Origin of the sequence: Roseicella sp. DB1501, assembly GCF_013112485.1 — a bacterium.
Taxonomy (GTDB): Bacteria; Pseudomonadota; Alphaproteobacteria; order Acetobacterales; family Acetobacteraceae; genus Paracraurococcus.
This window is the reverse complement of sequence record NZ_JABFHG010000010.1, coordinates 112,756-167,805: the sequence shown is the minus strand read 5'-3', so window position 1 is coordinate 167,805 and position 55,050 is coordinate 112,756. Positions and strand designations below refer to the sequence as shown.

50 protein-coding genes (2 of these 50 cut by a window edge) are annotated in these 55,050 nt (G+C 72.9%); 19 read left to right on the top strand and 31 right to left on the bottom strand.

Features of this window, described 5'->3' with window-relative positions; genetic code table 11:
- On the top strand, window positions 1-797 hold the 3' portion of the coding sequence (locus tag HJG45_RS19625) for a histone deacetylase family protein (protein ID WP_171614144.1). The gene continues 145 nt to the left of window position 1, outside the view; only the last 797 of its 942 coding nucleotides appear in the window; its start codon lies beyond the left edge, outside the window; it ends in the stop codon at window positions 795-797.
- A gap of 42 nt (window positions 798-839) precedes the next feature.
- Here the strand turns inward: HJG45_RS19625 and HJG45_RS19620 are convergent, their stop codons facing one another.
- Window positions 840-1,499: a 3-oxoacid CoA-transferase subunit B gene (locus HJG45_RS19620; protein ID WP_171614141.1), complete on the bottom strand. Its 660-nt coding sequence runs from the start codon at window positions 1,497-1,499 to the stop codon at window positions 840-842.
- Window positions 1,500-1,521: 22 nt separating this feature from the next.
- The gene (locus HJG45_RS19615; RefSeq protein ID WP_171614139.1) at window positions 1,522-2,220 is read right to left on the bottom strand and encodes a CoA transferase subunit A; all 699 of its coding nucleotides are present in this window, start codon (window positions 2,218-2,220) and stop codon (window positions 1,522-1,524) included.
- 150 nt (window positions 2,221-2,370) lie between these two features.
- Here HJG45_RS19615 and HJG45_RS19610 point away from each other — a divergent pair, with 150 nt between their 5' ends.
- The 4 genes from HJG45_RS19610 to HJG45_RS19595 all read left to right on the top strand — a co-directional run bounded on the left by HJG45_RS19610 (window position 2,371) and on the right by HJG45_RS19595 (window position 7,918).
- A complete protein-coding gene (locus HJG45_RS19610; RefSeq protein ID WP_171614137.1) occupies window positions 2,371-3,378 on the top strand; it encodes a tripartite tricarboxylate transporter substrate binding protein in 1,008 nt (335 codons plus the stop codon).
- Window positions 3,379-3,457: 79 nt separating this feature from the next.
- A complete protein-coding gene (locus tag HJG45_RS29485) occupies window positions 3,458-5,554 on the top strand; it encodes a 3-hydroxyacyl-CoA dehydrogenase NAD-binding domain-containing protein (protein WP_171614135.1) in 2,097 nt (698 codons plus the stop codon).
- A 20-nt stretch (window positions 5,555-5,574) separates the two neighbouring features.
- Window positions 5,575-6,780 carry an acyl-CoA dehydrogenase family protein gene (locus tag HJG45_RS19600; protein ID WP_171614133.1) on the top strand — a complete coding sequence of 402 codons (1,206 nt, stop codon included), beginning with the start codon at window positions 5,575-5,577 and terminating at the stop codon, window positions 6,778-6,780.
- Between the two features lies 1 nt (window position 6,781).
- Window positions 6,782-7,918 carry an acyl-CoA dehydrogenase family protein gene (locus HJG45_RS19595; RefSeq protein ID WP_171614131.1) on the top strand — a complete coding sequence of 379 codons (1,137 nt, stop codon included), beginning with the start codon at window positions 6,782-6,784 and terminating at the stop codon, window positions 7,916-7,918.
- Window positions 7,919-7,945: 27 nt separating this feature from the next.
- Here the strand turns inward: HJG45_RS19595 and HJG45_RS19590 are convergent, their stop codons facing one another.
- From HJG45_RS19590 to HJG45_RS19580, 3 genes are all read right to left on the bottom strand, one after another.
- On the bottom strand, window positions 7,946-9,142 hold the full coding sequence (locus HJG45_RS19590; RefSeq protein ID WP_171614129.1) for a CaiB/BaiF CoA-transferase family protein: 1,197 nt from the start codon (window positions 9,140-9,142) through the stop codon (window positions 7,946-7,948).
- A gap of 208 nt (window positions 9,143-9,350) precedes the next feature.
- Window positions 9,351-10,142, bottom strand: a complete 792-nt coding sequence (locus HJG45_RS19585) for an SDR family NAD(P)-dependent oxidoreductase (RefSeq protein WP_171614127.1) — start codon at window positions 10,140-10,142, stop codon at window positions 9,351-9,353.
- Between the two features lie 111 nt (window positions 10,143-10,253).
- Window positions 10,254-10,679, bottom strand: a complete 426-nt coding sequence (locus HJG45_RS19580) for a DUF3775 domain-containing protein (RefSeq protein ID WP_171614125.1) — start codon at window positions 10,677-10,679, stop codon at window positions 10,254-10,256.
- A gap of 171 nt (window positions 10,680-10,850) precedes the next feature.
- Here HJG45_RS19580 and HJG45_RS19575 point away from each other — a divergent pair, with 171 nt between their 5' ends.
- Complete coding sequence (locus tag HJG45_RS19575; RefSeq protein WP_171614123.1) at window positions 10,851-11,222, top strand: hypothetical protein; 372 nt, start codon at window positions 10,851-10,853, stop codon at window positions 11,220-11,222.
- Window positions 11,223-11,240: 18 nt separating this feature from the next.
- Here the strand turns inward: HJG45_RS19575 and HJG45_RS19570 are convergent, their stop codons facing one another.
- Window positions 11,241-12,284 carry a WD40 repeat domain-containing protein gene (locus HJG45_RS19570; protein WP_171614121.1) on the bottom strand — a complete coding sequence of 348 codons (1,044 nt, stop codon included), beginning with the start codon at window positions 12,282-12,284 and terminating at the stop codon, window positions 11,241-11,243.
- Window positions 12,281-13,255 (bottom strand): GTP-binding protein, encoded by a 975-nt coding sequence (locus HJG45_RS19565; protein WP_171614119.1) that lies wholly within the window; start codon window positions 13,253-13,255, stop codon window positions 12,281-12,283. Before HJG45_RS19565 ends, HJG45_RS19570 begins: the two co-directional genes overlap by 4 nt.
- A 189-nt stretch (window positions 13,256-13,444) precedes the next feature.
- Here HJG45_RS19565 and HJG45_RS19560 point away from each other — a divergent pair, with 189 nt between their 5' ends.
- The gene (locus tag HJG45_RS19560; RefSeq protein WP_171614118.1) at window positions 13,445-13,633 is read left to right on the top strand and encodes a hypothetical protein; all 189 of its coding nucleotides are present in this window, start codon (window positions 13,445-13,447) and stop codon (window positions 13,631-13,633) included.
- Window positions 13,634-13,803: 170 nt separating this feature from the next.
- Here HJG45_RS19560 and HJG45_RS19555 read toward each other — a convergent pair whose 3' ends face one another.
- Entirely contained in the window at window positions 13,804-15,135 is a 1,332-nt protein-coding gene (locus HJG45_RS19555) for an aspartate aminotransferase family protein (RefSeq protein WP_408902028.1), read from the bottom strand.
- Between the two features lie 232 nt (window positions 15,136-15,367).
- On the opposite strand from HJG45_RS19555, the gene HJG45_RS19550 reads away from it, so the two are divergent.
- Genes HJG45_RS19550 through HJG45_RS19540 form a run of 3 tightly spaced genes read left to right on the top strand, consistent with a single transcriptional unit; the run spans window position 15,368 to window position 17,853 of the window.
- Complete coding sequence (locus HJG45_RS19550; RefSeq protein WP_171614116.1) at window positions 15,368-16,039, top strand: glutathione S-transferase; 672 nt, start codon at window positions 15,368-15,370, stop codon at window positions 16,037-16,039.
- The gene (locus tag HJG45_RS19545; RefSeq protein WP_171614114.1) at window positions 16,036-16,818 is read left to right on the top strand and encodes an FkbM family methyltransferase; all 783 of its coding nucleotides are present in this window, start codon (window positions 16,036-16,038) and stop codon (window positions 16,816-16,818) included. The genes HJG45_RS19550 and HJG45_RS19545 overlap by 4 nt, the downstream gene beginning before the upstream one ends.
- Window positions 16,819-16,866: 48 nt before the next feature.
- The gene (locus tag HJG45_RS19540) at window positions 16,867-17,853 is read left to right on the top strand and encodes a tripartite tricarboxylate transporter substrate binding protein (RefSeq protein WP_171614112.1); all 987 of its coding nucleotides are present in this window, start codon (window positions 16,867-16,869) and stop codon (window positions 17,851-17,853) included.
- Between the two features lie 117 nt (window positions 17,854-17,970).
- Here the strand turns inward: HJG45_RS19540 and HJG45_RS19535 are convergent, their stop codons facing one another.
- From HJG45_RS19535 to HJG45_RS19520, 4 genes are all read right to left on the bottom strand, one after another.
- Window positions 17,971-18,708: an aspartate/glutamate racemase family protein gene (locus HJG45_RS19535; RefSeq protein ID WP_171614110.1), complete on the bottom strand. Its 738-nt coding sequence runs from the start codon at window positions 18,706-18,708 to the stop codon at window positions 17,971-17,973.
- A gap of 194 nt (window positions 18,709-18,902) precedes the next feature.
- On the bottom strand, window positions 18,903-20,081 hold the full coding sequence (locus HJG45_RS19530; protein WP_171614108.1) for an enolase C-terminal domain-like protein: 1,179 nt from the start codon (window positions 20,079-20,081) through the stop codon (window positions 18,903-18,905).
- Window positions 20,081-20,671, bottom strand: coding sequence for a Uma2 family endonuclease (locus HJG45_RS19525; protein ID WP_171614106.1), 591 nt, complete (start codon window positions 20,669-20,671; stop codon window positions 20,081-20,083). Before HJG45_RS19525 ends, HJG45_RS19530 begins: the two co-directional genes overlap by 1 nt.
- A gap of 109 nt (window positions 20,672-20,780) precedes the next feature.
- Window positions 20,781-21,953, bottom strand: a complete 1,173-nt coding sequence (locus HJG45_RS19520; RefSeq protein ID WP_171614104.1) for a CaiB/BaiF CoA-transferase family protein — start codon at window positions 21,951-21,953, stop codon at window positions 20,781-20,783.
- Window positions 21,954-22,084: 131 nt separating this feature from the next.
- Here HJG45_RS19520 and HJG45_RS19515 point away from each other — a divergent pair, with 131 nt between their 5' ends.
- The 3 genes from HJG45_RS19515 to HJG45_RS19505 all read left to right on the top strand — a co-directional run bounded on the left by HJG45_RS19515 (window position 22,085) and on the right by HJG45_RS19505 (window position 24,302).
- Window positions 22,085-22,861, top strand: coding sequence for an enoyl-CoA hydratase (locus HJG45_RS19515; RefSeq protein ID WP_171614102.1), 777 nt, complete (start codon window positions 22,085-22,087; stop codon window positions 22,859-22,861).
- Window positions 22,858-23,088 carry a hypothetical protein gene (locus HJG45_RS19510; RefSeq protein ID WP_171614100.1) on the top strand — a complete coding sequence of 77 codons (231 nt, stop codon included), beginning with the start codon at window positions 22,858-22,860 and terminating at the stop codon, window positions 23,086-23,088. Before HJG45_RS19515 ends, HJG45_RS19510 begins: the two co-directional genes overlap by 4 nt.
- Before the next feature lie 215 nt (window positions 23,089-23,303).
- Window positions 23,304-24,302: a tripartite tricarboxylate transporter substrate binding protein gene (locus HJG45_RS19505; RefSeq protein WP_171614098.1), complete on the top strand. Its 999-nt coding sequence runs from the start codon at window positions 23,304-23,306 to the stop codon at window positions 24,300-24,302.
- Window positions 24,303-24,317: 15 nt separating this feature from the next.
- Here HJG45_RS19505 and HJG45_RS19500 read toward each other — a convergent pair whose 3' ends face one another.
- Entirely contained in the window at window positions 24,318-25,997 is a 1,680-nt protein-coding gene (locus tag HJG45_RS19500) for a gamma-glutamyltransferase family protein (RefSeq protein ID WP_171614096.1), read from the bottom strand.
- Between the two features lie 141 nt (window positions 25,998-26,138).
- Complete coding sequence (locus tag HJG45_RS19495) at window positions 26,139-26,567, bottom strand: helix-turn-helix domain-containing protein (RefSeq protein WP_171614094.1); 429 nt, start codon at window positions 26,565-26,567, stop codon at window positions 26,139-26,141.
- A 95-nt stretch (window positions 26,568-26,662) separates the two neighbouring features.
- On the opposite strand from HJG45_RS19495, the gene HJG45_RS19490 reads away from it, so the two are divergent.
- Window positions 26,663-27,664, top strand: coding sequence for a tripartite tricarboxylate transporter substrate binding protein (locus HJG45_RS19490; RefSeq protein WP_254452643.1), 1,002 nt, complete (start codon window positions 26,663-26,665; stop codon window positions 27,662-27,664).
- On the opposite strand, the gene HJG45_RS19485 is transcribed toward HJG45_RS19490, so the two are convergent.
- A complete protein-coding gene (locus HJG45_RS19485; RefSeq protein WP_171614090.1) occupies window positions 27,642-28,973 on the bottom strand; it encodes a solute carrier family 23 protein in 1,332 nt (443 codons plus the stop codon). The genes HJG45_RS19490 and HJG45_RS19485 overlap by 23 nt on opposite strands.
- 121 nt (window positions 28,974-29,094) lie before the next feature.
- On the opposite strand from HJG45_RS19485, the gene HJG45_RS19480 reads away from it, so the two are divergent.
- Complete coding sequence (locus tag HJG45_RS19480) at window positions 29,095-29,946, top strand: LLM class F420-dependent oxidoreductase (RefSeq protein ID WP_174890514.1); 852 nt, start codon at window positions 29,095-29,097, stop codon at window positions 29,944-29,946.
- A gap of 5 nt (window positions 29,947-29,951) precedes the next feature.
- Here HJG45_RS19480 and HJG45_RS19475 read toward each other — a convergent pair whose 3' ends face one another.
- From HJG45_RS19475 to HJG45_RS19460, 4 genes are read right to left on the bottom strand one after another with little or no spacing between them, the layout of a single operon-like run.
- Window positions 29,952-31,511 (bottom strand): D-aminopeptidase, encoded by a 1,560-nt coding sequence (locus tag HJG45_RS19475; protein ID WP_171614088.1) that lies wholly within the window; start codon window positions 31,509-31,511, stop codon window positions 29,952-29,954.
- A 10-nt stretch (window positions 31,512-31,521) separates the two neighbouring features.
- Window positions 31,522-32,478: a peptidyl-alpha-hydroxyglycine alpha-amidating lyase family protein gene (locus tag HJG45_RS29480; protein WP_171614086.1), complete on the bottom strand. Its 957-nt coding sequence runs from the start codon at window positions 32,476-32,478 to the stop codon at window positions 31,522-31,524.
- Window positions 32,475-33,503: an LLM class F420-dependent oxidoreductase gene (locus HJG45_RS19465; protein WP_171614084.1), complete on the bottom strand. Its 1,029-nt coding sequence runs from the start codon at window positions 33,501-33,503 to the stop codon at window positions 32,475-32,477. The genes HJG45_RS29480 and HJG45_RS19465 overlap by 4 nt, the downstream gene beginning before the upstream one ends.
- Before the next feature lies 1 nt (window position 33,504).
- The gene (locus HJG45_RS19460) at window positions 33,505-34,458 is read right to left on the bottom strand and encodes an LLM class F420-dependent oxidoreductase (protein ID WP_171614082.1); all 954 of its coding nucleotides are present in this window, start codon (window positions 34,456-34,458) and stop codon (window positions 33,505-33,507) included.
- Window positions 34,459-34,565: 107 nt separating this feature from the next.
- Between HJG45_RS19460 and cofH the strand changes: the two genes are divergently transcribed.
- Entirely contained in the window at window positions 34,566-36,911 is a 2,346-nt protein-coding gene (gene cofH / locus HJG45_RS19455) for a 5-amino-6-(D-ribitylamino)uracil--L-tyrosine 4-hydroxyphenyl transferase CofH (protein ID WP_368040641.1), read from the top strand.
- On the opposite strand, the gene cofC is transcribed toward cofH, so the two are convergent.
- The 5 genes from cofC to HJG45_RS19430 form a co-directional block, all read right to left on the bottom strand.
- Window positions 36,865-37,569 (bottom strand): 2-phospho-L-lactate guanylyltransferase, encoded by a 705-nt coding sequence (gene cofC / locus HJG45_RS19450; protein WP_171614081.1) that lies wholly within the window; start codon window positions 37,567-37,569, stop codon window positions 36,865-36,867. The two genes, cofH and cofC, sit on opposite strands and share 47 nt — an antisense overlap.
- Window positions 37,566-38,486 carry a 2-phospho-L-lactate transferase gene (gene cofD, locus HJG45_RS19445; RefSeq protein WP_171614079.1) on the bottom strand — a complete coding sequence of 307 codons (921 nt, stop codon included), beginning with the start codon at window positions 38,484-38,486 and terminating at the stop codon, window positions 37,566-37,568. The genes cofC and cofD overlap by 4 nt, the downstream gene beginning before the upstream one ends.
- Window positions 38,483-39,223 (bottom strand): coenzyme F420-0:L-glutamate ligase, encoded by a 741-nt coding sequence (gene cofE, locus HJG45_RS19440; protein ID WP_368040640.1) that lies wholly within the window; start codon window positions 39,221-39,223, stop codon window positions 38,483-38,485. The genes cofD and cofE overlap by 4 nt, the downstream gene beginning before the upstream one ends.
- Window positions 39,220-40,224 (bottom strand): glucose-6-phosphate dehydrogenase (coenzyme-F420), encoded by a 1,005-nt coding sequence (gene fgd / locus HJG45_RS19435; protein WP_171614077.1) that lies wholly within the window; start codon window positions 40,222-40,224, stop codon window positions 39,220-39,222. Before fgd ends, cofE begins: the two co-directional genes overlap by 4 nt.
- 134 nt (window positions 40,225-40,358) lie before the next feature.
- Window positions 40,359-41,219 carry a TIGR03620 family F420-dependent LLM class oxidoreductase gene (locus HJG45_RS19430; RefSeq protein WP_171614075.1) on the bottom strand — a complete coding sequence of 287 codons (861 nt, stop codon included), beginning with the start codon at window positions 41,217-41,219 and terminating at the stop codon, window positions 40,359-40,361.
- A 155-nt stretch (window positions 41,220-41,374) separates the two neighbouring features.
- Here HJG45_RS19430 and HJG45_RS19425 point away from each other — a divergent pair, with 155 nt between their 5' ends.
- Window positions 41,375-42,472: an LLM class flavin-dependent oxidoreductase gene (locus HJG45_RS19425; protein WP_171614073.1), complete on the top strand. Its 1,098-nt coding sequence runs from the start codon at window positions 41,375-41,377 to the stop codon at window positions 42,470-42,472.
- A 124-nt stretch (window positions 42,473-42,596) separates the two neighbouring features.
- On the opposite strand, the gene HJG45_RS19420 is transcribed toward HJG45_RS19425, so the two are convergent.
- On the bottom strand, window positions 42,597-43,988 hold the full coding sequence (locus HJG45_RS19420) for an ATP-binding protein (RefSeq protein ID WP_171614071.1): 1,392 nt from the start codon (window positions 43,986-43,988) through the stop codon (window positions 42,597-42,599).
- Window positions 43,985-44,704 (bottom strand): response regulator, encoded by a 720-nt coding sequence (locus HJG45_RS19415; protein WP_171614069.1) that lies wholly within the window; start codon window positions 44,702-44,704, stop codon window positions 43,985-43,987. Before HJG45_RS19415 ends, HJG45_RS19420 begins: the two co-directional genes overlap by 4 nt.
- 317 nt (window positions 44,705-45,021) lie before the next feature.
- Here HJG45_RS19415 and HJG45_RS19410 point away from each other — a divergent pair, with 317 nt between their 5' ends.
- Window positions 45,022-45,732 carry a DNA-3-methyladenine glycosylase gene (locus tag HJG45_RS19410; protein ID WP_171614067.1) on the top strand — a complete coding sequence of 237 codons (711 nt, stop codon included), beginning with the start codon at window positions 45,022-45,024 and terminating at the stop codon, window positions 45,730-45,732.
- Between the two features lie 39 nt (window positions 45,733-45,771).
- Here HJG45_RS19410 and HJG45_RS19405 read toward each other — a convergent pair whose 3' ends face one another.
- Together HJG45_RS19405 and hydA are read right to left on the bottom strand one after the other, a co-directional pair.
- A complete protein-coding gene (locus HJG45_RS19405) occupies window positions 45,772-46,158 on the bottom strand; it encodes a hypothetical protein (protein ID WP_171613891.1) in 387 nt (128 codons plus the stop codon).
- An 84-nt stretch (window positions 46,159-46,242) separates the two neighbouring features.
- Window positions 46,243-47,745: a dihydropyrimidinase gene (gene hydA, locus HJG45_RS19400; RefSeq protein WP_171614065.1), complete on the bottom strand. Its 1,503-nt coding sequence runs from the start codon at window positions 47,743-47,745 to the stop codon at window positions 46,243-46,245.
- Between the two features lie 141 nt (window positions 47,746-47,886).
- Between hydA and HJG45_RS19395 the strand changes: the two genes are divergently transcribed.
- Window positions 47,887-49,065: a glycosyltransferase gene (locus HJG45_RS19395; protein WP_171614063.1), complete on the top strand. Its 1,179-nt coding sequence runs from the start codon at window positions 47,887-47,889 to the stop codon at window positions 49,063-49,065.
- Window positions 49,066-49,083: 18 nt separating this feature from the next.
- On the opposite strand, the gene HJG45_RS19390 is transcribed toward HJG45_RS19395, so the two are convergent.
- The 3 genes from HJG45_RS19390 to malQ all read right to left on the bottom strand — a co-directional run.
- On the bottom strand, window positions 49,084-50,478 hold the full coding sequence (locus HJG45_RS19390; protein ID WP_171614061.1) for a trehalose-6-phosphate synthase: 1,395 nt from the start codon (window positions 50,476-50,478) through the stop codon (window positions 49,084-49,086).
- Window positions 50,475-53,276 carry a malto-oligosyltrehalose synthase gene (gene treY / locus HJG45_RS19385; RefSeq protein WP_171614059.1) on the bottom strand — a complete coding sequence of 934 codons (2,802 nt, stop codon included), beginning with the start codon at window positions 53,274-53,276 and terminating at the stop codon, window positions 50,475-50,477. Before treY ends, HJG45_RS19390 begins: the two co-directional genes overlap by 4 nt.
- Window positions 53,277-53,393: 117 nt before the next feature.
- Window positions 53,394-55,050, bottom strand: partial view of a 4-alpha-glucanotransferase gene (gene malQ, locus HJG45_RS19380; protein ID WP_171614057.1) — the 3' portion only. It continues 380 nt past the right edge of the window; 1,657 of the gene's 2,037 nt are visible here — the last part of the coding sequence; the start codon falls outside the window, past its right edge; it ends in the stop codon at window positions 53,394-53,396.

Sequence of the window (55,050 nt, the reverse complement as noted above, 5' to 3'; positions counted from 1 at the left end):
AGGCGACGCTAGAGCAGCTCTGCCGCGTGCATCCGCGCAATTACGTCGAGGCGATCCTCGGCATCCGCCCGCCGGCCGGCGAGACCGTGGCGCTCGATGGCGACACCATCATGAGCCAGGGCAGCGCCGAGGCGGCCTTGCGCGCCGCCGGCGCGGCCGTCGCCGCGGTGGATGCGGTGATGCAGGGCGAGGGTGGCGGCGGCACGCGCCGCGCTTTCTGCGCCACCCGCCCGCCCGGCCATCATGCCGAACCGGGCCGGCCGATGGGCTTCTGCCTCTTCGCCAATGCCGCCATCGCCGCCCGCCACGCCATCGCCGCGCATGGCGTGGCGCGGGTCGCCATACTCGATTTCGACGTGCATCACGGCAATGGCAGCCAGGCCTGCGTCGAGCGCGAGCCGGCGATTCTCTACGCCTCCTCCCACCAGTGGCCGCTCTATCCTGGCACCGGCGATGCGCGGGAGCGCGGCGTCGGCAATGTCTTCAACGCCCCGCTGCCGCCGGGCGCCGACGGCGCCGCCTTCCGCGCCGCCTGGGCGGAGCGGCTGCTGCCGGCGGTGGAGCGCTTCGCGCCGGGGCTGCTGGTGATCTCGGCCGGCTTCGACGCGCATGCCCGCGACCCGCTGGCGCAGCTCCGGGTGCAGGAGGCGGATTTCGCCTGGCTCACCGCCGAGATCTGCGCCCTGGCGGAGCGGCATGCCGGGGGCCGCGTCGTCAGCCTGCTGGAGGGCGGCTACGACCTCGACGCGCTGGCGCACAGCACCGCCGCGCATGTGCGGGCGCTGATGCGCAGCTAGCTCCCCGCGAAGCCGCTGCGCGCCGTCGCGGGGGCCGGCGCGTCAGGCGCGGTGCAGTTCAGCGTCGGTGCGGGCCTGGAGATCCGCGAAATCGAGGCCATGGACCATGTCGATGACGACGAAGCCCTTCGGCGTCACGTCGAGCACGGCGAGGTTGGTGTAGACCCGGCTGACGCAGGCGGCCGCGGTCAGCGGGTAGCTGCAGCGGCGCAGCAGCCGCGCCGCGCCCTCCTTCGTGGTGTGCTCCATCACCACCCAGACCCGCTTCGCCCCGACCGCGAGATCCATGGCGCCGCCGATCTGCCGCCCGGTCTCGGTCGGCGAATGCGCCCAATTCGCCAGGTCGCCATTCTCCGCTACCTGGAAGCCGCCGAGCACGCAGAGGTCGATATGCCCGCCGCGCACCATGGCGAAGCTGTCGGCATGATGCACGAAGGCGCCGCCGGGACGGAGGCTGACGCGCTGGGTGCTGGCATTGACCAGCCAGGGATTCTGCTGGTGCGGCGCCGGGGCCGGGCCCATGCCGAGGATGCCGTTCTCGGAATGCACCACCACCTCGCGCTCCGGCGGGATGTAGTCGGCGATCAGCGTCGGGATGCCGATGCCAAGATTGACGTACCAGCCTTCCGGCACGTCCTGCGCCGCCCGCGCCGCCATGCCGGTGCGGGTGAGCGGCTCGAAGCCCTGCCGCGTCTCGTTCATGCTCGCTCCCTCGCTCATGGCGTCACCGCGGCAGCACGGGGTCGCCGACCGGCAGGTGCAGCACGCGGTTCACATAGATGCCGGGCGTATGGATGGCGTTGGCGGGCAGCATCCCGAGATCGACGGCGTTGTGCGTCTGCACGATCGTCAGCTTCGCCGCCATCGCCATGATGGGATTGAAGTTTTGCCCGGTCTCCCGATAGGTCAGGTTGCCCCAGCGATCGGCCATCCAGGCCTCGATCAGCGCCACGTCGCCGGGCAGCGCCTCCTCCAGGATGCAGGGCCGCCCCTGGTACTCGCGCACCTCCTTGCCCTCGGCGATGAGGGTGCCGGCGCCGGTCGGGGTGAAGAAGGCGGGGATGCCGGCGCCGGCGGCGCGGATGCGCTCGGCCAGCGTGCCCTGCGGGATCACCTCCGCCTGCAGCCTTCCGTCGCGCACCCAGTCGCCGGCGACGCTGTTGGCGCGCACGAAGCTGGTGATGACCTTGCGCACCCGGCCCTGGTCGATCAGCCGCGCCACCACGTTCGGCGGCTTGCCCGGCACGCGCAGCCGCCCGGCCGAGTTGATCACCAGCGTCAGGTTGGTCGCGCCCTGCTCGAGCAGCCCTTCCAGCAGCGCGTTGGGCGCGCCCACCTCGCCGAAGCCGGGCATCATCACGGTGGCGCCGTCCGGGATGCCGGCCATGGCCTCGGCCATGGAGCGGACAAATTTGTCGATCATGCCCGGGCGCGTCCTCCTCGCCTCTCGTCCTGGGATTGCGTGGAGTGTAGGCGCGGCTTCGCCGGCCCGGCCAGCCCTGGCGGCATCGCGGCATGGGTGCTTCACTGCGCGCGGGCGCGCGGAGACGCGTCGCAGACGGGAGAAACCGCCATGATCCGCCGCCCTGCATCCGCGGCGCCCGGCCGCCGCGCGACGCTCGCCCTGCTCGCCGCGCCGGCCCTCCGGCCGCTCGCCGCAGGGGCCCAGGCGCGCTTCCCCGACCGTCCGCTGCGCCTCGTCGTGCCCTTCGGCGCCGGCGGCAACCTGGACACGCTGGCGCGGCTGCTGACGCCCGCCGTCGCCGAGCGGCTCGGCCAACCGGTGGTGATCGAGAACCGCCCCGGCGCCGGCGGCAACCTCGGCACCGAACTGGTGGCCCGCGCCCAGCCGGACGGGCATACGCTGCTGCTCGGCTCCAACGGCGCCCTCGTCATCAACCCGCTGATCATGGAGCGGGTGCCTTACGACCCGGCGCGGGACTTCCTGCCGGTCTGCCTCTGCTTCCGCACGCCGCAGGTGCTGGTGGCCAGCCCGAAGCTGCCGGTGCGGAGCCTCGAGGAATTCGTCGCCTATGCCAGGGCGCGGCCGGGGCAGCTGCAATGCGGCTCGGCCGGCACCGGCACCTCGAACCATCTCAACATCGAGCTGCTGAACGCCGCGACCGGCATCGGCCTGGTGCATGTGCCCTACCGCTCGAGCGGCGCCGCGACGCCCGACCTGCTGAGCGGCGCGCTCGCCTGCTCGATGGAGCAGGTGACGACCGCCCTGCCGCTGCACCGCGACGGGCAGCTCCGCATCCTCGCCGCCGCCCTGCCGCAACCCCTGCCGATGCTGCCCGAGGTGCCGAGCCTCGCCGCCGCCGGGGTGCCGGGGGGCGGCCTCGTCTCCTTCATCGGCATCCTGGTCCCGGCCGGGACCCCGGCGCCGCTGATCGCCGCCCTGCAGGCGGGCTTCGCCGGGCCGCTCGCCGATCCGGCGCTGCGGGCGCGGGTGGAGGAGACCGGCAGCCTGCTGGCGGATCCCCCGACCCGCAGCCCGGAGGGTTTCGCGGCGCTGCTGCGGCAGGAGGCGGTGCTGTCGCGCCAGGCGGCGGGCCAGGCCGGGCTGCTGCTGCACTGAAACGCTCTCGCCAGGGCCGGGCAGACGGTCTAGCCTCGGCTGAACGATAGCCGGCTAAGCAATCGGCGGAGGGATCGAGGTGTCCGAGAGAGAGGTGGTTCGCTTCGAGATCGAGGACGGCATCGGCGTCATCACCATCGACAACCCGCCGGTGAACGCGCTCGGCGCCGGCGTCTCGGAGGGCATCATCGCCGTGGTCGAGCGCGGCGAGGCCGATCCGGCGGTGCGCGCCATGGTGCTGATCGGCGCCGGCCGCAGCTTCATCGCCGGGGCCGATATCCGCCGCTTCGGCACGAAGCGCGAGACGCCGAGGCGCCGCAGCTACGACGTGCTGGAGGGCAGCGCGAAGCCGGTGGTCGCCGCCATCCACGGCTATGCGCTGGGCGGCGGGCTGGAGCATGCGCTCTGCTGCGGCTGGCGCATCGCCGTCCCGACGGCGAAGGTCGGGCTGCCCGAGATCCTCATCGGCATCATCCCGGGCGGCGGCGGCACGCAGCGCCTGCCGCGGCTGATCGGGGCGAAGCCGGCGCTGGAGATGATCACCACCGGCCGGCATGTCCCGGCCCCGGAGGCGAAGGCGCTCGGCATCCTGGACGCGCTGGTGGAGGGCGACCTACGCGCGGAGGCGATCGCCTTCGCCCGGCGGATCGCCGGCGAGCCGCCGCGCCGCATCGGCGCGCGGCCGCCGCCCGCGGCCGAGCCTGGCCTGTTCGAGGCGGCGCGGAAGGCCATCGCCCGCAAGGCGCGCAACCAGCGGGCGCCCTACCACGCCATCGCGGCCGTGGAGGCGGCGACGCGGCTGCCCATCGCCGAGGGCCTGGCGGAGGAGCGGCGGCTCTTCGCCGAGCTGGAGAATTCCGACGAGGCGCGGGCGCTCCGCTATGCCTTCTTCGCCGAGCGCGAGGTTGCCCGCCTGCCGCATCTGCCGAAGGACCTCGCCGCGCCGGAGATCCGCAGCATCGCCGTGGTCGGGGCCGGCACCATGGGCGGCGGCATCGCCATGAGCTGCGCCGATCATGGCCTGCCGGTGAAGCTGCTCGACGCCTCGCCCGAGACGCTGGCGCGCGGGATGCAGCGCATCCGCGACAACTACGCCGTCTCGGTCCGCCGCGGCAGCCTGGACCAGGCGGCGATGGAGCGTCGCCTGGCGCTGATCCAGCCGGTCGAGCGCTATGAGGACATCGCCGATTGCGACGCGGCGATCGAGGCGGTGTTCGAGCAGCTGCCGGTGAAGCAGGCGGTCTTCGCCGAGCTCGACCGGGTGATGAAGCCCGGCGCGCTGCTGCTGACCAACACCTCGGCCATCGACATCGACCGCATCGCCGGCGCCACCGGCCGGCCGGAGGCGGTGGCGGGGACGCATTTCTTCGCCCCGGCCAATGTCATGAAGCTGTTCGAGGTGGTGGAGGGCTCGCGGACGGCGCCCGGGACCATGGCCGCGGCGATGCGGCTCGGCCGCGCCATCGGCAAGATCAGCGCCTATGCCGGCAATTGCGACGGCTTCGTCGCCAATCGCAGCCGCATCCCCTTCACCATGGAACAGAACCTGATGGTGGAGGAAGGCGCCCTGCCGGAACAGGTCGACCGGGTGATGGTCGAGTTCGGCTATCCCATGGGCCCCTTCGCGGTGAACGACCTCTCCGGCCTCGATGTCAGCTACCAGACCCGGCGGCGGCGGCTGGCGGAGGACCCCGGCTACCGCATGCTGCCCATCCCGGACCGGCTGGTGGAGATGGGGCGCAAGGGGCAGAAGGCCGGCGCCGGCTGGTATCGCTACGAGCCTGGCGACCGCACGCCGCATCCCGACCCGGAGGTGCACCGGATCATCCGGGAGGTGGCGGCGGAGCAGGGCATCGCGCAGCGCGAATTCTCCGACGAGGAGGTATTGCAGCGCCTGCTCTTCGGCTCGGTGAACGAGGCCTGCAAGATGATCGAGGAGGGCAAGTGCCTCCGCGCCAGCGACCTCGACGTGATGTGGCTGAACGGCTTCGGCTTCCCGCGCTACCGCGGCGGGCTGATGTTCTGGGCGGACGGGATCGGCGCCCGCGAGGTCTACAACCAGATCGCCGCCTGGCACCAGCGCTACGGCGCGCGCTGGGCACCGGCCCCGCTGCTGCGCGAGACCGCCGAGCGGGGCGGGCTGCTGCGCGAGCAGAAGGCACCGCAATTGCGGTAACGACGGGAAGGAACACGTCCATGGACCTGCGATTCACGCCTGAGGAGTCCGCCTTCCGCGAGGAGGTGCGCACCTTCATCCGGGACAACCTGCCGCGCGAGATCCACGAGCGCATGCGGCTCGGCTACCCGCCGCGCAAGCAGGACACCATCGCCTGGCAGCGCATCCTGAACGCCCAGGGCTGGGCGGGGTACAACTGGCCGAAGGAGCATGGTGGGCCGGGCTGGAGCCCGATCCAGCGCATGATCTTCCTCGAGGAGAACCTCTCGGCCCCGGCGCCGGAGCTGCTCTCCTTCAACATCACCATGCTCGGCCCGGTGCTGATCCAGTTCGGCACCGAGGCGCAGAAGAAGCGCTTCCTGCCGCGCGCCGCCAACCTGGACGACTGGTGGTGCCAGGGCTTCTCCGAGCCCGGCGCCGGCTCCGACCTCGCCAGCCTGCGCACCGCGGCGAAGCGCGACGGCGACCACTACGTCGTCAACGGCCAGAAGATCTGGACCTCGACGGCGCACAATGCCGACTGGTGCTTCTGCCTCGTGCGCACCGACCCGACGGCCAAGAAGCGGCAGGAGGGCATCTCCTTCCTGCTGATCGACCTGCGGACGCCCGGGATCGAGGTGCGGCCGATCATCTCCATCGACGGCAGCCACCACCTGAACGAGGTCTTCTTCACCGATGTCCGGGTGCCGGTGGAGAACCTGGTCGGGGAGGAGAATCGCGGCTGGTCGGTGGCGAAGTACCTGCTCGGCAACGAGCGCACCGGCATCGCCCGGCTCGGCAAGAGCAAGGAGCGGGTGCGCTTCGCCAAGGAGGTGGCGCGCGAGGTGCGCAAGGAGGGCCGGCCGCTGATCGAGGATCGCGGCTTCCGCGCCCGGGTCGCCCAGCTCGAAGTCGACATGAAGGCGCTGGAGATCACCCAGCTCCGCGTCGTCTCCGCCTATGCCAAGGCCGGCGGCAACCGGCCGGACCCGCTCTCCTCGGTGCTGAAGATCAAGGGGACGGAGCTGCTGCAGGCCAGCAGCGAGCTGGTGATGGATGTCGGCGGGCCGCAGGCGATGCCGGTCTGGCAGCAGGAGCTGGCGGCGCTGGCGAACGAGCCGGCGATCGGGCCGGACTGGGCGCCGCAGATGGCGCCGAACTACCTGATGCTGCGGGCCGCCTCGATCTATGGCGGCACCAACGAGATTCAGAAGAACATCCTCAACAAGGCCGTGCTGGGACTCTGAGATGGATTTCGACCCGACCGAGGACCAGCGCCTGCTGGGCGACAGCGTCGCCCGGCTGCTGGCCAGCGAGTACAGCTTCGAGCAGCGCAAATCCCTGCTCGGCACGCCGACCGGCTGGAGCGAACGGCTCTGGTCGCACTATGCGGAACTCGGCCTGCTCGGCCTGCCGATCAGCGAGGAGCATGGCGGCTTCGGCGGCGGCCCTGTCGACGTGATGCTGCTGATGCAGGCCTTCGGCCGGCACCTGGTGCTGGAGCCCTATCTGGCGACGGTGGTGCTGGGCGGCACCGCCCTCCGCCTCGCCGGCAATGCGGCGCAGCAGGGCGAGGTGCTGCCGGCGATCGCCGAGGGCAGCCTGAAGCTCGCCTTCGCGCATGGCGAGCGGCAGGCGCGCTACGACCTCTCCGACGTCCGCACCACCGCAACGCGCCGCGGCGACGGCTTCGTGCTGGAGGGCGCGAAGAGCGTGGTGCTGCATGGCGATTGCGCCGACCGGCTGGTGGTCAGCGCCCGCACCGCCGGCCGGGAGGACGAGCCGGAGGGCATCTCGCTCTTCCTCGTCGATGCGGCGGCGCCGGGCGTGGCGCGGCGCGGCTATGCGCTGCGCGACGGCACGCGGGCGGCCGAGATCTCGCTCAGCGGCGTCGCGCTGCCGCGCGAGGCGCTGCTCGGCCCGCCCGATGCCGGCTTGCCCATCGTCGAGCGGGTGGTGGAGGCGGGCATCGCCGCGACCGCGGCCGAGGTGATCGGCGCGATGGAGGCGATGCAGGCCATGACCCTCGACTACCTCAAGACCCGCCAGCAATTCGGCCGGCCGATCGGCGACAACCAGGCGCTGCAGCACCGCGCGGCGGAGATGCTGGTGGCGCTGGAGCAGGGCCGCTCCATGGCGATGCTGGCGACCATGTCGCTGGAGGAGGAGGATGCCGCCGAGCGGGCGCGCGCCGTCTCCATGGCCAAGGTCGGGGTCGGGCAGGCGGGACGCTTCGTCTCGCAGAACGCCGTGCAGCTGCATGGCGGCATCGGCATGACCGAGGAATACGCGGTCGGGCATTTCTTCCGCCGCGTCATGGTGATCGAGCACCTCTTCGGCGACACCGCGACGCATCTGGACCGGCTGGCCGACCAGGTGGCCTGACCGCCAGACGCGGGAGGCGGGCGCGCCTCAGCCCAGCGCCCCCGCCTCCCGCAGCCGCCGGATCTCGGCCGGGGCATAGCCGTGCTCGGCCAGGATCGCTTCGGTATCGCCGCCGAGAGCGGGCGGCGGGGTGGCCGGCGCCTTGGTCTCGCCGGCGAGATGCATCGGCGTGTCCACGGTCCAGCCGCCGGCGGCGGTCGGTCGGATCGCGCCCATGGCCCGCGCCTGCGTGGAGGCCGCCGCCTCCTGCGTCGTTCCCACCGCGTCGAAGGTGAGGCCGGCGGCATCCAGCACCGGCCGCCATTCGTCGAGGCTGCGCGTGGCGAAGCCGGCATCGAGCAGCGGGATCAGCGCCCCCGCATGCTCGCGCCGCAGCGCCGGGGTGGCGAAGCGCGCATCCTCGCCCCAGTCGGGATGGCCGAAGACGGCGCGCAGCGCCGGCCATTGCCGCGCCTCGTTCAACAGGGCGAGCAGGAACCAGCGCCCGCAGCCGGCCTGGTAGAGATTGACCAGCGCGTTCGGCGCCCGGTCGCGGGGCGGGCGCGGGATGAAATGCGCCCCGTCCAGCGCCGCCTGCACCATGAAGCCATTGGCCCAGAGCCCGGCGCCGAGCAGCGTCGCCGAGACCAGCCCGCCCTGGCCGGTGCGCTCGCGCCGGTAGAGGGCGGTGGCGATGGCGCCGTAGAGCGCGACGCCGGTCGGATGGTCGCCGAGGCCGGCGACGGAGCGGGCCGGCGGCGAGCTCGCATCCGGCCGTACCAGGTCCATCAGCCCGCTGCGCGCCCAGTAGGCGGTGGCGTCGAAGCCGGTCTTGTCGGCCTCCGGCCCGGTCTCTCCATAGGCGGTCAGCGCGGCATAGATCAGCCGTGGGTTCAGGCCGAGCAGCAGGTCCGGCGCGATGCCGAGGCCGCTGCGCAGCCGCGGCACGGCATTGGTGATGAAGACATCTGTGTCGCGGATCAGCCGGTGCAGCACCGCCTGCGCCTCCGGCCGCTTCAGGTCCAGCACCAGGCCGCGCTTGCCGCGGTTGTCGAGCACCCAAGGGTAGTCGGTCTCGCCGCGCGGCTGGCCGGGGGCGGTGGCGAGGGCGCGATAGGCATCGCCGCCCGGCGGCTCGAGCTTGATCACCTCGGCGCCGAAATCGCCGAGGATGGTCGCCGCCGCAGGGGCAGCGACATAGCTGGCGGCGTCGATAACCCTGAGCCCGGCGAAGATCCCGGTCATTGGCGACGTCTCCCCTGTTTTGCCGCCATGCTGCGGCGACGGGGCAGCGGCTGCAACCGGAGATCGCGCGCGGCGCATCCGGTCGTTGCCCGGCCGCAATCGCTGCCCGCTGCCCTGCCGCGGCTTCGGCGCGGCAGGCTGTGCCGGCTCTTGGGCTGAGAGCGAATCGCGGGGCCCCTACGACGACGCGCAGCGGCTTCCTGGGGATCTACCGAAGACTGTTCTGCGAGATGCCGACCGGCACGGCGGTGCGGCCGCCATCCACCACGTATTGCGCGCCGGTGATGTTGCTGGCGAGGTCGCTGCAGAGGAACAGCACGAGATTCGCCACCTCCTCCGCCCGGCCGTAGCGGCGCAGCGGCAGGCCGGCGGCATAACCCTCCTCCACCGCCTCCGGACGGTTCGGCGAGACCTGCTTGGCGATGTCGCGAACCATGCGGGTGTCGATAGGGCCGGGGCAGATGGCGTTCACCCGGATGCCGAGCCGCCCGACCTCGCCGGCCGCCACCTTGGTCAGCCCGATCACCGCATGCTTCGAGGCGACATAGGCCGGCATGCCCGCCGTGCCGACGAGGCCGGCGATGGAGGCGGTGTTCACCACCGCGCCGCGCTCCTGGCGAATCATCACCGGCAATACGTGCCGCAGTCCGAGGAAGACGCCCTTGACGTTGACGCCCATCACCGCGTCGAACATCGCCTCCTCGTACTCGGCGGTCGGCGCCACCTTGCCCTCGATGCCGGCATTGTTGTGGAAGCAGTCGATGGCGCCGAAGGCGTCGAGCGTCGCCTGCACATAGGCCGCGACATCGGCGCTGCGGGTCACGTCGGCCTGGCGGAAGATCGCCGCCTTGCCGAACTCGGCGGCGAGCGCCGCGCCCGCCTCGGCATCCTGGTCGACGATGGCGACCTTGGCGCCGCGCGCGACGAAGCCGCGGACGGTCGCCGCGCCGATGCCGTTTGCGCCCCCGGTGACGAGGGCGACCTTGCCGCTGAAATCCATGTTCCCTCCCATCCGCTCTGCGGGCGGTTGCGCCGGCATGCTGCCGGTAGCGGCGGCGGGAGACAATGGTGGGCGGGCAGGGGGGTGGGAGTGCGCCTCAGCCGAGAGGACTCAGCGCTCGATCTCCTCGATCGAGAGGCCGAAGGCGGCGACGCCCTCGGCGAGCAGGTCGCCGACCATGTCCATGCCGAGCAGGTAGTCGCCGGCCGTGCCGGCCTCGTTCCGCTCGGCGGCGAGGCGCAGCGCCTCCTCCCACTCGTCAGGCCCGTAATCGCCGCGGCCGACCCAGGCGAGGGCGATGAGGGCCGCCTGCTCGTCCTCGTTCAGCCCGTCGATGAACTCGCGCAGCGAATCCTCGGTCAGGTCGTCCGGATTCTCCTGCAGCAGGGCCGCCTCGCTGTCCTCATCCTCGGAGAGTTGCGCCGGGTCGGTCTCCTCGGTCACCTGGACGGCGCGCACATGGTCCACCACCGTCGCCACCGTCTCGAGGCTGATGCCGAGATCCACGTCATCATCGTCGTCGGGCGCTCTTGCCATGGCGGGATGATCCCCCTCGAAAGCCCCGGTAAGGCGGCAAAGGCCACTTCGGTTGCATGGCGGTTCCCGCGCCAGGCAGGAATCTTCGCAGGGAACAGGAGACGGAAATCCGGCGTTGGCGGGGCAGCCGAAGCACGATCGAACACCGGATCGAAAAGAGGCCCCTAGCCCATGCCCAGCCTGCGTGCAAGCGCGACGACCCGCTGGCGTCTGGCCGCCATCGGCGCCGTCCTGGTCGGAACGATGCTGCCCTGGCCGGAGCTTGGCGGCTCGGCCGCGCAAGCCATGCCGCTGGGGTCTGGGCCGTCCTGCGGAGCGCCGGAAGGCCTGCCGGCGCTGCTGCGGCCGGGGCTGGTACGGGCCGACAAGCCACGGCGGCCGCCGGCGGCGGCCCCGGTCGCGCCCGGCATCGCTGCCGAAGCGGAACCCCTGGAGGCGCCGGCGGTGCCGATGCACGCCTTCTTTACCTGCTTCGGCGCGGTGCCCCGGCCGCAGGCTGTGGTCCAGGGCTTCCGCGTCACCGGGCCGGTGCGGCGGAGCTGAGGCGCCTCCGGCGGCGGTTCAGCGGCGGCTGAGATCGACCAGCCCGGCGAAGCCCTGCTCGGTGCCGAAGGCGAGATGGGTGCCCGTGGCGTTCCAGCCGAGCGCCGAGATCCCGCCCTGCCCCGGCGCCGCCACCGGCACCACCTTGCCCGAGGCGATCTCGGCCAGCAGCACCAGCCCGTCGGCGAAACCGGCGGCCACGACCTCGTGCTGCGGATGGCAGGCCACGGCGCTGCACAGCACGCCGTCGCCGCCAGCAAGCTCGGTCGGCGCCTTGCCCATCGGGCCGCCGCCGAAGAAGGGCCAGATCACCACCGCATCCGCACCGCTCGTCGCCAGCCAGCGGCTGCGGGCGGTGAAGGACAGGAAATGCGTCTTCGAGGGATAGCCTGACATGCGCATGTGCTGGCCATCGGCCAGGCGCCAGCCATGCAGGGCATTCTCCTGCATGGCGGTGACCACATGCGTGCCGTCCGGGCTGATGGCGATGGCGGCGTGGCTGCCCTTCCATTCCAGCAACCGCGGCTTGTCCTCCTTCGCCGCGACGAACCAGAGGCTGGCGCCGTTGTAGTGGCTGGCGGCGACGCGCTTGCCCTTGGCGTCGAAGGCGATGCCGCCGACCGAGGAGGGATGCGCCAGCGTCTTCAGCCGCTGCCCCTTGCCGTCGAAGAGAAGCAGCTGCTTGCCGAGACTCGCGGCCCGCAGCCCGCTCTCATGCGCCGCGACATGCTCGACCCATTTCATGGCGCCGAGGCTGGCGATCTCGGTGACCTCGCCATCGGGGGCGGTGCGCAGCAGGCGGCCATCATCGCCGCCGGTGAGGAAGCCGTCTTTCGCATCGGCCGCGAGCGAGAGCACCGCGCCGTCATGCGCCGCGACGCTCCGCCATGCCTGCTCCGGCGCGCGCGGATCGGCGATGTGCAGCGTGCCGTCGCCGAGCCCGAAGCCGAGGCTGCCGTCCCGCCCGAAGGCGAGGCCGACCACCCAGGCGCCGAGCTCGCGCGAGGTGCCGCGCGCCTCCAGCAGGAAATCCGCCGCCCCGTCGCTTACTTTCTCGCTCACGCGTCCACCTGGCAGCTCTCGAAGCCGCGGCGGAGCTGCGGCCGGTTCAGGTCGCGGCCGATGAAGACGATCTTCGAGCGCCGCGGATCGCCCTCCTTCACCGGGCCGATGAAGTCGCCATCGGCGATCATGTGCACCGCCTGGAAGGCGAAGCGACGGTCGTCGTTGGCGTAGTAGAGGATGCCCTTGGTCCGCAGCAGGTCCTGGCCCTTGTTGGCGAGGAGCTGCGTCATCCAGGCGTTGAAGCGCTCGGGATCGATCGGGCGGGCGACCTCGAAGGAGACGCTCATCACCTCGCTGTCGTGCTCGTGCTCGTCCTCGCCGGAGAGAAATTCCGGCTCCCGCTCCAGGATGCGCTTGAGGTCGAAGGCCTCGCGGCCGATCACCGCCTCGATCGGCACGTCGGACTTGGTGCTGCGGCGGATCTCGGCCCAGGGGTTGAGGGCGCGCACCTTGCGCTCCACCGCCTCCGCCTCCTCCGGCGAGACGAGGTCCATCTTGTTCAGCAGGATGATGTCGGCGAAGGCGATCTGCTCCTCCGCCTCCTTGCTGTCGGCGAGGCGCGCCGGCAGGTTCTTGGCATCGACCACCGTGACGATGGCGTCCAGCCGCGTCGCGCGCTTGACGTCCTCATCGGCAAAGAAGGTCTGGGCGACCGGGGCGGGATCGGCGAGGCCGGTGGTCTCGACGATGATGCCGTCGAATTTGCCGCGGCGCTTCATCAACCCGCCGATGATGCGGATCAGGTCGCCGCGCACGGTGCAGCAGATGCAGCCGTTGTTCATCTCGAAGACTTCCTCGTCGGCATCCACGACCAGGTCGTTGTCCACGCCGAGCTCGCCGAACTCGTTGATCACCACGGCGAATTTCTTGCCATGATTCTCGCTGAGGATGCGGTTCAGCAGCGTGGTCTTGCCGGCGCCGAGATAGCCGGTCAGGACCGTGACCGGAACGGGAGAGGCTTCGCTCATCCGGAAACTCCAAGGGGCAGACGGGCCCCGGGAGGGGCCAAGGGGGAATGCTTCGCGCGCAATATGGTGCAGCGACGGCGGCGGGCAAAGGGAGGGCGAGGGGAGGGGGTCCGCCAGGGAAATCGCCCGGCCGGGCACAACGATCGCCGCCGCCCCGGGTTATGGAGGGCAGCAACCCGGAGACGCACCATGGCCATCGGAGACCCCAATCCCGGCAGCTCGAAGAAGGACGGGATCGATACGCGGAGCAGCGACGCCAAGGGGCGGCAGGCCGATGAGGTGAAGCCGCATGCCGAGCGGGCCGCCGAGAAGCCCGCCAAGCCGGCGCCGCGCGGCGACGAGACAAAGGGGGCGTTCAAGGACCAGGTGGGGCACTAGTTTATTCCCCACAACGTCGCTGGCGCGCCGCCATGGGGGCCCCAGGTTGAACCCCGCGGAGCCGCCGCGCGGCGCCGCGGGGGCCCCGTGCTTCGCCTTGGGTCCGAATGGTGCCACGGCCTGCCGCGGCGAAGCTGCGGCAGGGCAATGGGAAGGGGGTATCTGCCCTTCTAGGCCGCCTCGGCGCGGATGGCCTCGCCCAGCACGCCGAAGAGGCGGTCGATGTGCGGCCGTTCCACGATCAGCGGCGGCGAGAGGGCGATGATGTCGCCCGTCACCCGGATCAGCACGCCATCGTCGAAGCAGCGGCGGAATATCTCCGTCGCCCGCGCCCCCGCCTTGCCGACGCGCGGCGCCAGCTCGATCCCGGCGATCAGGCCAAAGTCCCGGATGTCGATGACGTTCGGCAGGCTGCGCAGGCTGTGCGCCGCCTCCTGCCAATAGGGCTCGATGGCGCGTGCCCGGCCGGGCAGGTCTTCCGCCCGGTGCAGGTCCAGCGTGGCGATCGCCGCCGCTGCCGCCAGCGGATGGCCGGAATAGGTGTAGCCGTGGAACAGCTCGATGCCCGCGGCCGCGCCCTCCACCACCGCGTCATAGACGCCGTTGCGCACCGCGACGGCGCCCATCGGCACCGCGGCATTGGTCAGCCCCTTCGCCATGGTCATGATGTCGGGCGTGACGCCCAGCCGCTCGGCGCCGAAGGGGGTGCCGAGGCGGCCGAAGCCGGTGATGACCTCGTCGAAGATCAGCAGGATGCCGTATTTGTCGCAGATGGCCCGCAGCCGCTCGAGATAGCCGCGCGGCGGCACCAGCACGCCGGTGCTGCCGGCCACCGGCTCGACCATGACGGCGGCGATGGTCTCGGCGCCGTGCAGCGCCACCATGGCCTCGAGCGCATCGGCGAGATGCGCGCCCTCCTCCGGCTGGCCCTTGGCGAAGAGGTTGCCGGCCAGGCCATGGGTATGCGGCAGGTGGTCGACATAGGGCAGCAGGGCGCCGAACTGCTTGCGGTTGCCGCCGATGCCGCCCACCGACATGCCGCCGAAGCCGACGCCGTGATAGCCGCGCTCGCGCCCGATCAGCCGCACCCGGCCGCTCTCGCCGCGGGCCTTGTGATAGGCGAGGGCGATCTTCAGCGCGGTGTCGGCGCTCTCGCTGCCGGAATTGGTGAAGAAGACGCGGTCCATGCCGTCCGGCGTCATCTCCGCGATGCGCGCCGCCGCCTCGAAGGCGATGGGATGGCCGAGCTGGAAGGTGGGGGCGTAGTCAAGGATGGCGGCCTGCTTCTGGATCGCCTCCTTGATCTCGACCCGGCCATGCCCGGCATTGCAGCACCAGAGCCCGGCGGTGCCGTCCAGCACCTCCTTCCCCTCGGGCGTGTAGTAGGACATGCCCTCGGCGCGGGCGATCATGCGCGGATGCGCCTTGAAGTACCGGTTGTCGGAAAAGGGCATCCAATAGGCGTCCAGGTTGTTCGGACGCGACACGCTCATCTCGTTCATGCAAGAAACTCCGCCGGCTGCCGTCAAGGAACACCCGCGGCCGCTACGGGGCAAGCGACATGCAAGGACCATGCGAGCGGCCCCAGGGGGTGACCAGGGGAGCGACCCCAGGGGAGCGGCCCCAGGGGAGCGACCAGGGGGCCGGCGGGATTGAAGCCCGCGCCGTGCCGGCCCAGTCTCGCCTCCTATCCGCCGGGTCGGCTGCGCCCGGCCGCTTCCGGGAGCCAGATCCATGTCCGACGGCCGCCTGCTCATCGGCAACAAGCGCTACTCCTCCTGGTCGATGCGCGGCTGGCTGGCGGTGCACCTGGCCGGGCTGGATGTGGAGGAGGTGCTGATTCCCTTCGTCCGCGGCGAGGGCATCGGCAGCACCCCGGCGATCCAGGCGGCGACGCCGGCCGGGCTGGTCCCCTATCTCGAGCACAAGGGCGCCCGGATCTGGGAGAGCCTGGCCATCTGCGAATACTGCGCCGAGCAGGCGCCCGGCCTCTGGCCGGAGGAGCGCATCGCCCGCGCCCGCGCCCGGTCGATGGCCGCCGAGATGCATGGCGGCCTGCGCGGCCTGCGCCAGGCGATGTGGTTCAATGCCGGGCGCGACTTCAGCGGCCTCGGCCGCACGCCGGAGGCGCTGGCCGACATCGCCCGCGTCGAGCGCGCCTGGGCGGAGGCGCTGGATGCCGGCGGCGGCCCCTTCCTCGGCGGGGCGCGCTTCACCCTGGTGGATGCGATGTACGCGCCCGTGGTCGGCCGCTTCCTCACCTGGCGGCCGGAGCTCTCGGCAACCACGCAAGGCTACATGCAGGCGGTGCGGCAGCATCCGCTGGTCGAGCGCTGGTATGCCGAGGCGCTGGCCGAGCCCGAGGCCTGGCAGCTCGCCGGCTACGAGACGCCGCCCGCCGCGTGAGCAACGCCGCCGCCATTGGCCGCTCGCTCCGCACCTATTACGCCCCTGGCCGGGCGGCGCGGCTGGATGCCTTTCATCGCCGCTTCCTCGGGCCGGGCGAACTCGCCTTCGATATCGGCGCGCATGTCGGCGACCGGGTGGCGAGCTTCCGCCGCCTCGGCGCGCGGGTGGTGGCGGTAGAGCCGCAGCCCCGGCTGGCGCGGCTGCTGCGGCTGCTCTTCGGCCGGGATGCCGGCGTGGCGCGTGTGACGGCGCTGGTCGGCGCGGCGCCGGGCGAGGCGGTGCTGCGGCTGAACACCGCCAACCCGACCGTCGCCACCGCCAGCCCGGACTTCATCGCCGCGGCGGCCGGGGCGCCGGGCTGGGAGGGGCAGGCCTGGGATGCGGCGCTGCGCCTGCCCGTCACCACGCTCGACGCGCTGATCGCGGCGGAGGGGCGGCCGGATTTCGTCAAGATCGATGTCGAGGGCTTCGAGGCGGCGGCGCTGGCCGGCCTCTCCCTGGCGCCGCGCAGCCTCTCCTTCGAATTCACCACCATCCAGCGCGGCGTGGCGGCGGACTGCCTCGCGCGCCTCGCCTCTCTGGGCTACCGCGCCTGCAATGCCTGCCTCGGCGAGAGCATGCGCTTCGCCCATCCGGCGCCGGTCGGGCCGGAGGCCATGGCCGCCTGGATCGCCGCCCTGCCGGCCGAGGCAAACAGCGGCGATGTCTATGCCAGTCTCGAGCCGGCGCGGCTTGTGGCCGGCTTGCCTGAGGCTCCCGGCCCGGGTGTAGCCTGACCGGCAAGACGGCGGCGCTCCAACGGCCGCCCGGCGGGAGGAACCACCATGATGCACGCCTCGCGGCGCGGGTTGCTGGCCGCGCCCCTCGGGATGCTGGCCCGGCCGGGATCGGCCGCCGAGACCTATCCGAACCGGCCGGTGCGCTTCGTCATGCCGGCCTCGCCCGGCTCGGGCGTCGACATCCTGACGCGCGCCCTGGCCGATGTCCTGCAGCGGCGCACCGGCTGCACCTTCGTCATCGACAACCGCAACGGCGCGGCCGGCGCGATCGGCGCGCGGCATGCGGTCACCCAACCCGCCGATGGCTACACGCTGTTCTATGGCGGGCCCAATTTCGTCATCCTGCCGGTGATGAACCGGGCCTTCGCGCGGGAGATCAATGTCCGCACCGCCTTCGACCCGATTACCATCGCCGGCAGCGGCCCCTTCCTCCTGGTGGCCAGCCCGAAGCTTCCGGCGCGCGACATCGCCGAGCTCGTCGCCTGGCTGAAGGAGAATCCCGGGCGGTGGAATTTCGCCACCTCCGGCATCGGCGCCACCGTGCACCTGCTCTGCGAGCTGTTCTGCCTGCGGGCCGGCGGGCTGCAGGGCACCATGGTGCCCTATCGCGGCGACGGGCTCGCCGTGCAGGCCGTGGCGAATGGCGAGGCGCAATGGACCATCGCCGTCTCCGGCAGCACCAAGCCCTTCATCGATGCCGGCTCGGTGCGGGCCATGGCGGTCACCGGCGGGTCTCGGATGGCGACGCTGCCCGACGTGCCGACCCTGGCCGAGACGGGTCTCGCGCCCGGGATCGAGACCACCGCCTGGCTCGCCTATTTCGTGCCCGGCGGCACGCCGCCCGCGCGCATCGCCTGGCTGCAGCGGGAGATCGCCGCCGCCATGCACGATCCGGCGATGCGCGAGCGGCTGGAGATGCTGGGCTTCGAGCCGGTCGGCTCCGATCCCGAGGCGCTGCGCCAGGTGGTGGCGCGCGACCTCGCCCTCTGGACCCGCGTGGTGCAGGAGGCGCGGATCGAACCGCTCGACTAGAGCGGATCGCGGGAGGGCGTGAACGCCCGGACGCGTGAATCCACTGTGAAAACAACGAGCTACAGTGGAGCAGCGTTCAATCCTGAACGCAATCCGCTGTAGGGCGTGGCCGGGCGCTCAGCCCAGCCCGGATCCCGCATAGAGCGCGGCGATCTCGGGCCCGTAGCCGCTGAGCGGCCGGGCGGCCCGCGGCCGGGCCGGGCGCGGCAGGCCGGCCAGCGCCGCGGCGAGCCGCACCGCCGCGGCGGTGCCGTCGATGAGCGGCACCGGCACCTCCGGCTGCAGCAGCGGCGCCAGGCCGGCGAGCGGCCCGCCGGCCAGGATCACCGCCTCCGCCCCGTCCTGCGCGACGCTCTCCCGCACCAGGGCGAGCAGCGAGGCCCGCTCCGCCGCGCCGAGGCTCGCCGGATAGGCGGCGTCCGGCGGGCCCATGCGGAAGCCGGCGCAGCGGCCGCGCAGCCCGTGATGGTCGAGGCAGTCCTCGAACATCGGCCTGAGCGCCGCGGAGAAGGAGACGATGCCGAAGCGCCGCCCGAGCATGGCGGCGGCATGGAAGGCGGCCTCGGAGAGGCCGATCACCGGCACGTCCAGCAGCAGCTTCGCCGCCTCCAGCGCCGGATCGCCGAAGACCGCGATGACGGCGGCGTCGTATTGCCCACGCCGGGCGGCCAGCGCCGCCAGGATCGGCGGGCCGGAGAGCAGCCAGTCGGCGCGGGTGACGATGAGCGGCAGGCCGTAGGGCGCCGTCGCCGCTTCGATGGCGACGCCCGCCGGGGCGGCGGCGCGGGCGGCGGCGGCGATGCGCTCGGTCACCGCCTCGGTGGTGTTGCCGTTGAGGACGAGGAGGCGGGTCATGCGGGAGGGCTCCGGCGGGATGGTGTCATGCCAACGGCATGAATGCTTCATTCATGCCGAGCGCCCGAATGGGCGCCGCCGGTCGCGCCTTTTGGCGCGCCTGTCGGCGCGACGCGGCGAAGCCAAGGTTCGCGGAGCAAACCGCCCGGCGTCTGAGGCGGCCGTTGATGGGGCACCATCAACGGCCGCTCGTATCATAGATCCTTCAGCACCGCCCAGAGATTGGCCTTGCTCTCGAAGCCGATGCCCGGAAGCTCGGGCATGCGGATGCGGCTGTCCTGCACCGGCGTGCTGTCGGCGAAGCCGCCGAAGGGCGCGAAGACCTCTGGATAGCTTTCGTTGCCGCCGAGGCCGAGCCCGACCGCGATGTTCAGCGCGAATTGGTGCCCGCCATGCGGCACGCAGCGCCGCGGCGACCAGCCGTGCTCCTGCAGCATGGCGAGGGTGCGGAGATATTCGACCAGCCCGTAGGAGAGGGCGGGGTCGAATTGCAGGATGTCGCGGTCGGCGCGCAGCCCGCCATGGCGGATCAGGTTGCGGGCATCCTGCATCGAGAACAGGTTCTCGCCGGTCGCCAGCGGCCCGGCATAATGCTCGGCGAGCGTCGCATGCGTCGCGTAGTCGAGCGGATCGAGCGGCTCCTCGTACCAGCGCAGCCGGTAGGGGGCGAGGGCGGCGCCATAGGCCAGCGCCGCATGCAGGCCGAAGCGGCCGTTGACGTCGACGCAGAGCCGCGAGCCGTCGCCGCCGAGCAGCTTCAGCACCGCCTCGATCCGCGCCAGGTCGAGGGTCAGCGCATCCTTGATCGAGGTGCCGGGGGCGCCGCCGATCTTCATCTTCACCACGCTGTAGCCGAGATCAAGATAGCGCTGCATCTCGGCCACCAGCTCGTCCAGCCCCTTGCCCGGGTAGTAGTAGCCGCCGGCGGCATAGATCCAGGCGCTCGCATCCGCCTCGCCGCCGCGATAGCGGTCGGCGAGCAGCCGCCAGAGCGGCTTGCCGGCGAGCTTCGCCGCGGCATCCCAGAGCGCCATGTCGAGCACCCCGACCGCGACGCTGCGGTCGCCATGGCCGCCCGGCTTCTCGTTGCGCATCATCGCCGCCCAGGCCCCGGCCGGCTCCAGCCCGCCATCGGCATGAAGGAGGGCGGCTTCCGGCGTCTCCAGCAGGCGGGGGATGAAGCGCTCGCGCAGCAGGCCAGGCTGGGCGTAGCGGCCGTTGCTGTTGAAGCCGTAGCCGGTGGCGCTGCGGCCATGCCCGTCCTCGACCGTCACCGCGACGACCGAGGCGGTCATCTTGGAGAAGTCGATATAGGCATTGGCGATGGCGGAGGCGATCGGCACCACGCCGTCGCGGACCGAGGCGATGCGCATCAGCCGATGACCTCGGTGACGGCGATGCGAAGGCCGGGCAGCGCCGCGGGCTCCAGCATGTCGCCGCGCGCGGCGAGCGTGGTGGCCAGATAGGCCTCGTCCTTCGGCTCGCGGTACACCTCCACCACGTCCTCCCCGAGATTGACGATCCAGACTTCCGGCACCTTGTGCCGGGCATAGAGGGGGAGCTTCACCTGGCGGTCATAGGCAAGGCTGCTCTGCGCGACCTCCACCAGCAACAGGACATCAGCCGGGGTGGGATGGGCGCTGCGGTAGACGTCGGCGCGCGGCTTGAGAAGCATGAAATCCGGCCGCGGTTCGCTGGCATCGGAGAGCCGGAGCGGGCTCTGCGCCGTCACAGTCGCCCGCCCCTGCACGGCGCTGGCCAGCACGGCGATGAGGCCGTTCACGGCGGCGCTGTGCGGACTGCCGATCGGCACCATGTCGACGATCTCCCCCTCGATCAGCTCGACACGATCGTCGCGCGTCAGGATGCCGGCCTCGGCCATCCGGTAGTAGCCGCGGATGTCCAGCTTGTGCCGCCGCACCTCGGGAAGCCGCTCCAGCAGCCCTGGCCTGTCGCCGTCCATCGCCGCCTCCACTCACCGGCCCCAGCATAGCCCAGAACGTCTGTCCGCATCCGTCACTGGCGTGTTGCCCCGCCGGCCGCTGCTCTGCCGCGACCCCTCGCGGGGGTTGCTACACCGCCCCCTTGGCCCGCAGCGCCGCCAGCTCCTCGGCCGAGACGCCGAACTCCGCCAGCACCTCGGCGGTATGCTCGCCCCGCTCCGGCGTCGGCCGGCGCGGCGGCTCCACCCCTTCGAGGGTCATCGGTGCCCGCACCAGGTTGATGGTGCCGAGGCTCGGATGCTCCACCGGCCATTCGATGCCGAGATGCCGCACCTGCGGATCGGCGAAGACCTGGTCCATGGCATAGACCGGGCCGCTCGGCACGCCGGCCTTGTTCAGCCTGGCGATCCAGTTCTCGGAGGTATCCGTCTCCAGCACCGATTGCAGCAGCGCGTTGGTCTTCTCGCGGTTCTGCGCCCGGCTGCGGTCGGTGGCGAAGGCGGGGTCCTTCGCCTGCTCCTCGATGCCCAGCGTGGCGACGATGCGGTTCCACATCTCCTGGCCGCCGCCGGCCAGGTTCATCAGCCCGTCGCTGGTGCGGAACAGCCCGGTTGGCACCGTGGTCGGGTGGTCGTTGCCGGCCTGCTTCGGCACCTCGTGCTGCATGGTCCAGCGCGTGGCCTGGAAATCCATCATCGCCACCATGGCCTCCAGCAGCGAGGTATGGACCCAGCGCCCCTTGCCGGTCTGCTCGCGCTCCAGCAGGGCGACGAGGATGCCGATGGCGGTGTAGAGCCCGGCGGTCAGGTCGGCCACCGGGATGCCGACGCGCACCGGCCCCTGGCCGGGCAGGCCGGTCACGCTCATCAGCCCGCCCATGCCCTGGGCGATCTGGTCGAAGCCAGGCCGGCGGGCATAGGGGCCATCCTGGCCGAAGCCGCTGATCGAGCCGAGCACGATGCGCGGGTTGATGGCCGACAGCGCCTCGTAGCCTATGCCAAGCCGGTCCTTCACGTCGGGGCGGTAATTCTCCACCACCACATCGGCCTTCTCGACCATCCGGCGGAACAGGGCCAGGCCGTCCGGCTGCTTCAGGTTCAGGGTGATGCCGCGCTTGTTGCGGTGGACATGCTGGAAATCGGGTCCGTGCCGGTCGCCGCCCATGCCGCTGCCGGTGTCGATCTCCTCCGGTGCCTCGATCTTGATGACATTGGCGCCCCAATCGGCGAGCTGCCGCACGCAGGTGGGGCCGGAGCGGACGCGGGTGAGGTCGAGGACGGTGAAGCGGGCGAGCGGCAGCATGGGTCGTGCCTCCTGGTCCAGGCCGCCGCATCGCCCGGGGAATGCTCCTGGGAGCAGCCCGGCGGCGGCAGCCATGGCTTGATAACCGGCTCCGGCCCCGGCACCAATGGGCCCCACCCGGGGAGGAACCCATGGACGAGCTGCTCTACGAGACCCGCGACGGCATCGGCTTCGTCACGCTGAACCGGCCCCAGGCCCGCAACGCCCTGACCTTCCCGATGTATGAGCGGCTGCGGGAGATCGCGCTGGCCGCCGGGGAGGACCCGGATCTGCGGGCCATCGTCATCACCGGCGCCGGCGAGAAGGCCTTCGCCGCCGGCACCGACATCGCCCAGTTCCGCAGCTTCAGCACGCCGCAGGACGCGCTCGACTACGAGGAGCGGATCGACCGCGTCCTGGTCGCGCTCGAGGAATGTCCGAAACCGACCATCGCCGCCATCGCCGGCGCCTGCACCGGCGGCGGCGCCGCCATCGCCGCGGTCTGCGACCTGCGCATCGCCGCCGCCAACGCGCGCATCGGCTTTCCCATCGCCAGGACGCTCGGCAACTGCCTGTCGATGGCGAATTACGGCCGCCTCGCCGCGTTGATCGGCCCGGCGCGGGTGATCGACCTGATCTACACGGCGCGGCTGGTCGAGGCGGAGGAGGCGAAGGCCATCGGCCTGCTCTCCGAGGTGCTGCCCGACCATGCGGCGCTGCAGGCCCGCGCCGCCGCGCTCGCCGCGACCATTGCCGGTCACGCGCCGCTGACGCTGCGGGCGACGAAGGAGGCGATGCGCCGGCTGCGCCTCGCCGCCCGGCAGGTGGAGGGCGACGACCTGGTGACGATGTGCTTCACCAGCAACGACTTCCGCGAAGGGGTGGCGAACTTCCTCGCCAAGCGCCCCATGGCCTGGAGCGGGCGATGAACGGCGCGCCGGATCGCTGCCCGGCCTGCCGGGCGGAGCTGACGGACCGCGCGGTCTCGCCTGCGCTGCGGCATCTCGCGCCGGCCGCGCGCCGCTCGCGGGCCCGCAGCCTGCGCGATGCGGCGGGCGATCCGGTCTGGGAATGCCCCGATTGCGGCCATCACTGGGACCGCCACGGCAGCCGGGGCGAGAGCCAGCCGGCGCCGCAGCGCGAGCCGCGCCACTAGACCATGATCCGCTCACACAGGGTCGCGGATCATGGTCCAGGCCGTTGTTTGATCGCGTGATGCACGCTGTTCGGCGAGTCCACCTCAAGCGATCACGCTCTAGCCTTTGTTTTCAGAGCATCTTCACCCGATCGGGATCCGCTCTGGAGCGCGCCGCCACCTTTCTGGGAAAAGGCCGCCGGCCGCGGAGCCGGCGCCATGGAGGACATCCGAGCATGACCCAGCGCCGTAGCCTGCTGGCCGCCACCGCCCTGCCGCTCGCCGCTCCCTTCCTCGGTCCCTTTCTTGGCCGGGGCGTCGCCCGCGCCGCGGGCTGGGCGCCGGACCGGCCGGTCACCGTGCTGGTCGGCTTCGCCCCCGGCGGCGGCACCGACATCATCACCCGCCTCCTCGCCCCGGCGCTGCAGGCCGAGCTCGGCCAGCCCATCGCGGTGGAGAACCGGCCGGGCGCGAGCGGCACCATCGCGGCGCTCGCCGGCAGCCGCGCCGCGCCGGACGGGCATACGCTCTTCATGACGACGGTCAGCGCCTCGGCCGTGGTGCCGCCGCTGATGCAGCCGCCGCCCTTCGACATCCACCGCGACCAGACGGCCATCTGCCTCGCCGCCACGGTGCCGCTGGTCGCGGTGGTGCCGATGAGCTCGCCGTCACGCGACCTCGGCGGCTTCATCGCCTACGCCAAGGCGCATCCGGGGCAGCTCAACTACTCCTCCTCCGGCGTCGCCACGCAGCAGCATCTGGCGGCGGAGCTGCTCTGCACCGAGGCCGGCATCCGCATGACGCATGTGCCCTTCCGCGGCACCGGCCAGGCGGTGAACGAGATCCTGGCCGGGCGCATCGACCTCGCCATCGACACCTTCCCGACCTACCTGCCGCATATCCGCGGCGAGCGGGTGCGGGCGCTCGCCACCACCATGCCCGAGCGCATCGAATGGCTGCCCGACCTGCCCACCGTCGCCGAGAGCGGCTTCCCGGGCTTCGACGCCAATGTCTGGTACATGCTGATGGGACCGGCCGGGCTGCCGGCGCCGATCCGCGACCGCTGGGCGGCGGCGGTCAACCGGGCGCTGCAGGATCCGGTGCTGCGGCCGCGCATCCGCGAGGCCGGCTTCCTCCCTGGCGGCGGCAGCAGCGAGGAGGCGGCCGGGCTGCTGCAACGGGATGCCGCGCGCTATGCCGGGCTGATCAAGGCGACGGGCATCCGGATCGAGTAGGACGCTGCCCCGGCGTCAGTCGCCGAGCGCCGCCCCGTCGCGCCGCGGATCCGCCGCGCCCTCGATCCCGGCCGGCGTGACCCGCAGCGCCTGCAACCCGGTCGAGACGGGCGCCAGCCGCGGCGCATGGCCGAGCGCGCGCAGCGGCTCGAGCAGCGCCGCGGCCGGGCCGCCGCGCTCGAGCAGGGCCGCGCCGTGCTGGGCGCCGAGGCGGGGTTGCCCGGCCGCCACCGCCGGGCCGGCGCCATGCGCCAGCATCTCCGCCAGCCCCGCCGCCACGGCGTCGATGATCCAGGCGCCGCCACCGGCGCCGATGACGATCTCCGGCCGGCCCGCGGCATCGAAGACGATGCAGGGCGCCATGGCGCTCGCCGGCCGGCGGCCCGGCGCCAGGGCGTTGCGGGCCGCGGGATCGGCGGCGAAGCCGGTCAGCGCATTGTTCAGCGTGAAGCCGAGCGGCGCCAGCCGGGCGCCGAAATCGAGGTTGTCGGTCACCGTCAGCGCCACCGCGTTGCCGGCGGCGTCGATCACCGAGACATGGCTGGTGCCGGCGAGGCTGAGGGCCTCGGCCTCGGGCGGCACGGCGCCCTGCCGCTGCCCCTGCCCTTGCGCCGGCAGGCCGGCCGGCGCCGCCTCCATGGCCCGCAGCGGCGAGACCAGCGCGGCGCGGGCCTCGAGATAGGCGGAGTCGAGCAAGCCCGACGCCGGCACCTCCACCTGGTCCGGGTCGCCGGCCCAGCGGCGGCGGTCGGCGGCGGCCAGCCGGCTCGCCTCGATCAGCAGATGCGCCGCCGCCACCGAGCCCGGCGCCGTCCCGGCATAGCCGAGGCGTTCTAGCAGGCCGAGCTGCTGCAGGACGGCGAGGCCGCCCGCGACGGGCGGCCCGGCGGTGCAGATGCGCCGCCCGAAGGCCATGGCGCAGAGCGGCGCCCGCTGCCGGGGCCGGTAGGCGGCGAGGTCCCCGGCCGTCATGCTGCCCGGATGCGCCCCGCTGGCGACGGCATCGAGGATGGCCTGCGCCACCGGCCCCGCCTGCAGCGCCGCGGCGCCGCTCCCGGCCAGGGCCCGCAGCGCGATCGCCTGCTGTGGGTTGCGGATGCGGGTGCCGACCGGCATCGCCTGGTCGGCGGCGTCGAAATAGAGCGCCCGCAGCGCCGGCACCGCGACCAGGGCCGCCGGGTCGCGGGCGAGCGCGGCATGCAGCCCGGGCGACATCGGGAAGCCGGCCAGGGCGGCCTGGATGGCCGGCTCGAACAACCGGGCCCAGGGGAGGCGGCCCTGCTGCGCATGCGCCAGGGCCAGCATCGCCACCTCGCCCGGCACCGCCGCCGCGCGGCCGCTCCGGGCGATGGCGGGGCCGGCCGGCCCTGCCCGCTCCCCCGGCGTCAGCAATGTGCTGCCGATCTCGGCCGGGGCGGCGGCGAGGCCCTCGTAATAAGCGAGATGGCCGCTCTCCTGCGCCCAGGCCAGCATGACGCCGCCGCCGCCGAGGCCAGAGGCGTGCGGCTCCACCACCGAGAGGGTGAGGGCGGCGGCCACCGCCGCATCCACCGCCGTGCCGCCGGCCCGCAGCATGGCCAGTCCGGCCTCGCTGGCCAGGGGATGGGCGGTGACGACCATCCGGCGCGGCGCGCGCGCCGGCTCCGCCATGGCCGCGGAGCAGGACAGCAACAGCATCAGGAAGAGGCGGCGCATCGCACCATGCCAGCGGGCGCCGGGCGGCGCGTCAAGCCGGCGGGGGCGCCCGGACAATCAATGGAGTCAATGTATTATGCTCGAACTGTGGCCGCCGCTCGGGCGGATATGATCGTTATCGCAACATCGTGTCCGGGCGGCTCAGCCGGATCGTCGGGGGCGCGCGAGCTGCTTCGGCGGCACCGCATCCGGCGCCGGCTCCGGCCCCGCCATGGTGCGGAGGATGAGCACCACCGCCGCCTTGGCCGGCAGGTCGAGCCGGCGATAGGCGCGCAGCAGCGCCTCCTCGTCGCCGGCGAGCAGGCCGAAGGAGGCCTGGTCCTCCTCCAGCAGCTCGGCCGGGGGCGGCGTGTCCGGGTCCAGGCCGACGAGGTAGGAGACGCTGGTCGCCAGCGCCTCCGCCAGGCGGATCAGCCGCTGGCCGCGCGGCGGCGGCACCTTCCCGGCCGCCATGCGGTCGAGGAAGTCCGGCGGCAGGCCGGCCTGGCGGCAGGCCTCCTCCGGCGTCAGGCCGAGGCGGTCGAGCCTGCCCTCGATCAGGGCCAGCATGGGCGGGGCATCATCCGGCATCGGCCCTCCGAAGCGCGTCCGGGCGCGCAAGTTGCACGATGCTTGACCCTCCGCCTGCGGATGGCGACATGCGGGCCTCGACCGGGAGCTTCAAAATGATATCTCGCCGCCCCCTGCTGGGCCTCGCCGCGCTCGCGCCCGTCGCCGCCCGCGCCCAGGTCCAGGCCACGGCCCAGGGCTGGGCCCCGAACCGTCCGGTGCATCTCATCGTGCCGATCGCGCCCGGCGGCGCCCTCGACATCACGGCGCGCATGCTGGGCGAGCGGCTGCAGCCGCTGCTCGGCCAGAGCGTGGTGGTGGAGAACCGCGCCGGTGCCGGCGGCAATATCGGCGCCGAATTCGTCGCTCGGGCGGAGAAGGACGGCCATACGCTGCTGATCGGCGCGGCGAACACGCTCGTCGCCAACAAGTACCTGTATGGCTCGCGCATGCCGCTCGACCCGCTGAAGGACCTGGCGCCCGTCACCCGCGTCTCGACCGGCACCATCCTGATGGTGGTGAACGCGAAGCGCCCCTGGAAGAGCTTCGCCGAGCTGGTGGCCGCCGCCAGGGCGGCGCCGGGCAAGATCACCATGGGCTCCTCCGGCACCGGCACGACCAGCCATCTCTACATGGAACTGGTGAAGAAGGTGGCCGGTATCGACATCACCCATGTGCCCTATCGCGGCGGCGGGCCGGCCATCCAGGACCTGCTCTCGGGCAATATCGACATGATGTTCGACGTCATGCCGGCGCTGATGCCCCATGTGCGGGAGGGGCGGTTCCGCGCGCTCGCCGTCGGCAGCGCCCGGCGCGTCACCTATGTGCCGGGGCTCGAGGCGGTGCCGGGCATGGATGAGCTGCTGCCCGGCAAGGGCGTGGACGCCCAGGTCTGGTACGCCATCATGGCGCCGGCCGGCCTGGCGCAGCCGGCCCTCGCCCGGCTGCATGCGGCGGTCACTCAGGTGGCCAGGGCGCCGGAGTTCGGCGAGCGCCTGGTGCCGCTCGGCTTCCAGCCGATCACCGATCCGAGCCCCGAGGATTTCGGCCGCTTCCTCGCCGCCGAGGAGGGGCGCTGGAAGTCGCTGGTCGAGATCAGCGGCGCGCAGGCGGAGTAGCCGCGGGCCCGGCAGCCCCGCTGCGCCCCTCGGTACGTCCCTTGGCGCCGCCGAGCAGCGCCTGCAGCAGGATGGCGCCGAAGGTCGCGGTGCCGATGCCGCCCATGGCGAAGCTGCCGAAATGCAGCGTGAAGTCGCCGGTGCCGAGGATGAGGGTGACGGCGCCGATCATCAGGTTGCGGGGATCGGTGAAGTCGACGCGGTTCTCCACCCAGATCCGCGCCCCCGCCACCGCGATGAGGCCGAAGACCACGATGGAGACGCCGCCCATCACCGGCAGCGGGATGGCCCGGATCACCGCGCCGAATTTCGGCGAAAAGCCGAGCAGGATGGCGGCGATGGCGGCAACCACGAAGATCGCCGTGGAATAGACCCGCGTCGCCGCCATGACGCCGATATTCTCGGCATAGGTCGTCACGCCGGTGCCGCCGACCGCGCCGGCCGCCATGGTGGCGAGGCCGTCGCCGAGGAAGGCGCGGCCGATCCAGGGATCGAGGTTGCGCCCGGTCATCGCCGAGACCGCCTTTAGATGCCCGAGATTCTCCGCCACCAGCACGATGGCGACGGGCGCGATCAGCAGCACCGGCTCCAGCGCGAAGACCGGCCGGGCGAGGCCCGGCAGGCCGAACCAGGGCGCCGCCGCCACCGGCGCGAGGTCGATCGGCCTGCCGAGGCCGAAGCCGTTCGTCAGCAGGGCGTAGAGCAGGCTGGCCAGCAGCAGCCCGGCGAGCACCAGCAGCCGCCGCGCCAGGCCGCGCGCATGCACCGCGACCAGGGCGACGCAGAGCACGGTCAGCGCCTGCATCCAGGCATCGAATTGCGTCGGCGCCATGGTCTTGACCGGCACGGCGGCGAGGTTGAGGCCGATCATCGCCACCACCGCGCCGGTGACGACCGGCGGCATCAGCCGCTCGATCCAGCCCGCGCCGCCAGCCATGACCAGCAGGCCGATCAGCGCGTAGAGGGCGCCGCAGGCGATGATGCCGCCGAGCGCCAGGCCGAGCTGCGGGTTCGGGCCGCCGCCGGCATGGCCGGTCGCCGCCAGGACCACGGCGATGAAGGCGAAGGAGGAGCCGAGATAGCTCGGCACCCGGCCGCCGGTGACGAGGAAGAAGATCAGCGTGCCGATGCCGCTCATCAGCACGACAAGGTTCGGGTCGAAGCCCATGAGCAGGGGCGCGAGCACGGTCGAGCCGAACATCGCCACGACATGCTGCAGCCCGAGCAGGATGGTCTGCGGCCAGGGCAGGCGCTCCTCCGGCGCGATGACGATGCCGTCCTGCGGCGGCCTGACGCGCCAGCTGAACATGCCCGAGTCCCCCCTTGTCGGACCGCACCATGCGGAGGCGCGGCGGCGGCGACAAGCGCCCCCCGGGCTTGCCCTCGCCGTCCGGCCGCGCGAGCCTCGCCGCGACAGGGGAGGGAAGGCCATGAAGGTCGGCGCGGGGATGTTCTTCACCGACTACTCCATGCATCCGGCGGAACTCGCCCGGGCGCTGGAGGAGCGCGGCTTCGAGAGCCTCTGGGCGCCGGAGCACTCGCATATTCCGCTCAGCCGCAAGGCGGCCTATCCGGGCGGCGGCGACCTGCCGAAGATGTATTACGACGTCATGGACCCCTTCGTGACGCTGACCGCCGCGGCGGCGGCAACCAGCACGCTCCGCCTCGGCACCGGCATCTGCCTCGTCGTGCAGCGCGACCCGATCCAGACGGCGAAGCTCGTCGCCTCCATCGACCAGGTCTCGGGCGGGCGCTTCCTCTTCGGCGTCGGCAATGGCTGGAACCGCGACGAGATCGAGAACCACGGCACCGCCTTCGAGACCCGCCACAAGCTGGCGCGCGAGCGGATCGAGGCGATGCGGGCGATCTGGACCCGGACCAAGCCGGAATACCATGGCGAGTTCGTCGAGTTCGGCCCGATGATGACCTGGCCGAAGCCGGTGCAGCGGCCGCACCCGCCGGTCATCGTCGGCGGCGCCTTTCCATGGGGCGCGCGGCGGGCGGTGCGCTACGGCAATGGCTGGATGCCGCACCGCGTGCGCCAGCACTATGCCGATGTGGCGGCGCTGGTGCCGCAATTCCGCGCCATGCTGGCCGAGGCCGGCCGCAGCGAGGGCGACTGTCCGGTGACGATCTGGGGTGTGCGGGAGGACCGTGACGCCCTGCTCGCCGACCGCGATCTCGGCATCGAGCGCGTGGTGCTCAGCCTGGAGGCGGCGAAGGCCGATGTCATCCTGCCGCAGCTGGACCGCTGGGCGAAGCTGGTCGAGGCGGTGCGGTAGCGAGGCTACCCCACGCGCCGGTAGTCCAGCCCGCGCGCCAGCCAGCAGCCGAGGCGCAGCCCCTCCACGCGCCCCTCCGCGCCGCGCCGGACAGCGAGGGTCCAGTCGCCCGGCGGCGTATGGTCCAGCGCGCGGAGGCAGGGCAGGACCCAGGCATCCGCTGCCACCGGCTCCAGCAACTCCATCCGGCCGCGGCCGAGGAAACCGGAGAAGCCGCCATAGGGCAGGCCGCCGGCCTCGGCGATGTGCAGCTCCGCCTCCAGCTCCTCGCAGCGGTAGCGGCCGGCGATGTCCGCGGCGGGCGTGCCGTTGAGCGGCTCGAGGCGGCCGCGGAAATTCTCCTGCGGCCGCTCCAGCCAGAGCCCGGCCGGGCCCGGCCGCAGCCAGGTCTGGCCGTTCGTCGCGCTGCCATCGGGCTGCAGGCCGAGCAGCTCCGGCGAATGGCCGAAGCGCAGCCGCAGCCGGCCGGGCATCGCCGGCTCGATGCGGGCGAGCAGGCCAGTCTCCGGCTCGGCATAGGCGCCGGTCCAGGCCGGCATCGGCAGCGAGGCGTCGGGGCTTGGCACGGGCGCGTCCAGCACGGTGGCGAGCGCCTCCATCGCCGCCGCATGCGCATCCGAGAGATGGTTGAACAGCACGACGACCGAGACGCGCTCGGCCGGGAGGTAGAGCCGGTGGCTGCGCCAGCCGCGCAGCGCCCCGCCATGCCCGAGCAGGGCGTGGCCGAAGCCGATGCCGCGGGCGAGGCCGAAGCCGTAGGGGGCCGGCGCGCCGCCGGCGAAGGCGACCGCCGCGGCGAGGCGGGCGGGCAGCGAGGCGGGATCGTCGCGCCCGGCATCGAGGAAGCGCTCCCAGGCGATCATGTCCTCGAGGCTGGCGCCGAGCCCGGCGTCGCCGGTCCAGAGGATGCGGTTCTCGGCGGCGCGAAAGCCGCCCGCCTGGCTGCCCTCATAGCCCTCGGTGCCATCCGGCATGGCGCGGGTATCGGCGGCGAGGAAGGCGGTCGGCATGCCGGCGCGGTCGAAGATGCCGCGCAGCAGGGCGGCGAAGTCCCGGCCCGTGTGCTCCTCCAACGCATCGGAGATCAGGCGGAAATTCTGGTTCACATAGGAATAGCGCGTGCCCGGCGCGAACTGCAGCGAGGCGGTGCCGGCGATGACACGCGCCGCCTCGGCATCGCCGAAGGGCGCCTCGACCGGCGAGCCGTGCAGCATGGCGACCGCCCAGTAGTCGCGCAGGCCGGACTGGTTGTGCGCGCAGTGCAGCGCCCCGGGCGCCGCGGCGCCGAGGCGCGGCAGCCGGGCGCGGATCGCCGTGTCGAGCGCCGCGGGGTCCGGGCAGGCCTCCAGCATCGCCGCGCAGGTGAACTGCTTGGTGATGGAGCACAGGCGGAACAGGGTCCGCGGTGTGAAGGGGATGCGCCGCTCGGCATTGGCGAAGCCCCAGGCATGGCGGAGCAGCACCTCGCCCCGCCGCAGCACCGCGAGCGCCCCGCCCGGACCGGGATAGGTCCGGGGCAGGCGCTGCGCGAGGCGGTCGAGGCGGGAGGCGAGGGCCTGGTCCATGGCGCGGGGCTCAGTCGAGGCGGCGGTATTTCTGCAGGCAGCGCACCCCCTCGGGCGGCGGCGCCTGGCCGTCGTGGTAGCGCGGCCAGGCGGTGAAGCTGACCTCGCCGACATAGAGGTCGCCCTGCGAATCCACCGCCAGCCCGTGCGGCGACCAGAACTGGCCGGGCCCGTCGCCGAGCGTGCCGAAGCGCGAGAGCGGCTTGCCCTGCATGTCGAGCACGCTGATGCGCGGGCCGAGATTGGGGAAGGCCTGGTTCACCGGGAGCTGCGGGCCGAGCTCGCCGACATAGCAGCAGGGGCAGCGCCCCTTGCCGAGGAAGAGGGCGCAGGGGCGGTGGACATTCGTCCACTCGCCCTGGAAGCCGCCCTTGCCGTCGAAGATCTGGACGCGGTGGCTCTCCCGGTCCGCGACATAGACGAGGCCGGCATCGTCGCAGACGATGTTGTGCGGCAGGTTGAACTCCCCCGGCCCGCTGCCCGGCCGGCCCCAGGAGAGGAGGTGGCGGCCATCCGGCGCGTATTTATGCACCGCGGCGTTGCCGTAGCCGTCGGAGACGTAGAGGTCGCCCTCGGGCGAGAGCGCGGTATGGGTGCAGCGGTTGAAGGGCCGGCCCGACATGAAGGGCGCCGGCCGGCCGGGCAGGCCGATCGTCATCAGCACCCGGCCCTCGGGCGTGCATTTGCGCACCGTGTGGTCGCCGTCATCGGTGCACCAGAGCATGTCGTCGGGGCCGATATGCAGGCCATGCGCGCGGGTGAAGAGGCCCTCGCCCCAGGCGGCGAGGAAGCGGCCCTCGCGGTCGAAGACCACCATCGGGTGCTCGCCGCGGTTGAAGGCGTAGACGCGGTCCTGGCTGTCCACCGCGACGGCGGCCACCTCCTTCAGCGACCAGCCTGCCGGCAGGCTGCCCCAGTCGGGCACCGCCTCGTAGCGGAAATCGCCCTCGCCGAAGATGTCGCTCACAGCACCGCCTCGGCGACCACGCGCAACGCCGGCTGGGTGGCGCCGGTCAGGACCAGCGTGCCGACCTTCCCCTCGCGCGCCACCGCCTTCCAGTCCTGCAGCCGGCCGCGGATGCGGTCGGCCGGCCCGACCAGCGCGATCTCGTCCACCAGCTTGTCCGGCACCAGCGCCGCGGCGTCGCGCTGGCGCCGCGCCAGATAGGCGTCCTGGATCGCCGCCGCGGCCTCGGGGTAGCCGAGGCGACGGACATAGTCGTTGTAGAAATTCTTCCCCCGCGCCCCCATGCCGCCGATGTAGAGCGCGAGCTCCGGCTTCACCGCGTCCCGGCAGGCCTGCAGGTCCGGGCCGAGGCGGATCTTGGTGTAGGGCGCGATGTCGAAGCCCGAGAGGTCGGCCGGCTTGCCCGCCTTCGCCATGCCCTCGAGCGTCGGCTTCACGACGAGATCGGCGCCCTCCGGCGACATGAAGATCGGCAGGTTGCCATCGGCGACCTCGCCCGCCAGCCGCATGCCGCCCGGGGTGATGGAGGCGCAGTAGAAGGTGAGCGGCTGGCCGTGGATAATGCTCTTCAGCGGCTTGCCGAGCCCAGTCGCGTCCGGCCCGTCATAGGGGATGCGGTAGTGCTCCCCGTGATGCTCCAGCGGCCGCTCCCGCGCGGCGATGGCGCGGATGATGGCGATGTACTCGCGCGTCCGCTCCATCGGCTTGCCATAGGGCTGGCCGTGCCATCCCTCCACCACCTGGGGCCCCGACGGCCCGACGCCGCAGAGGAAGCGGTCGCCCGAGAGCATCTGCAGGGTCAGCGCCGTGCTGGCGGCGCAGGCCGGGGTGCGCGCGGGCATCTGCATGATGCCGGTGCCGGCCTTGATGCGCGAGGTGCGGGCGAGCACCCAGGCGACCGGGCTGACGGCGTCGTTGCCGTAGCTCTCGCCGCACCAGACGCTGCTGTAGCCGAGGCGTTCCGCTTCCAGCACCAGCGCGATGTCGATGCCGGCGCCCATGCCGAGGGTGAGGCCGAGCCGCATGTCAGAGCCCCCGCATCGCGTCGTCGCGGAAGGCGCGCATGCTCGCCAGCACCTCCTCGACCGTGCCGCCAGGGAAGGTGAGGTCGACGCCGATGACGCCCATGTCCCGCAGCGCCTTCAGGTCGTCGGCGATCTGCGCCGGCTGGCCGGAGAAGAGGCGCCGCTCGCCATCCCCGGCGGTCGGCGGCACCTCCGGCCCGTAGCGCTGGACGCGGTAGGCGAGGCCGATGGCGCCGGGGTCGCGGCCCTCCTTCTCGGCCAGCCCCTGCAGCTTCGCCACCGCGGCGCGGTAGCGGGCGAGGCTCTCCAGCGGGAAGGAGGGGTTGGTGCCGATCGGGTACCAGGCATCGCCGAGCCGCGCCGTGCGGCGCAGCGCCGGGCCGCTCTCGCCGCCCACCCAGATCGGCGGCCCGCCCTGCTGCACCGGCTTCGGCTCGAAGGTGATGTCGCCGAAGCGGACATGCTCGCCGCTGAAGCGGGGACGAGGCTCGGTCCAGAGGGTCTTGGCCGCCAGGATGTACTCGTCCGTCACCTTGCCGCGGGCGGCGAAGTCCGGCACCTGCAGCGCCTCGAATTCCTCGCGCAGCCAGCCCGCGCCGATGCCGAGCGTCAGCCGGCCGCCGGAGAGGACATCGATGGTCGAGAGGATCTTCGCCGTCAGCAGCGCCGGCCGGTGCGGCACCACCATGACCGAGGTGACGAAGCGCAGCCGCGTGGTCTTCGCCGCGAGGAACATCACCTGCGTGAGCTGCTCATGCCGCTCGCCGCGCGAGCTGGCGGGGAATTCGCCGCTGTCGGTATAGGGATATTTCGCGTGGATGTCGGTCGGGATCACCACGTGGTCGCTGACGGTGGCGTAGCCGAAGCCCAGGGACTCGGCCTCCTGCGCCAGCCGGGTCAGGGCGTCCGGGGTGGCGAGCGGGCCACCGCTCGGCGCGCTGAAGCCGATCTGCATGCTGTTTCCTCCGCTGGGGCAGGCTGCCTCGGGGCATCGCTGGGGCGCGCATTGCATCCGGCCCGGTCAGCGCCCACGATGAGGGGGAGTGGCGGGGGAGCGCAAGCGTGCAGGACCGGCTGGAAGCCATGCCCTTGGACGCGCTGATGGCGGAGGCGACGGCGCTGCGCGACGCGGCGCATGGCCGCGTGGTGAGCTATTCGCGCAAGGTCTTCATTCCGCTCACCAAGCTCTGTCGCGATGTTTGCCACTACTGCACCTTCGCCGAGGTGCCGCGGCCAGGCCGCGCCGCCTATCTCTCGCCGGAGGAGGTGCTGGCCATCGCCCGCGCCGGCGCTGCCCAGGGCTGCACCGAGGCGCTCTTCACCCTCGGCGACAAGCCCGAGTTGCGCTGGCCGCAGGCGCGCGAGGCGCTGGCGGCGCTCGGGCATCCCACCACCCTGTCCTATCTGGCGGCGACGTGCGGGCTGGTCCTGAAGGAGACGGGGTTGCTGCCGCACGCCAACCCCGGGGTGATGACGCGCGACGAGATCGCCGCGCTGCGCGAGGTGACGGCCAGCCAGGGCATCATGCTGGAGAGCGTCAGCGCCCGGCTCTGCGCCCCGGGCGGCGTGCATCACGGCAGCCCCGACAAGCATCCCGAAGCGCGGCTGGAGGTGCTGCGGCTGGCCGGCGAGCTGCGGGTGCCCTTCACCACCGGCATCCTGATCGGCATCGGCGAGACGCGGGCCGAGCGGATCGCGGCGCTGCGCGCCATCGCCGCGCTGCAGGACCGCTACGGCCACATCCAGGAAGTCATCATCCAGAATTTCCGCGCCAAGCCGCGGACCAGGCTGGGCGCGGCGGCGCCGGAACCTGACCTCGACGAGCTGCTCTGGACCATCGCCGCGGCGCGGCTCGTCCTCGGCGCGGAGATGAACATCCAGGCGCCGCCCAACCTCTCGCCGGGCGTCTACCAGCGCCTGGTCGGGGCGGGGCTGAACGACTGGGGCGGCGTCTCCCCGGTGACGCCGGACCATGTGAACCCGGAAGCGCCCTGGCCGCATCTCGAGGAACTGGCCGCCCGCACCGCCGAGGCGGGCAAGGTGCTGGTGCAGCGGCTGCCGGCCTATCCCGCCTATGTGCGGGCGCCGGCGGCCTGGTTCGCGCCGGCGGTCGCCACGGCCATCCGGCGCGCGAGCGACGCGGAGGGGCTGGCGCGCGGCGATGACTGGTCGCCGGGCGAGCTGACCCTGCCGCCGCTGCCGGCGCCACGCCTCGCCGCGGCGGAGGCGGGGCTCGCCCGTCTGGTCGCGCGGGCGACGGAGGGCGCGCGGCTCGGGCCGCCGGAGATCATGCGCCTCTTCGCCGCGCGCGACGCCGATGCGGCGCATGTCACGGCGGCGGCGGATGCGCTGCGCGCCGCGGTCTCCGGCGAGGTCGTGCGCTACGTCGTCAACCGCAACATCAACTACACGAATATCTGCTCCTATCGCTGCCGCTTCTGCGCCTTCAGCAAGGGCACCACGCATGCGGCGCTGCGCGGCCCGGCCTACGACCTCGACCATGCCGAGATCGTGCGCCGCGCCGAGGAGGCCTGGGCGCGCGGCGCCACCGAGGTCTGCCTGCAGGGCGGCATCCATCCCGATTACACGGGCGAGACTTATGCCGGCATCTGCCGCGCCATCCGCGCCGCGCTGCCGGGGATGCACATCCACGCCTTCTCGCCGCTCGAGGTGACGCAGGGCGCGGCGACGCTCGGCCTCTCGCTGCGGGATTACCTGACGCGGCTGAAGGAGGCCGGGCTCGGCACCCTGCCGGGCACCGCGGCGGAGATCCTCGACGACGAGATCCGCGCCATCATCTGCCCTGACAAGGTGAACACCGCGGAATGGCTGGAGGTGGCTCGCACCGCGCACGGGCTCGGGCTCCGCACCACCGCGACCATCATGTTCGGCCATGTCGAGGGGCCGCTGAACTGGGCGCGGCACCTGCTGGCGCTGCGCGACCTGCAGGCGGAGACCGGCGGCTTCACGGAATTCGTGCCGCTGCCCTTCGTGCATATGGAAGCGCCGATGTATCTGCGCGGGCAGGCGCGGCGCGGCCCAACCTTCCGCGAGGCGCTGCTGATGCACGGCGTCGCCCGCCTCGTCCTGCATCCGCACATCATCAACATCCAGACGAGCTGGGTGAAGATGGGGCCGGAGGGCGCCAGTCTCGCCCTGCGGGCCGGCGCCAACGATCTCGGCGGCACGCTGATGAACGAGAGCATCAGCCGCGCCGCCGGCACCCAGCACGGCCAGGAATTCCCGCCCGCCGCCATGGAGGCGCTGATCCGCGGCATCGGCCGGGTGCCGCAGCAGCGCACCACGCTCTACGGCGCGCCGCCCGAGGCGCAGGCGACGCGCGCCTATGCGGCCGCCGAGCTCACCCCCGTGGTGCAGACGGCGCCGCGGCGGAAGGTGCCTGTGTAAGTCGCGCCAGCACGCCGGTCTCGCGCAGCCAGGCGAGGGTGCGGGTCGGGCGGGCCAGGGCGAGGCTGGCGAACATCGCCAGATCCGTCGGGTGGTCGATATCCATCGCCACGCCCGGCAGGCGCACCACCCGCGGCGCCACGCCCTGCGCCCGCGCCGCCGCCAGGTGCGGCAGGTAGCTGTCCTCGCCGAAGCGCAGCGGCACGACGCTCGGCGGCGAGAGCACCACGCCGTTCGAGCCCATCTCGTCATGCGAGGGGGCGATGGTGAAGGCCGGCGCCGCGCCATGCGCCGCGACCAGCATCTCCACCTCCGCTGCCGTCACCGCCGGGATGTCGCCCGGCATGGTCAGCACGCCCGCGGCGCCTTCCGCCGCCAGCAGCCGCGCCGCCGCGGTGACGCTGCCGGTATGCCCCTCGCGCGCGCCCTCGGTGATCACCCGCGCGCCGCGCCGGCGGGCCTCGGCCGTGGTCCAGGCATCGAGCGTGACGACGGCGACGCCGGCCAGGCCGCGCGCGGCGCAGAGCGCGTCCAGCACCTCGCCCGCCATCACCCGCATGAGCGCCACCCGCTCCTCCGGCGAGAGCAGCGGCGAGAGGCGCTGCTTCGAGCCCTGCATCTCCTTGACCGGCAGGATGGCCCAGATGGTGCCCGTCACCGCAGCGTCTCGGCGGCGGCGAGCACCGCTCGGGCCAGCGCCACCTTGTCCTCGAGGCTTCGCATCAGCGTCGCGGCGCGGAAGACGCGGGGGGCGATGCCGGCGGCCTCGTCGCCTTCCTCCATGACGAAGCCGCTCAGCAGCGCGCCGTAGCGGGCGGCGACGGCGGCGGCGGTCGGTGGCGTGCCGAGCTCGGCGAAGATCTTCGCCGTCGGTCCCTTCACCGCCTGGCCGGCGATAATGGGCGAGACGGCGATGACGGGCGCGCCGCTCGCCTGGATCGCCTCGCGCATCCCCGGCACGGCGAGGATCGGCTCGATGCTGATGAAGGGGTTGCTCGGGCAGATCACCACGGCGCGCGGCCGGGCGGCGAGGGCGGCCAGCACCGCCGGCTGCGGCCGCGCCGCGGCGGCGCCCAGGAAGTCGATCGCCTGCACCGCCGGCCCGGCGCGCCGGCCGACGAACCAGTCCTGGAAATCGAGCCAGCCCTCGGCGGTGCCGATGCGGGTGCGCACTGGGTCGTCGCTCATCGGCAGGATGCGGGCACCGATGCCGAGGCGGCGGCGGATGTCGTCGGTGACGGCGGAGAGCATCTCGCCGGCGCGCAGGCGTTCGGTGCGCAGCAGATGCAGCGCCAGGTCGCGGTCGCCGAGGCGGAACCAGCTGGGGCCGCCGAGGGCGCCGAGCGTCTCCATGCAGGCCCAGCTCTCGTCGCGCCGGCCCCAGCCGAGATCCGGGTTGTCGAGGCCGGCGAGGGTATAGGTGAGCGTGTCGATATCCGGGCTGATGGCGAGGCCGAGATGCTCGAAATCATCGCCGGTGTTGGCGACGACGAGCAGCTCCTCCGGCGGCAGGACATGCGACAGGCCGAGCGCCAGCTTCGCCCCGCCGATCCCGCCCGAAAGCGCGACGATCACCGGAACAGGTCCTCCGCGCCGCTGCGGATGAGCTCCGAGGCGGGGAGGGGCGGCGCCTCCCAGGCCAGGCCGCGCAGCAGCACGGCCGGCCGGCCCTCGGCGCCCTGGCCCATGACGAGGCCGGCGGCGGCGGCGATCTCGTCGGCGAAGCCGGTGATGCTCACCTGCAGCGTGCGGCCGAAGAGATCGGGCTGGCCGCGCAGGTCGAGCAAGGCGGGCAGGCCGGCGGCGCCGATCGCCACCCCGACCGTGCCGCGCCGCCAGGCCCGGCCGAAGCTGTCGGTGATGACAACGGCGAGGCCGAGCCGCGCGGCGAGGCGGGCGGCGCTGGCATCGGGATCGACCGGCAGCAGCAGCGCGTGCCCCTCCTGGCCGAGATTGGACTGGTCTATGCCGGCATTGGCCATGACGCAGCCGAGCCGGTGCTCGACGATGATGAGGTTCGGCCGCGCGCGCACCACGCGCACGGATTCCGAAAGGATCAGCTCGACCAGCCGCGGGTCCTTGCCGGTCTCCCCGGCCAGGCGCAGCGCCGCGGCGGAGGGAGTGACCGAGGCGAGGGGCACGCTGCGCCCCTCCGCCTTGCTCACCACCTTCTGCGCCACGGCGAGCACGTCGCCCGGCGCGGGCCGCAGCCCGGCGCGGTCGAGCCCCGCCTGCAGCAGCGCCGCGAGGTCGTCGCCCGCCCGGACCATGGGCAGGTCCGGCAGGGCAGTCAGGCGCAGCGTACCGGTCACCCGAAGCGGCGGCGCAGCAGGGGCAGCACCCGCTCCCCGAACAGGCTCAGGAAGCGTGGCTGATCGGGACCGGGGGCGTGGAAGACGAGGTGGTTGAAGCCGAGGCCGATGTAAGTGCCGATCTTCTCCACCTGCTCCTCCGGGTCGTCGGAGACGATCCAGCGGCTCGCCGCCCGCTCGACCGGCAGCGCATCGGCGAGGCGCTCCATCTCGACCGGGTCCTCGACATGCATCTTCTCCTCGGGCGAGAGCGCGAGCGCCGCCCAGTGGCGGGTATCCTGCATCGCCCGGTTCCGATCGGTGTCGAAGGAGACCTTGATCTCGATCATCCGCTCATAGTCCGGCTTCGGCCGGCCGGCCGCCTCCAGCCCCGCCGCGACATTGGGCAGCAGCGTCTCGGTGTAGAGCTCGGGCTTCTTGCCGCTGGTGCAGATGAAGCCGTCGCCGCCGCGGCCGGCATACTTCGCCACCAGCGCGCCGGCGGCGGCGACATAGATCGGCACCGGCACCTCCGGCCGGTCGTAGATCGTCGCCTTCTCGGTGCGGTAGTACTGGCCCTCGAAGCTCACGCGGTCCTCGGTCCAGAGCCGGCGCATGAGCTGCACCGCCTCGCGCATCCGGGCGAAGCGCTCCTTGAACTCGGGCCAGGGCGCGCCGGTCGAGGGCACCTCGTTCAGTCCCTCGCCGGTGCCGATGCCGAGGATGACGCGGCCGGGATACATCGCGCCCAGCGTGCCGAAGGCCTGGGCGACGATGGAGGGATGGTAGCGGAAGGTCGGCGTCAGCACGCTGGTGCCGATCACCAGCCGCTCGGTGCGCGCCCCGAGCGCGCCGAGCCAGACCAGCGAGTTCGGCGCATGCCCGTCGGTATGCTTCCAGGGCTGGAAGTGGTCCGAGATGAAGCAGGACTCGAAGCCGGCCTGCTCGGCGAGAATGCCGTATTCCAGCAGCCGCGCCGGCGCGAACTGCTCGGCCGAGGCCTTGTACCCGAGCTTCAGCATGGGTGTTGTTCCTCTCAATACCGACGGACCGGTTCCTTGACCGGTCCGAGGCCCAGGCAAACCGGAGGTTTGCGCCCGGCGCCAAGGGGCACCGGATGGGGCCGTTGAGGAGGCACCCTCAACGGCCCTCCGTATCAGGTGTCGGCCAGCGCGGCGATCATGGCGTCGCGCGCTGCCACGTCGTCCTCCGCGGTCACCGGCTGGAGGCAGACATGCGTGGCGCCCGCCTCGAAATGCGCGCGCAACCCGGCCTTGACCGCCTCGGCATCGCCCGAGAGCACCATGGCGTCGATGAAGCGGTCGCTGCCGCCATCGGCGAGATCGGCCTCGGTGAAGCCGAGGCGCAGCCAGTTGTTCACGTAATTCGGCAGCACCATGTAGCGCGCCAGCTCCTTGCGGCCGAGGGCGCGGGCACGCGCCTTGTCGGTCTCGACGCAGACCTTCTGCTCCACCGCCAGCACCTTGTCCGGCCCGAGCACCTGCGCCGCCTGGCGGGTGTGCTCCGGCGTCACGTTGTAGGGGACGGCGCCATCCGTCTCCGCCGCCGCCAGGGCAAGCATACGCGGCCCGAGGGCGGCGAGCAGCACCTTGCCCTCCGGCGCGCCCTTGCTCCCCTTGCGCATGCCGTCGAGATAGGCGCGCATCGCCGGCACCGGCTTGTCGTAGCGATGGCCGCGCACGCCCTCGACCAGCGGCACATGGCTGACGCCGAGGCCGAGCGCGAAGCGCCCCTCATGCAGCCGGTTCAGCGTGGCGAGCGCCCGCCGCGCGGTGAAGGCATCGCGCGCATAGATATTGGCGATGGAACTGCCGATGGCGAGGCGGCGGCTGTTCGCCAGCAGGAAGCCGGCCAGGGCGATGCTCTCGTAGCCGGTCGATTCCGGATACCAGAGCGTGCCGTAGCCATGCTCCTCAACCACGCGCAGCAGGGCGCGCAGCCCGGCGGCGTCGAGCCGGTCGGTGGGGTACCAAACGCCGAGACGTCCGAGATCCATGGTGCCTATCCTCTCCCCGGCATTATGGGCCCGGCCGGCCAGGGGCGCCAATCGGTGGGCGCCAATCGGTGGGCGCCAATCGGCCCCGCCGGTTTCCTTCCCGGCGGATAGGGGGCTAACCTTTCCGGCAAGACCAGATCCCGGGGAGGGACCGCATGACCCAGACCGGCAAGACTCAGGCCGCCCTACGCTTCGGCTACCAGATCGGCGCCGTGGGAGAGGAGGGGCTGACGGACCGGCAGCTCTACCGCGAGGCCGTCGCCGATGCCGAGCTGCTGCAGCGCCTCGGCTACGACGCGGCCTGGATGGTCGAGCACCATTTCAGCGACTACTACCCGCAGCCCAACCCGCTGCTCTTCCTCTCGCATCTCGCCGCCGCCTGCCCGGGGCTCGGCCTCGGCACGGCGGTGATGGTGCTGCCCTGGTACGACCCGGTGCGCTTCGCCGAGGATGTGGCGATGCTGCAGACGCTGGCGCAAGGGCCGCTGCATATCGGCATGGGCCGCGGCACGGCGAAGTCGGAATACGACGCCTTCGGCATCGGCATGGAGACGGCGCGCGACCGCTTCCGCGAGACCTGGGAGTTCACCCGGGCGGCGCTCGCCGGCGGGCCGGTCACCTTCGCCGGGCAGCATGTGAACTGGCCGCGGCCGACCCGGCTGCGGCCGGCGCCCGAGGGCGCGCGGCCAAGCTTCTACGGCGCCATCGGCAGCCCGGAGAGCGCCGCCATCATGGCCGAGCTCGGCCTGCCGCCGCTCTGCCTCTCCTCCTTCCCCGACAAGCTGCTGCGCCGCATCCTGGAGACCTGGACGGCCCGGACCGAGGCGGCCGGCGGCAGCACCGCCGTGACCAGGCCGATCTCGGTGAAGTGCTTCGTCGCCCGCACCGACGAGGAGGCCCGCGCCCAGGCCCTGGAGCACCTGCCGCGCTTCTTCGCCCTGCAGGTCGAGCACTACCAGTCCGACCACGCGCCCTGGGGCAGCATCCCGGGCTACGAGCAGTTCAACCGCATGTTCGGCAACCTGCGGCAGCTCTCCGATCCGGCCAATCTCGAGGGCTACATCGTGCAGAACCTGGTCGGCTCGCCCGAGACGGTGGCGCGGCGCGTGCAGGAGATCGCCGATCTCGGCTTCGACTACCTCGTCGTCAGCAACGCGACCTATGGCGTGCCGCGGGCGGTGCGGCACCAGACCATCCGCCTGTTCGCCGAGGAGGTCATGCCCCGCTTCCGCGCCCTGCAGCCCGCCGCCTGAGCCGAAGGGGTCACTGGTCCCAATAGAAGCGGACCGGTCGCCGACCGCTCCGAGGCCCCGAACGGGACCCGCCGGTCGCGCCCTTTGGCGCGCCTCATGCGGTCACGCAGGAGGCCCGTTGAGATCATGCCGGCAGTGTCGCCAGCGCCGCCAGCCCGCCCTCGGGGCGGTTGCGCAGCACCACGTCGCCGCCATGGGCGCGGAAGATGTTGCGGGCGATGGGCAGGCCGAGCCCGGTGCCGCCGGTTTCCCGGTTGCGGCTGGTCTCGAGCCGGCGGAAGGGCTGGAACACCGTCTCCAGCTCCTCCGGCGGGATGCCCGGCCCGTCATCCTCGACCGCGAGGCGGATCGGCCGGCCGGGCCCCTCGGGCGGCGAGAGGCCGAGCCGCGCCGCCCCGCCATAGGCGAGCGCGTTGCCGACCAGGTTGGCGATGGCCCGCTTCAGCGCCACCGGCCGGGCCGGCGCCGTCAGCCGCTCCGGCCCGCGATAGGCGATGTCCTCGGCGAGGTCGGGACGCGCATCCGCCGCCTCGTCCAGCACGGTGCGGCAGAGCGCGGCGATGTCCACCGCGACCGTCGGCTCGGCGGCGGCGTCGTCGCGGGCGAAGGCCAGCGTCGCCGCCACCATCGCCTCCATCTCGTCGAGATCGGCGAGCATCTTCCGGCGCTGCTCGTCATCGTCCATGAACTCGGCGCGCAGCCGCAGCCGGGTGATCGGGGTGCGCAGGTCGTGGCCGATGGCGGCGAGCATCTGGGTGCGGTCGCCGACGAAGCGGCGGATGCGCTCGGCCATGGTGTTGAAGGCATGCGCGGCGCGCGCCACCTCGGCCGGCCCCTGCTCGGGCATCGGCGGGGCGTTCACGTCGCGGCCCAGCCGGTCGGCGGCCTCGGCGAGGGCCCGCACCGGGAAGGTCAGCCGCCGCACCGCCCAGAGGATGAGCAGCCCGGCCGCCAGCGTCATCGCGACGAAAGCGATGAGGAAGGTCTCGGAATGCCAGGGCCGCGGCGGCGGCAGGCTGATATGCAGGTTGAGCCACTCGCCGCTCGGCAACCGCAGGCTGGCGATGAAGCTCGGGCCGGCTGGCTCCCAGGCGGTGATGATCGCGCGCGGCCGGTAGCGCGGCGGGCTGTTGGCGAAAAGGTCGAGCCGCAGGAGTCGCAGCACCGGCAGCGGCATCGGCGGCTGGTCCGGCCGCGCCAGGGGCCGGTCGTCGAGGGTGGCCGAAAGGCTGCTCGGCAGCTCCATCTCCGCCAGCATCTGCGCCCGCCGGTCGGGCGGGGCGAGCACCACGGTGCGCCAGGCGCTGATGGAGCGCTGCGAGATCTCGCGCGCTTGGGCGAAGCGCTGCAGGTCGACGCGGTCCAGCGCATGGATGGTCAGCCCGGCCGCCTGCACCACCGCGAGCGCCAGCAGCAGGACGAGGGCGGTGCGGCCGGCGAGGCTGCGCGGCCAGAAGCGCCAGGCGGCGGGGGGCGCCGCCCTGCCAGGGGCCGGGGCGGCGGAGGCCTGGCTCACCCCTTTTCCACCGTTGCCGCCAGCACGTAGCCGCCGCCGCGCACGGTCTTGATGAGGCTCGGGTTGCGCCCGTCATCCTCGAGCTTGCGGCGGAGGCGCGAGACCGCGACGTCGATCGCCCGGTCGAAGGGGCCGGCCTGCCGGCCGCGCAGCAGGTCCATCAGCATGTCGCGGGTCAGCACCCGGTTGGGCCGCTCCACCAGCACCTGCAGCAGCTCGTACTCCCCGCCGGTCAGCGGCACCTCGGCGCCGTCCGGGTTCAGCAGTCGGCGCCGCGTCGGCTCCAGGGTCCAGCCGGCGAAGCGGATCGCCTTGGCCGGCGGCTCCTTCGCCGCCCCCGGCTCGCCGCTCGCCCGGCGCAGCACGGCGCGGATGCGGGCGAGCAGCTCGCGCGGGTTGAAGGGCTTGCCGAGATAGTCGTCGGCCCCGAGCTCGAGCCCGACGATGCGGTCGGTCTCCTCGCTCATCGCCGTCAGCATGACGATCGGCACCTCGCCCTGGCTGCGCAGCCATTTGGCGAAGTCGAGCCCGCTCTCGCCCGGCAGCATGAGGTCGAGCACCACCAGGTGGTAGCGGCCGAGCGGCCAGAGCTTGCGGGCCTCCTTCGCATCGCGCGCGGCGGAGACTCGCATCCCCTGGCGTTCGAGGAATTTCGACAGAAGGTCGCGGATCTCGCGGTCGTCATCGACGACCAGGATATGGGGTTGCGGCTCCATGGCCCGGCCAGCATAGCGTGCCGTTGCAGTCTTGGGCGGGCGGCTGTTGCGGCATGTTACGGAATCGACCCCTGTTGCAGGGCGTTGCAATTCGGCATGTCCCGGGGCTTCGTGCAGCAACATCCGGGGCGCAGCTTCGGGGAGTGGCCGGCACCGCCCACTTCCCCTCTCGGGGCCGGCCCGAAGAGCACGATCACCGAGACGCCGAGTCGCTTCCCCCTGAGCGGGCGTCCCAACGGTGGTCGTGAGGGGCAGTCGGTGCGCAGCCTGGACCGCAGCCATGGCCGCGCGATGCCGATCGCTCTATGGCGGCGGGGATGGTCCCCCCCTTCTCAGCCACCCCGCCGCCGTGCCCCTCTCCCCAGCCGCCCCCGACGGATGCCGCCTTCCCGCATGCACCCGGCTGGGCCCGGGCGGGCATCGCCGCGCTGGTCGCGGCCGATCCGCGCCTCGCCGTGATCGAGCCGGCGGCGGGGCCGCTCGCTTGGCGCGTCCGGCAGCCCGGCTTCCCTGGGCTGCTGCGCGCCATCTGCGGCCAGCAGATCAGCAACCAGGCGGCCTCGGCGATCTGGAAGCGGCTGGCGACGCTGCCCGGCGCGCTGGAGCCGACGGGGCTGCTCGCCCTCGACGACGCGACGCTCTGCGGCGTGGCCGGCCTCTCGCGGCCGAAGGCGGCGCATGCCCGGTCCCTGGCCACGGCCTGCCTGGACGGGCGGCTCGATCTCGCCGGTCTGGCCGGGATGCCGGATGCGGCGGCCATCGCGCATATCGCCGCCATTCGCGGCCTCGGCCCCTGGACGGCGGCGATCCACCTGCTCTTCGCCGAGGCGAGGCCCGACATCTTCCCGAGCGGCGACCTGGCGCTAGCGGCGAGCGCGGCGGATCTGCTGGGCCTGCCGGCGCGGCCGGGGCCTAAGGCGCTGGCGGCGATCGCCGAGGGCTGGGCGCCCTGGCGCTCTCTGGCGGCGCGGCTGCTCTGGCATCACTGGCGCTTCGTGACGGGGCGGGCGGTGGTGGAGGACGGCTGATCCATCCTCAGGGTGCCGCGCGGCGACCCCGGCCGGGGGTCAGGCGACGCAGCCGGGGCCGTTGCGGTTGAAGCCCTGCACCAGGCCCTCCCGGACCTCGAAGACGACCGAGCAGCCGCGCGGCGGCGAGGCGCCGCCCAAGCCCACCCCGAGCCCGGTGCCCACCCCGACGCCGCTGCCCCCCCAGCCGAAGCTGCCGAAGCCGAGCCCGATGCTGGGATAGATCGCCGGTCCGGGATTCTGCTGCAGGAAGTCCCATTGCAGCAACCGGCGGCCATCCGCCTCATAGGTCCGGCTCGGCACCCCGAGCCCGGCGACCAGCTCCGTCTCTGGCCGGCCGACGAAGGTGGTCATGCGTTGGTCGAAGGCTTCCGGCGTGCGGGATGCGCAGGCGCCGAGCAGCGCCAGCGCCGCGAGTCGGGACATGGATCGGATGCGCAGCATGATGCACATCAATGCGGCACCGGGTCGATGGTTCCGGGGCCGTCCACCGGCCCGGCGCGTCGGGCCTCACGCCGGGGGCGGCGCCGCGTCGAAACCGTCCGCCAGCACGCCGCGCGGCCGGATCATCGGGTAGGGGCCGCGCGGCAGGAATCGGCCGGTGCCGGGCTCGGCCTGCACCACCCCGTCCCGCATCACCACCGCGCCGCGGCGGAGCGTCGCCACCGGCCAGCCGGTCACCTCCAGCCCCTCATAGGGGGTGTAGTCGATGGCGTGCTGCATCAGCGCGTTGGTCAGCCTCACCCGCTTCGCCGGGTCCCACAGCGCCAGGTCGGCATCGGCGCCGATGGCGATCATGCCCTTGCGCGGCGCCAGGCCCATCAGCCGCGCCGGGTTGGTCGCGGTCAGCCGCACGAAGTCGTCGAGCGAGAGGCGGCCCTTCGAGACGCCCTCGCTGAACAGGATCGGCAGCCGCGCGGCGAGGCCGGGAATGCCGTTCGGGATGGCGTCGAAGCTGGCATCGCGGCCGCTGATCGCCTTGCCCTGGTCGCCGCCCATCGAGAAGCCGCAATGATCGGAGGAGACGATGTCGAGCGTGCCGCGGCGGATCATCTCCCAGACCCGCGCCTGCTCCTCCGGCGTGCGGGGGGAGGGGCTGCACATGAAGGCGGCGCCGGCGAAGGCACCCTGCTCCGGGCTGCTGCGGTCCATGTCGGCGCCGGTCAGCATCAGGTATTGCGGGCAGGTCTCGCCCCAGACCTTGAGGCCGCGATGCTGCGCCCGGGCGATCTCCTCCGCCGCCTCGGCGCAGCTCACATGGAAGATTTGGATCGGCTGGTCCACCAGCTCGGCCAGCGCGATGGCGCGGTGCGTCGCCTCCCGCTCGACCACGGTCGGGCGGGACCAGGCATGGTATTTCGGGCCGGTCAGCCCGGCCTGCAGCAGCGCCGCGGTGCGCCATTTGATGGCCGCGTAATTCTCGCAATGGACGGTCACCAGGCAGCCGTTCCGCCGCGCCGTGGCCAGCACCCGGATGTAGTCCTCGTCGCTGAGATGCAGCGGCTCGTAGGTGAGGAAGACCTTCAGGCTGCGGATGCCGCGCGCCACGATCTGCGGCACCTCCCGCTCCAGCACGGCATCGGTCGGGTCGGTGATGATCTGGTGGAAGCTGTAGTCCAGCATGCCCCGGGCGGCGCGCTGCTCGTAATCCGCCAGCCGCGGCAGGATGCCCTCGCCCTTCCATTGCGGCACGAAGCACACGACGCTGGTCGTCCCCCCGGCGAAGGCCGAGGCGCTGGCGGTGACGAAGCTTTCCTCGCTGACCGTCACCGGCGGCGGGGCGTCGCCGCCGGTGCCGACATAGCCGCCGCGGGCCGGCTCCTCGATATGGCAGTGGCTGTCGATGCCGCCGGGCAGGACCAGCAGCCCGCCGGCATCGAGCGTCGCCGCGCCATCCGCGATGCGCTCGGCCAGCGCCACGATGCGGCCGTCGCGGATGCCGATGTCGCAGCGCGCCGTGCCGAAGCCCGTCGCCACCTCGCCGCCGCGCACCACCAGGTCGTATTCCGCCATTCCCCGTCCCCCTCGCCCTCGCGCAGGTCACGCTCGGGAGGATGCCGCCGGCCCTGCTGCGGCGCAAACCGGCCTGGCCCTCGTCAGCCTCGGCGGCGGAGGGCAGGCTGCGGCAGGGCCGTGGGGAAGAGTCGAATGGGGATGGTGGAGGCAGGGCTGGTCGCGGCCTGGCTGGTGCTGGCGCTGGCGGCGACCCTGGCGAGCGCGCTGACCCTGCGCCTGCTGCGCCGGCCGCAGCCCTGGCCCGAGGCGACGCCCCCTGTGCTGGTGCTAGTGCCGGTCCGCGGCGCCGGGCCGCTGCTGCCCGGCTTCCTCGCCGGCCTGGCGGCGCAGGACTGGCCGGACTGGCGCGTCGCCTTCGCGGTGGAGGCCGGGATGGACCCGGCGCATCCCGTCCTGGCGCGCTTCGTCGCCGCGCATCCCGGCCGCGCCAGCCTCGTCATCGCCGGCCCGGCGCGGGGGCGCGGGCAGAAGGTGCAGAACCTGCTGGCCGCCCTCCGCGCGCTGCGGCCGGCCGATGCGGCGGTGGTGACGCTCGATGCCGACATCCTGCCGCCGCCCGACCTGCTGCGCGCGCTGCTGCGGCCGGTGCTGACCGGGCAGGCGCCAATCGCCAGCGGCTATCGCTGGAGCCTGCCGGCCGCCGGCGCCGGCTGGGCCAGCCGGGCGCTCTGCCTCACCGAGGCGGGGATCGCCACCCTGCCGCGGCTGGCGGCGGCAAATATCTGCTGGGGCGGCGCGACCGCGATCAGCCGCGCGGCGCTCGAGGCGCTCGACCTGCCGCGCCTCTGGGACCGGGCGATGTCGGACGACCTGGTGCTGACCCGGGCGGCGCAGGAGCGGGGCCTGCTGATCTACGCCCCGCTCACCGTGCGGCCGCCGGCGCCGGTCGCGCTCGGGATGCGGGGCGTGCTGGAATTCGGCCGCCGGCAGTACCGGTTGCTGCGGCTGCACCTGCCGCGCGCCTGGCTGCTGGCCGGCGTGGCGGCGCTGCTGCCGGTGCTGGGCGGGCTGACGGCCCTTGCCGCGGCCCTGCGCGGGGTTCCCTCCGGTCTCGCCGCCCTGGGCATGGCGATGCTGCTCGGCGGGCTGCGGCTGCGGCTGCGCGGCGCCGTCGCAGCGGCGGTCCTGCCGCCCGAGGCCGCGACGGCGGCGCGGCGGGCGCTCGCCCAGGGTGCCTGGCTGCAACCGGCGCCGGCCCTGCTCGCCGCAGCCGCCTGGCTCGGCAGCGCCTTCGGCCGCGAGATCGCCTGGGCCGGGCGGCGCTACCGGCTGGACCGAGCGGGGCAGGTCATGGGGATGACTCGCCTTGCCGGGTAAGGCGGGGCCGGCCCCGCGTCAGGCCGTGCCGGCGACCGGCAGCCGGGCGAGGTCCTCGGGCGAGAGGGCGCGCAGGAACGCCTCGCCCCAGCCCTCGGGCGAGGCGTCGGCGATCGCCTCCCAGCACTCCCGCCAGCGCGCCCGGCGCTCGTCGAGCGGCATGTCGAGCGCGGCGCAGATCGTCTCCGCCATGCCCTCGGCATCATGCGGGTTGACCAGCAGGGCGGAGGAGAGCTGGGCCGCGGCGCCGGCGAAGCGCGAGAGGACCAGCACGCCCGGATCGGCCGGGTCCTGCGCGGCGACGTATTCCTTCGCCACCAGGTTCATGCCGTCGCGGATCGGCGTCACCACGCCGACACGCGCCTGGCGCATGAAGCCGGCGACGGTATCGCGCGTCTGCGGCCGCGCCAGGAGGCGCAGCGGCACCCAGTCCGGCTCGCCGAACTCGCTGTTGATGGCGCCGGCGGCGCTGTCGAGCTCCTGCCGCAGGCGGCGATAGGCCATGACCTCCTCGCGCGAGGGGGCGGCGATCTGCAGCATGGCGAGGCTGCGCGGCGCGCGGCGGGCGACGACGCGGCGGAAGGCCTCCAGACGCTCCGGCAGGCCCTTCGTCGGGTCGAGCCGGTCGACGCCGAGCAACAGCGCCTGGCCGCGCAGCGAGCGGGCGAGGAGCTGATAGGGCTCGGACGCGGCCTGCGCCGCGGCGGTGGCGGCGAATTCCGGGGCCGCGATCTCGGCCGGGAAGATCCCGAGCCGCACCGGCCGCCCGCCGAGCTCGAGCACATCCTCGGACAGCCGCGCCGCGCCGGCGAAGCCCACCGCCGTCGCGGCGAAATTGTCGCGGTCGGCGGCGGTCTGGAAGCCGAGCAGGTCGGATTGCAGCACATCCTGCACCAGGCCGCGGATGCCGGGCGCGACGGCCGCGGCATCCGGGGCCGGGAAGGGCACGTGCAGGAAGAAGCCGGTGGCGCCCAGCACGCCGCGCTGCCGCAACGCGCCGGGCAGAGCCAGGAGGTGGTAGTCGTGCACCCAGATGCGGTCGTCCCGCCGCAGCAGCGGGACGAGGTTGTCAGCGAAGCGCCGGTTGACCTTGCGGTAGATGTCGAGGTCCTGCCGGCGGAAGCTCATCAGATGCGGCAGCCCGTGCAGCATCGGCCAGAGCACGCCGTTGCTGTAACCCGTATAGTAGCCGCGATGCTCCGCTTCCGTCAGGTCGATGGTGGCGTAGCCGACGCCACCCCGCTGTGTGAGGCCCGGCGGGGCGTTGGCGTCGGTGACCGCGCCGCTCCACCCGAACCAAAGCCCGCCCCGGCGCTGCATCAGCCCGAGGAGCGCAACCGCCAGCCCACCTGCCTGCCCGGCATTGCCCTGAGGGACCGGTACGCGGTTGGAGACGACGACGATTCGGCTCATCCCACCTCCAGCAGCGCCACTGGGAGGCGGGCGAGCACCTGCCCGACGGGCAGGCGGTCACCTCGAGCGTGCTGTCCCTCCCCGGTCAGCGCGTCCCGCCAGTGCCGTGCATGCCATGAAGGCGGCAGAAGCAGATCGGTTCCGCGCCATTCCGCCGCCGGCAGCAGCGGCAACGCCGAATCCCCGAGCGGCCGGGCCGGCAGCCGCATCACGACCGTGAGCGCCGCCTGGTCCCGCGCGCCACGGAGGAAGGCGAGGACGTGCTGCGCCATGGGGCCCTCGACGGCGATCGGCTGGTAGTCGCCGGTGGCGAAGAGCGCGGCGCGGCTGGCCCGCAGCGCCAGGGCCCGGGCGATCACCGCCTGCTTCACCCGCCCGTCCTGCCAGTGCTCCAGCAGGGCGTCCGGCGCCGCGGCATCCCGCAGCGCGGCGCGCCGGGCCTCCCAGTCGACCGGCCGGCGGTTGTCGGGGTCGACCAGGGAGAGGTCCCAGAACTCGGTGCCCTGATAGAGATCCGGCACGCCCGGCGCGGTGCAGCGGAGCAGGGCCTGAGCGAGGCCGTTGATCGCGCCGGCCGGGGCGATGCGTGCGGCGAAGCCGGCGATCTCCTCGCGCATGTGGCTGGCGCGCTCGGGCGCCATGATGGCGGTGATGAACTCCTGGCAGGCGGCCTCGTACTCGGCATTCGGCACCGCCCATTCGGTGCGGCGCTTGGCCTCGCGCAGCGCCTTCTCCTGCCAGGCGGCGACCCGTTCGAGGAAGGCGCCGACCCCGGCCTCGTCCCCGGGCGCGAGGCCCAGCGGCCAGGCCCCTACCAGGGTCTGGTAGAGCATGAGCTGGGCGCTCATCCCCGGTGCGGCGCCGTCGGGCAGCTCCTTGCGCAGGGAGGCGTTCAGCCGCGACCAGCGGCGCACCGCGGCGCCCCATTCCTCGTGCAGCTCGGAGAGCACGGCGAGCCGCGCCCGGACGTCCTCGCCGCGCTTGTGGTCATGCGTGGCGGTCGCCAGCATGGCGCGGGGGAAGTGCCGGGCCCGGGCCCGGGAGCTGGCGTGGAAGCCGGCCGGCGTCACCGCGAAGCGGCCCGGATCGGAGCCGACCTCGTTGCGCGAGATCAGCCGGCCGTAGCGGTAGAAGGCGGTGTCCTCGATGCTCTTCGCCGTGACCGGGGCGGAGAGCTGCTGCACCCGCACCGCCGCCGAGAGGCGCTCGCGCCGCTGCACCGGCGGCAGGCTGCGCGGCGGCTCGCCGCCGAGCCAGGCATCGAGCAGCTCGAGCAGCGGCCGGTCCGTCGCCCGCACCGTCCGCCGCGCCCCGGCCAGCGCCCAGTCGAGGATGCGCTTGTCCTCGGCGCTGCGGCCGCCCTGGGTGATGTAGAGCCGGTAGACCGGGAAATGCACCAGCACCTCGGTGAGCGTCCGGCGCAGGCCCGTCAGGGTGAAGTCGCGCGTGGTGAGGTCGCGCATCGCCACCCGCTTCAGCGCGGCGGCGGTGCCGTTCAACTCCGAGGCGAGGTTGTCGCGCAGGATCTGCCGCTTGGCGAGCCGGGCCTCCTCGTCGAAGGCGGCGGGCCGGCCGGTGCTCTCGGTCCAGAGCGCGGTGAGCGGCGCCTCGCCCTCCGGGTCGTGCAGCACGCCGGAGGCCTCGTCCATGAAGTCGTAGCCGGTGGTGCCGTCCACCATCCAGTCGGTGCGCAGCGCCTCGAAGGGGGCGAGGATCTTCTCGACCCAGATCAGCGGCGGATGGCCCGGCCGCACCGCCTGCATCCGGCGGTGCAGCTTGCGGCAATAGCCGCGCGGATCGGCCAGGCCGTCGACATGGTCGATGCGCAGCCCGTCCACCGACCCCTCGGCATAAAGCTTCAGGATCAGCTCATGCGTCGCGTCGAAGACCTCCGGCAGTTCCACCCGCATGCCGGCGAGGGAGGTGATGTCGAAGAAGCGGCGCCAGTTGATCTCGTCCGCCGCGGCGCGCCACCAGGCGAGGCGGTAGTGCTGCCGCTCCAGCAGCCGGTGCAGGGCCTGCCGGCCTGAGTCCGTCTTCGGGTCGAAGGCGGCGAGGGCGGTGGCGATGCCCGCCGCGCCCGCCTCGGTTTCGGCCCGCGCCGAGAGGGCGCCGCGCAGCGCCGCCGCCTGTTCCCGCGCCTGGGCGCGCTCGCGCTGGTGCAGCCCGACCCGGCCGAATTCCAGGGCAAAGTCGGCGAGCTGCGGATCGCCCGCCGCCTGCAGGATGTGGTGGTAGTGCTGCGGCGCGATCGGGAAGCGGTGCTCGAAATACTGCGCGTGAAAGCGCCCGTCGGCGCGGTCGAATTGCAGGGTCAGGTCGCCCGAGGCCAGCACCTCGCCATAGGGGGCGCCGAGGAAGGGCGCGAGCATGCGGCCGGAGAGCGAGCGGTCCGGCGGGTCCCAGTCGATGTCGAAGAAGCTGGCATAGGGGCTCTGGCGGCCCCATTCGAGCACGTCGAGCCACCAGGCATTGTCCGAGCCGCCGACGCCCATATGGTTCGGCACGATGTCGATGACGAGGCCGAGGCCATGCGCCTTCAGCGCCGCCGAGAGGCGTCGGAAGGCCGGCTCGCCGCCGAGCTCGGGATTGATCTGGTTGTGGTCGACGATGTCGTAGCCATGCGTCGAGCCGGGCCGCGCCTTCAGGATCGGCGAGGCGTAGAGATGGCTGATGCCGAGTTGCGCGAGATAGGGTACCAGCGGCACGGCGTCATCCAGGGTGAAGCCGGCGTGGAATTGCAGGCGTGCGGTAGCGCGCGGGCCTGCCGGCCCGGTGTCGCGCGCCGTGTTCGCCATCGCTTGGGTCTCCGTCAATTCAGGATCAGATCGGGGCCAGGGAGAAGCACCGATGCGGCGGTCACGGCTCCCTCACAAAGTCGCGCGGCACAAGGTCGCGTGGAAGCGCCAGCGCGCTCAGTGCGGCGGGACGTGCGGGCGGGCGCGCGCGAAGCGGTCGAGCCGCTGCGCCACTGCCGGGTCATCGAGCAGCTTGCCGGCATCGCCGGCGAGGCGGCGGCGCCAATTCGGATGCTGCTCCACCGTGCCGGGCAGGTTCGGCTGCTCGGGCAGGGCCAGCGCGTCCTCGAGCGGCAGGATGGCGAGCGCGCAGGCGGCGCTGCCGACATGGGCGAGCGCGGCATCGACCACCGTCGTGGCCGCCGCTTCCGCCGGCTGGTCGCCGCTCGCCGCGCCGCTCTCGAGGAAGGCGGTCCAGAGCGCGGCGCGATCCTCCTCCCGCCGCCGCTCCTCGCCCGCCACCGTCTCGGCATCGGGGAAGAGGCCGAGACGGGCGCGCCAGCCGATGTCGCGGCCCTGCCACCAGCCGACCACGGTCGGCAGGTCATGCGTCGTCGTCATCGCCGCGGCGTTGCGCGACCAGTCCTGCGGCGGCCGGAAACGGCCATCCGTCTCCTGCTCGAACCACAGCACCCGCATCCCGAGGATGCCCGCCTGCTCCATGCGGTCGTAGAAGCCCTCCGGCAGCGTGCCGAGATCCTCGCCGATGACGATCGCCCGGTGGCGATGCGATTCAAGGGCGAGCAGCCGCAGCAGGTCGTCGATCGGATAGCGCAGATAGGCGCCCTCGGCCGGACCGGCGCCGCGCGGCACCACCCAGAGCCGTTGCAGCCCCATGGCATGGTCCACCCGCACGCCGCCGGCATGGCGGAAGGCGGAGCGGAGCAGCTCGAGATAGGCACCGAAGCCACCCGCCGTCATCTCGAGCGGCGAGAAGGCGGTCAGCCCCCAATCCTGGCCGAGCGGCGAGAAGATGTCAGGGGGCGCCCCGACGGTCACGTCCGGCAGGATGGCGCGCTGACGCGACCAGGCATGGCTGCCGCCGCCATCCGTGCCGACGGCGAGATCGGCGATGAGGCCGATCGGCATGCCGGCCTCGCGCGCCGCCTGCTGCGCGGCGCCGCGCGAGGCGTCTGCCAGCCACTGGCAGAAGGCGTGGAAGGCGATCTCGGCGGCATGGTCACGGGCGAAGCGCACCACGCCGGGACTGTCCGGCGCCGCGAATTCGGCCGGCCAGTCGCGCCAGTGCCAGAGGCCGGGATCCCGCGCCAGCAGATGCGCATGCAAGGCCTCGAAACGGGCATGCGCCTCGAGCGTCGCGCCGGCCTCGCTGCGATAGGCGACGAAATCCGGATGGTCGCTGGCCTCGGCGAAGAGCCGCCGCAGCCGGGCCAGCTTGCGCCGCGCCGCGGCAGGCCAGTCGATCAGCGCATCCTTCGGCCCTGACTCATCCGGCTGGGCGCCGAGGACCGCCGCCGGATCGGCATAAAGCGTGTTGAGATAGATGCGCGAGGAGGGGGAGTAGGGGCCGTATTTCCCCGGATCGGCGGCGAAAAGCGCATGCGCCGGGCTGACCGCGATGGCGGCGCAGCCGCGGCGCCCGGCGGCATGCGCCAGTGCCGCGACGCCGCCGAAATCGCCGATGCCCATGTCGCGCGGCGAGCGCAGGGAATAGATCTGCGCCGCCAACGCCCAGGGCAGGCTGCCGCCATGCGTGGCGGCGCCGAGATCGGCCAGGGTCAGGCAACGCGGCGGCGCCGCGGCGACGATGCAA

Excerpts from the sequence above, each read along its gene's own strand:
- HJG45_RS19480 (WP_174890514.1), top strand. The coding sequence starts at position 29,095 with ATGAAGGTCGGCGCGGGGATGTTCTTCACCGACTACTCCATGCATCCG.
- HJG45_RS19600 (WP_171614133.1), top strand. The coding sequence starts at position 5,575 with ATGGACCTGCGATTCACGCCTGAGGAGTCCGCCTTCCGCGAGGAGGTG.
- HJG45_RS19595 (WP_171614131.1), top strand. The coding sequence starts at position 6,782 with ATGGATTTCGACCCGACCGAGGACCAGCGCCTGCTGGGCGACAGCGTC.
- HJG45_RS19405 (WP_171613891.1), bottom strand. The coding sequence starts at position 46,158 with ATGTCCCGACTCGCGGCGCTGGCGCTGCTCGGCGCCTGCGCATCCCGC.
- HJG45_RS19590 (WP_171614129.1), bottom strand. The coding sequence starts at position 9,142 with ATGACCGGGATCTTCGCCGGGCTCAGGGTTATCGACGCCGCCAGCTAT.
- HJG45_RS19530 (WP_171614108.1), bottom strand. The coding sequence starts at position 20,081 with ATGCGCATCGCCTCGGTCCGCGACGGCGTGGTGCCGATCGCCTCCGCC.
- HJG45_RS19575 (WP_171614123.1), top strand. The coding sequence starts at position 10,851 with ATGCCCAGCCTGCGTGCAAGCGCGACGACCCGCTGGCGTCTGGCCGCC.
- HJG45_RS19615 (WP_171614139.1), bottom strand. The coding sequence starts at position 2,220 with ATGATCGACAAATTTGTCCGCTCCATGGCCGAGGCCATGGCCGGCATC.
- fgd (WP_171614077.1), bottom strand. The coding sequence starts at position 40,224 with ATGCTGAAGCTCGGGTACAAGGCCTCGGCCGAGCAGTTCGCGCCGGCG.
- HJG45_RS19490 (WP_254452643.1), top strand. The coding sequence starts at position 26,663 with ATGATATCTCGCCGCCCCCTGCTGGGCCTCGCCGCGCTCGCGCCCGTC.
- HJG45_RS19560 (WP_171614118.1), top strand. The coding sequence starts at position 13,445 with ATGGCCATCGGAGACCCCAATCCCGGCAGCTCGAAGAAGGACGGGATC.
- HJG45_RS19410 (WP_171614067.1), top strand. The coding sequence starts at position 45,022 with ATGGTCCCCCCCTTCTCAGCCACCCCGCCGCCGTGCCCCTCTCCCCAG.
- HJG45_RS19495 (WP_171614094.1), bottom strand. The coding sequence starts at position 26,567 with ATGCCGGATGATGCCCCGCCCATGCTGGCCCTGATCGAGGGCAGGCTC.
- HJG45_RS19415 (WP_171614069.1), bottom strand. The coding sequence starts at position 44,704 with ATGGAGCCGCAACCCCATATCCTGGTCGTCGATGACGACCGCGAGATC.
- HJG45_RS19585 (WP_171614127.1), bottom strand. The coding sequence starts at position 10,142 with ATGGATTTCAGCGGCAAGGTCGCCCTCGTCACCGGGGGCGCAAACGGC.
- treY (WP_171614059.1), bottom strand. The coding sequence starts at position 53,276 with ATGGCGAACACGGCGCGCGACACCGGGCCGGCAGGCCCGCGCGCTACC.
- HJG45_RS19565 (WP_171614119.1), bottom strand. The coding sequence starts at position 13,255 with ATGAGCGAAGCCTCTCCCGTTCCGGTCACGGTCCTGACCGGCTATCTC.
- hydA (WP_171614065.1), bottom strand. The coding sequence starts at position 47,745 with ATGGCGGAATACGACCTGGTGGTGCGCGGCGGCGAGGTGGCGACGGGC.
- HJG45_RS19395 (WP_171614063.1), top strand. The coding sequence starts at position 47,887 with ATGGTGGAGGCAGGGCTGGTCGCGGCCTGGCTGGTGCTGGCGCTGGCG.
- HJG45_RS19535 (WP_171614110.1), bottom strand. The coding sequence starts at position 18,708 with ATGACCCGCCTCCTCGTCCTCAACGGCAACACCACCGAGGCGGTGACC.
- HJG45_RS19510 (WP_171614100.1), top strand. The coding sequence starts at position 22,858 with ATGAACGGCGCGCCGGATCGCTGCCCGGCCTGCCGGGCGGAGCTGACG.
- HJG45_RS19465 (WP_171614084.1), bottom strand. The coding sequence starts at position 33,503 with ATGCGGCTCGGCCTCACCCTCGGCATGGGCGCCGGCATCGACATCGCG.
- HJG45_RS19425 (WP_171614073.1), top strand. The coding sequence starts at position 41,375 with ATGACCCAGACCGGCAAGACTCAGGCCGCCCTACGCTTCGGCTACCAG.
- HJG45_RS19580 (WP_171614125.1), bottom strand. The coding sequence starts at position 10,679 with ATGGCAAGAGCGCCCGACGACGATGATGACGTGGATCTCGGCATCAGC.
- HJG45_RS19525 (WP_171614106.1), bottom strand. The coding sequence starts at position 20,671 with ATGGACGGCGACAGGCCAGGGCTGCTGGAGCGGCTTCCCGAGGTGCGG.
- HJG45_RS19550 (WP_171614116.1), top strand. The coding sequence starts at position 15,368 with ATGTCCGACGGCCGCCTGCTCATCGGCAACAAGCGCTACTCCTCCTGG.
- HJG45_RS19485 (WP_171614090.1), bottom strand. The coding sequence starts at position 28,973 with ATGTTCAGCTGGCGCGTCAGGCCGCCGCAGGACGGCATCGTCATCGCG.
- HJG45_RS19430 (WP_171614075.1), bottom strand. The coding sequence starts at position 41,219 with ATGGATCTCGGACGTCTCGGCGTTTGGTACCCCACCGACCGGCTCGAC.
- HJG45_RS19620 (WP_171614141.1), bottom strand. The coding sequence starts at position 1,499 with ATGAACGAGACGCGGCAGGGCTTCGAGCCGCTCACCCGCACCGGCATG.
- HJG45_RS19555 (WP_408902028.1), bottom strand. The coding sequence starts at position 15,135 with ATGAACGAGATGAGCGTGTCGCGTCCGAACAACCTGGACGCCTATTGG.
- HJG45_RS19460 (WP_171614082.1), bottom strand. The coding sequence starts at position 34,458 with ATGCAGATCGGCTTCAGCGCGCCGAGCGGTGGCCCGCTCGCCACCCCG.
- HJG45_RS19515 (WP_171614102.1), top strand. The coding sequence starts at position 22,085 with ATGGACGAGCTGCTCTACGAGACCCGCGACGGCATCGGCTTCGTCACG.
- HJG45_RS19540 (WP_171614112.1), top strand. The coding sequence starts at position 16,867 with ATGATGCACGCCTCGCGGCGCGGGTTGCTGGCCGCGCCCCTCGGGATG.
- HJG45_RS19500 (WP_171614096.1), bottom strand. The coding sequence starts at position 25,997 with ATGCGCCGCCTCTTCCTGATGCTGTTGCTGTCCTGCTCCGCGGCCATG.
- HJG45_RS19610 (WP_171614137.1), top strand. The coding sequence starts at position 2,371 with ATGATCCGCCGCCCTGCATCCGCGGCGCCCGGCCGCCGCGCGACGCTC.
- HJG45_RS19390 (WP_171614061.1), bottom strand. The coding sequence starts at position 50,478 with ATGAGCCGAATCGTCGTCGTCTCCAACCGCGTACCGGTCCCTCAGGGC.
- HJG45_RS19520 (WP_171614104.1), bottom strand. The coding sequence starts at position 21,953 with ATGCTGCCGCTCGCCCGCTTCACCGTCCTCGACCTCACCCGCGTCCGC.
- HJG45_RS19505 (WP_171614098.1), top strand. The coding sequence starts at position 23,304 with ATGACCCAGCGCCGTAGCCTGCTGGCCGCCACCGCCCTGCCGCTCGCC.
- HJG45_RS19475 (WP_171614088.1), bottom strand. The coding sequence starts at position 31,511 with ATGGACCAGGCCCTCGCCTCCCGCCTCGACCGCCTCGCGCAGCGCCTG.